Raw genomic sequence first — 57,671 nt, forward strand, 5'->3', positions numbered from 1 at the left:
ACAATTGGTCTTGATCCATTCTTCCTCTTTAGATTAACTAGAATATTTGCATAAACACAACAATTGGTCTTGATCCATAAAAACTACCTAAGTATTCAAAAAGGTTAAATAATTTACAAAAACAAAAAACCCTCTGAAAAACAGAGGGTTACTTAGTAGCGGGAACTGGACTCGAACCAGTGACCTTCGGGTTATGAGCCCGACGAGCTGCCTACTGCTCTATCCCGCGATATATATTCCAATAACACTATTTTTCTTGATTAGGCCATCAATACTGCGCTATCGGACGGCAAATATACAACCGTTTTTTGAGTTAGAAACATTTTTTTGATAAAAATTTACGATTCCTTTTAATATTTTATTTAGTCGACAAAAAGCAAAAGAATTAACTGCTGGTTATTAGCTATTTACTGCTGCAATCCAAGAAATAGCAGACATACGATCTTTTATAGAAAAATACTTAAGATCTGCTCCTATTAACGCATTATCTATAGCTGCTAATACATGAATCCATTTTCGATCAGTCACTAGCGCAATTTTATTGAATCGTTTTGCATATTCTATAGGAAAAAGAGCTCCTATCGTAGCAGCACTTAATGAAAAGTGTTCAATATTACTATCTTCTAGATATAAGTTAATAGTATCGTATGTTTCAAATTTCTCTAAAATTTGAGAACGAAGCTCTAAGATAGCTTTCTTATTCATGGTACCCTCTATCAGGTAGCCAACGGTATTATCTGCAAAACTAAAATCTGCTAACATAGTAATCTAGGGGAGTCGATTATGTTGTAATATACAAAATAAGAATTAATTTTGTGAAACCCACTGCATCGCCTCCACTCTTCTTTCTGAAGTATAATTCTCTATCTCACCGCTAATAAACTGATTATTAATAGCTGACAATAGATGAATCCATGATCTATCTGTTACCATAGCCACTCTATTAAATCGTTTATAATGTTGTAAAGGAAAAATAATCCCTACAATCACAGAATACAACGTAAAATACTCAACGCCTCTATCTTCTAAATAGACATTAATACGGTCGTGAATTTCCAACTTACGTTCTATTTGATCTCGCAATGCTTCAATAGTTGTTGCATCCATAGGACCATCAAATACATACGCAATTGTATTATCTGCTAAATCGTAATCTAAAACCATAATTGATAAAACTAGAAAAAAGCTAATTAATTGTTTAAGTAAATGAAAAAAAAATAGATTATTTCACAATAAAAAGTTAAACAATTCAATTAGAGATGTATACTACAAGAAAAAATTCCATACAATACCAAACCTCACATTAAAATCTCGATAAGGATACCCTGGCGCACTAAAGAAGTTATTCCCTGTAAAGCCACTATTTAAATGCTCTGCTTTAAAGAATATTCTAGTCTGACGCACTTTCATGTTTACAAAGAAATCTATTAAAGGAAAACCTCCAATTTCTTGTTCATTCTGTACATAAAACTCAGCAAGAACTGGGTCATATGAATTTAAATTATACTCCGTAAAATACTGTACCGTAAAACCTGTTTGTAAAAACAATGCGTTTTTAAATAGCTTATCGGTAAAATATAACGTTCCGCGTGTTAAGATATCTGGCGTATTTAAAATCCCTTCGGGTCCACTTACATTTTGAAAAGTAACAGTCGCATCTAATCCAAACTTGCCATACTTAATTTCTCTATTTGCAGTAATTTTTAAATGATTTATCGTTTCATTAGTCTGAAAAGAATTCACCAGAGTGTCAGCTGGATCAATAGCAAAATAAGTATAATTAGAAATCGTACTAGCCGAAGCATCGATATTAATCCACTTATTAGCTTCCAAACGAGCAGCTAGTGTATTCGTTTGTACATTATCATAATTAGGAGCATTATGCCAATTGTAATTAATATAGTTACTCTGATATAATAAATGATTGTACGCCGCTGGACTCGAATTACTTAAGACACTTGCCGAAAATACTTTATCAGGAGCTATATCATAAGAAGCTTTCCCGAACACATTAAATCCATCAAAATCTCCAGTAACATTCACCTGAGCATTTCCTTCTATATTTATTTTTCCAATAGTATTTTTATACCCACCACCAATAGAAACATTTGTACCCTGTAATCTATTAGGAATACGTTCCTCTATACCATCTTCATCTGTATCTTGTATCAGAATCGAGTTATATCCATAATTATAATATGTGGCATTTGCTTGAAATTTAAGTGTTCCTAAATTCTTGTCATTATACACTGCATATAATTCGTTATAGGTTTCTTCATTATCTGTTCTATCTCTGAAGTTCGTTTGTTGAAAAGCATCTCCAAAAATATCATTGGCGGCATCTTGTCTATACTCATAGAATTTATCTTCACTATTAAAGACATGCCCTATTTTAAGAGAGTAATCAGCAATACTATCCTTTTTACTTAGTAATTTGTAGTGATGATTTACATACACTCGTGTTCCATCAAGGATATTTTCTGCATCTTCAAAATTCACCAAGAGTGTTGATCGATCATTAAATTGATCATCATTACTCGTAAATTGCTCTATGGCTTGTTGTTGCAGACCTCCATTTTCTTGATTTAGTAAATCTTGAGCTACCCAATGTGCATTAATTCGGTACCTATCATTTTTAGTCCTATAGGTTCCGGCGAGTCTAAAATTACCTGTACTCGTTAATGCATTTTGATACTTTCCTAAACTACGTAAGCCCTTATAAGCAACAGAAAAATTAAGTCTTGGTGATGTATTAATCGTAAAGAAAGCATCCAATTGTTGCCCCTGTTCAAAAGCACTTCTAAAATATAACTCTGTGACTGGTGTAGGTAAATGATAATACTTAATATCTTCTACCTCTAGATAATTAAAATGTCTGGATTGCGCTACACTATTAGGCAATGTAGATTGCTTTTCAAAATTATATACAAGCGTATTATGTGTCTGTCCTGTATTTGCAAAAGGCAATAACCCATAACGATCTTTACGCAAGTAATTAAACTTATAATCTTTTGCAATGGTAAGAGAGGTATCTACAGTAACCGTATCATTCTTTATAGATATAATCTTATAATCTTCAATAGGAGGTCTTACAAAATCTGCAACCTTATTATTACTTATAGTCCCTTGTGCTCCTCCTCTATTTCCTACATTTTGCCTTCCAAGTGCAGGAAATTGAGCATACATAGACACAGTAATGAGCATAAAAAATAAAACAACAAATGCCTTCATATATAATTTTGAAGAGCCAAAGTTAATTTTTTTACTCGTAATCACGTATTTTACAACTCTAAAACGATGTTAAAGCTTAAATTTCATACTGATCTTATAGAGTGCGGAACCGATGAGGCTGGTCGCGGATGCCTTGCAGGACCTGTTACTGCAGCTGCTGTAATCCTTCCTGACCATTTTGAAAATGAAATACTTACAGATTCAAAACAGTTATCAGAGCGTAAAAGAGAAAAGCTCAAACCTATTATTGAGCAAGAAGCTATTGCCTTTGGAGTTGCACATATTATGATGGAGGAGATTGATCAAATTAATATTCTAAACGCTTCCATATTGGGAATGCATCGTAGTATTGATAGCATGCTGGGTACGCTTTCGCGAAAGCGTATACCACAACATATCCTCGTAGATGGAAACAAATTCAGACCGTATCCAGACATTCCGCATACCTGTGTAATCAAAGGAGATGGAAAGTATCTTCCTATTGCTGCTGCATCTGTATTAGCAAAAACAGAAAGGGATTATTTTATGGAACGAATCCATGAAGAATACCCGATGTATAATTGGAAAAAAAACAAAGGATACCCCACAAAAGAACATCGCGAAGCGATTCGGAAATATGGTATTACCAAATATCATCGTAAAAGTTTTAGACTACTTCCTGAGCAATACGAGTTAGATTTTGATTTAAAAGTGAACCGAAAAACATCTTAAATTTTCTCCCGTTGTATTATTGAATCATTGAAAAAATTCTAACTAATAATCTAAGAATTACAAAAATGGCAACTATTACAAATAATACATTTTTAAAAGTCACTTTTGAATTAGATCCATTTGACCACTGTGATACTGCTTCTCGTTCTTTTTGTTTCTTTTCTAACGCAACGTCTCTCTCATAGTCTCTACAAAACTTATCAAAACTTGGTTTCTCACTCGTAAGTCCGCAGAGCAAACCTTGTTCAAAATCCATTTTTTTATGTACACACACCTTACAATATTGTAACTTTTCTTCTTGAGTCATCTTAAAGCTATTTACTCAAGAAATATACGATTTCTTAGGTAAGCATTCTTTATTATTATCATAAAGAAAATCTCAATGTTTTAGAAATAATGTTGTTAAAAACCTAGTAGATAACTCCTCTAACGAATAGCTCATTTCTTTTATACAAGTCCTTACATTTGAGTAAAGGGATTTAGACGTATGAAACGACTTTTTTTAATTGCTATTATCTTGTGCTTGATTGCTTGTGAGCAAGAACCATCCACAACTACATCTTCACTTACAAAATACATTCCTCGTAAAGCGAGCGTGATTGTAAAAACAACAAACCTAAAAGGGTTGCGATCTGCTATTAAAAATAATGATCTCATTCAAGCATTTAGTGCTACTAAATATGAAGACTTTTTAAGTACTACCTCCCCATTACTAAAAGATATAAAAACAAAAAATGAAACCTTAATTTGCTATACACAAATAGGAAATAACACCTATGATGTAAGTATCATCACAAAAGCAACTCCTAAGGTTTTTACACCAGACAGCACTAAAATCACACAAACAAAATTAGGAAGCACAACACCAACTATCACAAAAGTACAATCGTCAGAAATAACTTTTTACACCTTAAAAATTGATGATATTTTTATTGCCAGCACTTCACAATTACTTTTAGAAAATACTATTAGAGAGCAAGATAATAGCGGCATTGCAACCGATAAAGATTTTATAACAGCCTATAACGCTACTAGCAATGCAACAGCAAATATTTTAGTAAAAGGAAGTGAAATGGATGATGTATGGACTACGGTATATCCCAATTCAAAAGCGCATCCATTACGCAATGCATTTTCGTGGTCATTAGGCGATTTAGACATCTCACAGAATGATATTAAATTAAGTGGTGTTACCCTTGTTAAAGATTCTACAGAGCAACGTTTATTACTCTTCAAGAACACTAATCCAGTTACTAACACTATTGATCAAATAACACCTTTAGTGGCGCAAAGTGTTACTACTATTTCTTTTGACAACTGGAATACCTATAAAAACAACTTAGCTGATCTTCGTAAAATGGATCCGCTAAAATTTGAAATAACAGGAGAAGACTTATTACGCACTTTTGATGAAATAGGAAGTATACAATTAGAAGCTGGTATTGTCGTCGCTGCCCATACAGTAGACCCTACACTTACTGAAGAAGCTATTGCTTCTCAAAAAGAGGAAGAAACTGTATACAGACAAGTACCCATATACCGTTTCAAAGAGGAAACGATGTTTTCTGAAACCTACGAATCATTAATCAAAACACCTTCTGTTCAACAATACTGTATTTTAGACAATTTTTATGTTTTTGCAGCGCAACAAGAACTCCTTGAGACGGTCATTGCAAATTATCAGAATAATGCCACATTATTAAACTCTGAAGCGTATAAAAACACAAAGTCCCAACTAAGTAGTGCTTCTAGTTTACTTAAAATAACAAATACAGAAAAGATAGCTTATGAAAATTTAGTTTCTGAAAAAGATGAGAAAGCCTTTAAAAAAGTGACACTATCTGAATATCCATTTGCAGCATTGCAACTTATTCAAGATACCAACTTTATGCATCTAAATGCGGTGATTAACAAAAATGAAAACACACAAAAAGATGGTACTATTACTCAAATAGCTAGTACAAAACTTGAAAAAGCAATTGCTAGTACACCGCAACTTGTCAAAAATCATAGAACCAAAGGGGTAGATGTACTTTTACAAGATGAAGCAAACACTTTACATTTACTAAGTAATAGCGGAAAGTTATTATGGCAAAAAGAACTTGACGGACCCATTTTAGGAGATGTACAACAAGTAGATCTCTATCGCAATGGGAGATTACAATTAGCATTTGTCACTCCAAAAACCTTTTACATCTTAGATCGTAATGGTAATGAAGTAAAACCTTTCTCTATAAGTTTTAATGAAGTCATCACACAACCATTAGCTATTTTTGATTACGATAATAATCGTAAATATCGTTTTATCATCACACAAGGAAAACAAATACAAATGTTTGATAAAGATGCTAAAGTTGTAAAAGGCTTTGGTTTTACCTCAACAAACAGTGATGTAATATACCCTCCAAAACATATTCGCATAGCTAATAAAGATTATATTACAATTGCTGAAAACAATGGTAAACTCAACATCGTAAGTCGCACTGGAAAATCACGTATTGACGTAAAAGAAACTATTCAGTTTGGAGACACACCTATTTTTAAAGAAAAAAACACATTTACCACCTACGACATCAATGGAGGAAAAATAAGTATTAACACGAGTGGTAAACTCACGCGAACTCAAAGTGACAATACCACTAACACTATTGTAAATACCTTAGGAAGTACCATGTCTTCTTTGTTAGAAAACAACTTAATCATTAATAATAAATCTATAGAATTAGAATACGGCACCTATACAGCCCCAGAAATCTTTAAAGTAGGAAAGAATATATTCATTACACTTACCAATACAGAAACGAGTCAGGTATTGTGTTTTAATGAAAAAGGAGAATCTATAGAAAACTTCCCCGTATATGGAATTGGTCCCGCACATTTTGATTATTTAGAACGTAATAAAAATGTAGGCTTTGTAACACAAGGAGATGCAAATAGTATTTTGATTTATCAGATTAATCAATAGGCTGTAACATACATCTGTTACATATGTGATAATAGTAAGCAGTTGGTGTTTTTATAATTGCGTACATTTATAACACTCACTAATCTCACTTTGCTATGCGGATTATATGCTCACTAACGCTTGTTTTGTTAACTATCTTCTCTGCCAATGGGCAAAACAAACAAAAAACAGATTCCTTACTTGTTATTATAAAAAATTCAACTAGTGATAGTATAACTGCAAGAAACTACATAAAACTAGGTAACCAATATAGACGCGCTACAAAGCCAGACAGTGCAATGATGTATGCTAAAAAAGCATTAACCTATTCATTACGTTTTAATGACCCTGAGACCATTGGACGAAACTATCTATTTATGGGTGCTGTAGAATTCTATCGTTGGAATATAGGTGATGCAATGGGTTATTATCAAAAAGTTGACTCCATCTTAATGAAACATAATATAAAGAACAGAGATTTATACATAGCACATTCAGATCGTGCAGAACTATATAGACGTTCTATAACCTCCGATAGCGAAAAAAAAGAAGCATATAACAATGCTATGTTTTATTATAAAAAAGCACTCGTTGTAGCACAAGATTTAAAAGATTCTATAGACATTGGAAAGACGTATACAAGAATAGGTAGTGTTCAAAGTAACCTCGGTAATTTTGAGGAAGCGCAAAAATATTTTAACAAAGTAGAAAACCATTATTTAAAATATGTTTACCTAGGAAACTATTATAATGATTACGGGTCGCTATACCTCAAAATGGGTGATACAATTAACTATATAAAGTACGTTAAACTTGCATATGACATTAAAAATAAAGGCAGATCTAATTTTGTAAGAGCATTAGGTCAAAAAGAATATGCAAATGCACTTTTTTTCTCTAAAAAATACGATCAAAGTATTACTATGAGTAAGCAAAGCGCAGACTTCTTTGCATCATTAGATCCTCCTGATTATGGTCGTTTATCTGGCATTTACAAGAACTTATCAGATGTTTATAGCAAAATAGGCGATTACAAGAATGCCTATCAGTACATCATTTTAAATGAAATAGTTGACGATAGTATAGCAAATCGAGATCGAAAAGATAAAGCTAAAGAACTCGAAACCAAGTATCAGACCGAAAAAAAAGAACAAGAGATTGCCTTACTACAGGCTCAAAATGAAACCGTAGAAGCTCAGAAGAAAAACCAACGCAACCTCTTACTAGGGGGGCTTGGATTGACTTCTATTGCAGGGGTTTTTCTCTTTTTAGGGTTTAGAAATCGTAAAAAAACAAATGATAAATTACGTGAGTTAGATACTATGAAGTCTAGCTTTTTTGAAAATATCTCACATGAGTTCAGAACTCCTTTATCACTCATTGCAGGACCTGTAGAAGAACAACTACAGAAACCTGATATTGGCACTTTAGAAAAGAAAAATCTAAATATTGCAAAGCGTAACACTCAACGCTTACTTACGCTCGTAGATCAATTACTAGATCTTTCAAAAGTAGAAGCCGGACATTTCAAACTCAACGTACAACAAGGAGATCTATCGCTTTTTTTAAAATCATTAACCAGTTCATTTAGTTATCTAGCTCACGAAAACAATCAGGAATATATCACTACTATAGACGTTCCAAAAAATACCTATTATTTTGATGCTGACGCCTTAGAAAAGATCATCACGAATCTGATTAGTAATGCTCTAAAATATAGTCCAGATGGAGAATCCATAACAATTACAAGCGCTATAGAAAATCAAAAACTACAATTCACTATTCAAAATTCTGGAGCTACGCTCTCTGAAGAAGCATTACAAACTATTTTTAATCGCTTTGCTCGCACCGACGAACAGACCGCAGGAACGGGAATAGGTCTTGCACTTTCAAAGGAATTAGTTGCCTTACACAAAGGAAGTATTGATGCACAGAGCACGCATAATACAACAACATTTACCATCACAATTCCTGTAACAGAGTCGGCATTCTCAGATAGTGAAAAAACAACAGGTGTTATGGAGATGTCCGCTTTCGCGAAAGCGGAAACAACCACCTCTAAAGAAAAAATTATCCAAGAAGAAGTTGATATTTTCTCAAAAGACACGAACCCTATTCTTCTTATTGTAGATGATAATGCAGACTTAAGAACCTATGTGAGTTCGTTATTTGAAGATCAATATACTATTCATACAGCGCAAGATGGAAAGGAAGGATATGAAATAGCTTCTTCTATCGTTCCTGATTTGATCATTACAGACTTGATGATGCCAAAAGATGATGGGGTTACGCTTACGCGAAATTGTAAAGCTTCTGAGACCACTTCTCATATTCCAATCATAATGCTCACTGCTAAAGCTGGTGACGAAAACCAGCTTATAGGCCTAGAGACAGGAGCAGATGCCTATATCACAAAACCATTTAATACGGAGATTCTTAAAACTACTACACATAATCTATTAGAAACGCGTAAAAAGTTACAAGAACGATTTAGCCAAGAAGTAGTACTGATCCCTAAAGATATTGCTGCAAATAGTGTTGATGAACGCTTTCTTGACAACCTTAAAGAAATAGTCGACACACAAATCATAGAATCTGATTTCACCACCGAATCTTTTGCCAAAGCATTAGGCATGAGTCGTATGCAATTACATAGAAAATTGAAAGCACTTACTGGGCTTTCTGCTACCGAATTCATACGAAGTCAACGACTAAAATTAGCCGCACAACTACTTAAAAAATCTGATATAAATGTATCACAAGTAGGATATGCTGTTGGGTTTAATAACCACTCTTATTTCACAAAATGCTTCAAAGAACACTACGGAGTATCTCCTTCTGATTACGCTAAAAAAGCATAAAAACACCCTTTTCTGAAAGGGGCTAAAGCCCCATTATCACTAGCTTGTTACATATGTGACAGGCTTTGTTACACCTGTGCTAATCTTCCGCATAGTTCTAAAATAATTTTGTCTCAACATTAGTAACCTCCCTTTTTAGAATCTATGAATAAAAAGTCTAAAAAACTCAAAGGCAAACTTCCCCCAATGCCTGATCATGAAATTTACCTCAATGTAAATGCATTGCATGAAGGCGAATATGAATTAAAAATCATTAATCAGAATAAAATCATCAAGAAAACAACTTTTAAAAAATAAGAATATGAGAACATATAAGTTATTATTTCTATTGCTATGTATCATGCATTTTTCTTGCAAAAATGACGATGACTCCAATCAAGAAATAGACACTTCAAATCTAGCAAACGCAACAGCAACTATTGCTACATTTAGTACGCTTGCTACTATAGATTTAGAAACGGGAAATCCTATTACTACACAAAATGAAAGACTCGTAACAAGTGTTACCTATCAAAATTCCTTTATAGGCTTGTTAGAAAACCGTATCGTACGTAATAGCGAAGTAGATTTTTCAGGAGAGCAATTATGGGAAATTGATCTCGTAGATGGGACTGATATTGAGTTTGACTTTAATAGAACTCAAATGCTTATTCATAACGGTGTGCTATATCTAAATTATGTAACTGAAAACCCTAGTTTACCCTTACCATTTCCAACACTCTTAGCTATAGATGCAAATACGGGAGATCCGCTTTGGGTGAATAATCAAATGGAGTATGAGTTTAGACGTATTGCTATACTTAATAATAGCATCATCACTTCAGAAACCTTTAATAATGAGGTACGCATTACGAGTCGCGATATCTCCGATGGAAGCATTCTTAATCAATGGCAAGTTGATGAACGTATCTCACACTTAATTCCAGGCACTAATGAAGTTATTGTCATGTCTTGGAGTAATAAGGTCTATAGTATAAATGAAAACCTATCCATTAATTGGACATTTGAAACTGATAATTCAAATGTACAACGAGGAGCTATTGTAGGGAATCAATTTCTATTTCACTCAAGAGATGAATTTATCTACGCGCTTGACCTTCAAACTGGATTTATAAACTGGTCTCAAAACCTTCCTGATCTATTTATTTCAGATTTTTTCGAAGAGAATGCTACGGCATGGTCTGTCACTAGAGATTTCTCAAATAATACCATCTTAATCAATGAACTAGATATAACTAACGGAACCGCCAATACTAGCTTCACGATCCCAGTATTAAATGATGCTGACGAAATAGAGTTTCTAAATTTTGATGATTACTTATTAATCATCTCAGACCCTAATACAGGATCTACACGTTCGCAATTGCTCAATTATAAGACTCAAAATCTCATATGGGAAAATGAAATTGCTATCGATAATATTTCCATTCTAAGAGCAAATGTGCTCTTTGGAAATAACCTATACGCCCTTTCTTCCTTTTTTTAAATCTCACTAAAACAACTAATTAATTATGAAAACAATGCATCTATTAAAACAGAATATACTAGGACTTATGTTAGCAATATGTATAGTAGGATGTTCTGAAGATAACGAACCTCCTGTGGTTAATGAAACACCCGAAGAAGAGGAAACGGTAGATCCTATGGAATCTGAAGACATTGCAAATCTTGATCTCACATTTACCCTACATACACAACAGGATCAAATAGGTGATTTTGCATTTAACCAAATGGCAGTCTTTAATGGGAGTGTACATTCTTACTATGGCACAGGGAATTCACCAGCCCCAGACATGCCATATAATCTAGGCGTATGGCACAGTGCAAATGGTATCGCATGGGAATCTGACGCATCATTTGGAAGTCAACGCAGAGGACATTCTGTTACCGAGTTTAATGGCGATTTATTTCTTATAGGAGGGGCCGATAATGATGACAATGAACTAGAAGAGGTATGGATAAGTAACGATGGTTTTTTCTGGACACTTGGATCAGATATTCTTCCATTTGGTGCTGTTTCATTTCATAGTACTGTAGCATTTAACAATCAACTTTATGTAATCACAGACGATTATGAGGATGATGACGGTACTCAAATGATGGCAGTATACAGGTCTAGTGATGGTTTTAATTGGGACCTCATCGCCACCGATGTATTTCCTATTCGTACCGCTGCAGAAACAGTAGTTTTCAATAACCGCATCTACCTCATAGGAGGTACTAACGATTCTAATTTCTTAAATGATATCTGGACATCTGAAGATGGCATCTCTTGGTCACAAGTAACACCGTCAGGAAGTTTTACAGACCCTATTGTCTTTCACACCCTAAACACCTATGAAAACGCCTTATGGCTTATAGGTGGCTGGAGTAGCACAAATCAATACAACAATCACATTTGGTATTCTCAAGACGGAATCAGTTGGATAAGCTATGATGGAGAGATTCCTTTTGATGGGTTGTATGCACATGAGACATTAGTCTATGAAGATGAGCTTTGGATTTTTGGAGGTGTACAAGAAGATGGACTCTCTGGCGCTATTGGCTCTATAAAAATAAATGATTAACACTAATAAAAATGAATACCATGAAAACAACATTTTATCTCACTATGATCATGATGATAGGGGTTTGCGCTTTCGCGAAAGCACAGACTACCTCAACAAAAGAAAAACCTAAAACTCAAAATAATCTTCCAGCTGATGGAAACTTGCTAGACCAACAAGCGCAAGTATTAGGAAATGTATTTGGAGACATTGGAGGCGTAAAAGAAATGCAAGGTATAGAAGGGTATATGGACCTTCTCAACAAAAGTAATTTAAGTCCTGAACTAAAACAAAAATTCACAGAGCAATATAAAATCATAGCTTTAAGTGATGACCCAAAGAAGAAGAAAGAAATGGAAGGTAAACTATCCCAAATGTTACAAAAAGCATTAAAGGAAGGGCAAGAAAAAGACAATTCAAAAACCAAAGGATAAGATCATGAAAGCACTACAAACCATTTTCGTTTTCTGTCTTCTTTTATGTAGTTCAGGAGCAAAAGCACAACTCTTTAAAAAATTAGGAGAAGTTGCTGAAAAATCTGCCGAACGTGCTATAGAACGACGAGTAGAAAAAGAAACTACCAAAAAAACAGATCAAGCACTTGATAGTGTCTTCAGCAAGAAAAAAAAGAAGAAGAAAAAACGTAAAAACAAGAAGAAAAAAGGCAAAAAAGACAATACAGCGTCAGACAATGAAACTACAGAACCTTCTTACACGATAAAACGAAGTTCTGATTTCACACCAGGCAACATTATCGTATTTGAAGATCGATTTACCAAAGACAACCCCGGAGATTTTCCAGCAAAATGGGATACCAATGGTAGTGGTGAAGTTACTATGATAAATGATCAAAAATGGATGCGTCTAAGTGGGAAGTCTGTCTATATACCCATGCTTAAAGAAGCACTGCCAGAAAACTATACCATAGAGTTTGATTTATTTACCAATGGTTTAGATAAAAAAACAAGCTCTCAAGCTTTCTTAACCTTACTTATTGAGGATAATACTGGTTTTACACGTTCAAAAAATTGGTGTATGACAGAGCTTTCCGTTTGTCAGTTTATAGGAAACCAAGGCGTTATAGAAAAAGTGGCTAATGGGAAACGTCAACTTCGCAATCAGATAGGAAAGGATTATAGAGATGCCATCAAAGGGAAATCTCATATTTCTATTGCAGTTAATAAAACACGTATGCGTGTATGGCTTAATGAAAACAAGCTTATTGATGTACCAAGACTCATTCCTGAAGGTGCCAATAGTTTTAAACTTGCAACGAGAGGCCTTAGAGATCCTGAGGGACTTGATGAAGTTTATATTTCAAACTTTAGTATGACAAAAACGGGAGAAGATAACCGAAGTAAATTACTTACAGAAGGTCGTTTAACTACTAATAATATTCTATTTGAATCAGCAAGTGCAACACTTAAAGACACTTCATTTTCTACCATTAGAGAAATTGCCAGTGTCTTAGAAAAAAACCCAGAAGTACGCATAAAAATTATAGGACATACCGATGCTGATGGTCAAAAGGAAAGCAATCGTACGCTTTCGCGAAAGCGTGCCGAAGCTGTAAAGAAAATGATGACTACTGCTTACGGAATAGATGCATCTAGAATTAGTACCGATGGAATGGGCGATAGTGAGCCTGTAGCCTCTAATACTACAAAAGAAGGAAAAGCGCTTAACCGTCGTGTTGAGTTTATAAAACTTTAAACCCATAAACACTATGAAAACATTCATCACATTAATTGTTTTGTGCATCATAACACCCACACTAGCACAAAACAATTGCAGTAAATATTATGCTTCTAAGCCTGGAAGAAAATTAATTCACAAAGTATATGACAAAAGAGAACGTCATAGCATGACCACAGAATATAATGTAGAGAGTGCCAACTCTTCAGGAATACAAATGAATTTTAATCTCTGGGATAAACGCGGAGAGCATATTACAGGAGGGAAGTTAGAATTAGGGTGTGACAATAGAACTACATATTTAGCGCCAGAATCTATCATGACCGATTTATTAAGTCAATATGAAGATATGGAATATACGGTTACAACTACCGATAGGCTTGCTATTCCTAATAATTTGGAGATTGGACAAACCTTACCTGATGCTAGCGCTTCTATTAGTTTGAATGCACAGATCCTAGAAATCAACTTTGATATTGTCCTATCTAATCGAGAAGTAGTGCGAAGAGAACAAATAGAAACTCCTGCTGGCACTTTTGACTGTTATGTCATTACGTATAACAATGAAATGAGAGGAAGAGTTGCTTCAAGAAATTATCAATGTACAGATTGGATTGCAGAAGATATTGGTATGGTAAAGCAAGAAACCTACAAAGAAAATGGCAGACTTATGAGCAGGTCACTCTTAAATGAAGTAACAGATTATTAATAATGATCCTATACTCTAGCCCAATGATAAAAACTCACGGTATTACAGTCAATAAGACCGATCTCACTAAACTATTATTGGGCTTTTAATTTCATCGCTTTCGCGAAATACGATACACTTTAAATCATTTAAATATTATTCGTCAAAACTGCTGAATTACAAATAAGGTATAATCAATAGTTACGTTTTTATTTTCTGCTGAAATATGGAAGTAATAGAAACAAATATTAATTCATTTTGAGCTTTAATAGCTATACCTATAATCACAAAGGACACCTCATCTAAGTATTTGTGTGGTGCTAGACTTAGATGCGTTCTAAGTGAGGATATTGAACTGACAATAATAACATTTTGCAAAAATCAAGTTTAGACTAGTCTACTAAAACACAAAAATCGTATACAGAAAAACTCAACTAATAAACCAATATATTATGAAAACATTATTCACCTATTTCTATACCGTACTGATTGCATTTTGCATTACAAGTTGCGAAACAGATGTCCCAGAAACAGACACTATTGCCCCATCATTTTCTTTTAAAATTACAGGAGACGGGTTTGATAGAACATTTACACAAGATGATGATCTTGAAGACATACAACTTAATCTGCGAGCAGGTATTTCTTATGATTTTCTATTAGGTGGTATTGATCAAGGCGGGGTACGACAAATACAGTTTCAACATACTCCAGATGTGACACCTATTACGACACCTATTCCTTCTCCATGGGTAGAAATTAATAACACACTTACTACAGTACTTAGATTTAACGGAGATCCAAACAATGCGATTACAGCACAACTACTTTCTGGAACATTTACAGCTACTTTAGGGGATGATCAAATGACTTTTGATACGTTTTATATACGCGTAGAAGATTTTGGAGGTGAAAGCGGCCCTCCTTTTAATATCACAGAAGGTCTATTAAAAATTTCTATTGCAGAGCAACCTACCGCTGTTATAAATTTATAAAAGGCATTTATTATGAAAACTATACAACACTTTTTTTATTGCACTTTTATGGCCATTTCTATTTTTTGTATTTCTTGTGATGCAGAAGATGGAATGGACGGAATAGATGGCGCTATAGGCCCAACTGGAGAAGATGGAGATGCAAATGTGATTGCCTCAGAATGGATTCCAGAACAATTTGAGTTTGTAGATATAGATTTTGTTTCTTTTAATATTACAGACCCAGTATTTACGCAAGAAATTACAGACAACGCTGCAATACTAATTTACGGCCTACTAGAAGGTATTGATATCATTGTTCCTATTCCTGTTCAATTTACAAACAGACATTATACGTATGGTATCATTCCTGAACAAACGAGTCTTAGAATTTTAGGCGAAACATCAGATGGAACCGAATTTACATTTGAAGATTTTGAAGCTTTTAGATATGTAATTATCCCACCAAGCAGCTCAGGAAGAGCTAGTGTGTCTATAGCGTCTCTTAAAAAAGATCTTCAAATAAAAGGTATTGATATAAATAACTATTATGAAGTAGCTGCATATTATGATTTAAATTAATATCAAAGTTTGAAAAAATATAAATCCCATGTTAACCTTTCAAAAAGTAATATCATAAAGAGTCAAACAAACACTTTTTAAACAGATATTATGAAAACTTTGAAACAATTATTTTATTACTCGTTTGTTATACTCGCTATTTTTTGTACTTCTTGTGAGGCAGAAGACGGAATGGATGGTGTAAATGGCGAACAAGGCATACCTGGACAAGATGGAGCAGACGGGCAAAATGGTCAGGATGGAGAAGATGGAAATGCAAATGTAACTGGAGTAACAGTAGATCCATTTCCAAGTTGGACAGAAGGAATCTATTTAGGCCAAGAAGCAAACTTTGTAGAAATAGATGAACCATTACTTACTCAAGAAGTCGTAGATGATGCTTTAGTATTGGTATATTTTCAGCTTTTTGGTGACAATATTTGGTATCCTATGACCTATGCTTTCCCTTTTGACAATGGTACAGATGAAATTATCACATATACCTACGAAGAAGATATGATTACAATATATGCACTCTCTTCTAATGGACCCGTAAATGCTGGGATCTCAAAAGTTCGATATTTTATCATTTCTACAAATGATGCTGGAAGATCTCACCTTTCATCTAAAGAATACATCTTACAAGATTTACTTGATAATGATGTAGATATTAACATTTATGAAGAAGTAGCCAATTATTACAATCGTTAAGAGTTCAATAAAATTAAATAACAACAAATCCGAGATGCATATCTCGGATTTGTTGTTTGTATCATAATTGTACATGATAGAGAATAAATCTCAAGATATGTTAATTAATAGAGAAACTTACATTAAGCTTAAATGCAAAATTGTCTTTAAAACGTTCTTGCTCATAAAACCCATAATTATAAAACCCGCCTACACCTAGGCCTATATAGCCTATATCTACGTAATTAAACTTTAGTATATTTTTAAGTTCTAATCCACTTTCTACGTACCATCTATCCATAGTTTCAAATGGAATCCCTATTTGTTGCTCTGGATTTTCTATATCACCGATACCCATATTATGATGCACAACAATATTAGGCTGCAACCATTTGTTCTTAAAAAGCAACCTTCCAAAATCATGAGATATGAAAGCACGAACATACCTGTCTGACAAAAAAGTGTATAAAGGCAATGTCTGAAATGTGTTTTTTGAAATAACAGGAAACTCCCTATCAAAACTACCTTGTGGTGTAAAAAGTAATCCATATGGCAATGGTCTATCTATCAACCCACCTTCAAATCGATAAGTAGTCTTCCCTACATTTTTAGTGAAAAATGAATGGCTTATTGCCGCCTGTATCTTGTTATAATTAAAATCTCCTCCTAAAAAACCATCAATTCCTCTATCATAAGATAACTGAATCACAGGATAAGGAGTTGTCACAGCAATTCGATTATTAAATGCATTCACAAATTCTTCTCTAAAGGCATATCTTACTTGTACAGACAAAGTAGATTGATCATAATCATTAAGAAAGTTAGTACCATCAAAAAATTGTGAATCATATTGAGGTTCTATATGTTGTTTCGAAATTATCACTTCTGATGTTAGGTATTTAAATATACGTGAAGTAATTCCTAACCGATGTGTTTGTACTAGATCAAAATTAGCACGCAAATATCTCCTAGCAGCAAACTCATTCGCATTCTCAAGTACATTCCCATAACCACCTGCTTCTATAAGATCATTGCTATAACTATATGTTACTGCGAAATCATTATTTTCTTTAAAATCATATGATATATGACCTCCATATTTTACAACGTCATCTCGAAATCCATAACCTATGTATCCTCCTAAACGGATGTTGTCATCTAGTGTCTCATTAGTTTCTAACCCAAAACCAATTCGTGTACCTTCAAATTCATTAAAATCAATAAGCTTATCAAAAGGCACATCAAAATGCTTAAAAGGAATTTTACGCTCTGTCAACCCTTCAGAGATTTTCAACAACCGATCAAATTTATATTTCTCTCCTATACTATCAATAACTTCATAGGTACGCAACTCGTCTTTAGTAAGTGTTTTAAATCGATTTTCAGCCCAAAAACTTTGGTCTTTACTCCCAGCATCTTTCTCCATAGTCACTACTTCTAAAGGAAATTGTTTCTTTAAAAGTTGAGGATTAATCTCAACAGCATTTATATAGCTTCTCCCTTCCATCACCAGAATATTATCAGCCTGTACTTCTGGCATTTGTAATTTATAGTTTAACTCTTCTGGAAACCAATAAATACCGTCAATTAAATTATATTTTTGTTCAATAATCAGTTCTATTTTACTTTTATCATAAGGTCCTGCAATGACATGTTGTACTGCATATCCTTTTGTATTTATATGTAAAACTCCTTTTAGTCCTTCAAAGTTTTTAAATGGTTTAGGTTGATATGCTATAATATGAATAGTGTCATTATCTTTAATTAGCGTTTCTTCTAGTGCATAATCATATTTCTTTAAACTTCCAGATGTAATAGGTGACAGATAATTAATATCAAACAGAGGGATTTCATCTTCATAAAATGAAAAAGGTTGAATATTAGTAGCAAGAGAAGCAAATAATGGATTTTTAAATCCTGACACTTTAGTTGCTATAACATTTTCATGACTTAAATCCGGAGTTAAAAATTTTCGCTCTGTGAGACTTTCCATAATAAATACACTAGCCCCTTTTAAAATTTTATTTACGACTGTATCTGATTTTTTGTCTTTAGCTTCAACATCAAATACTGTTTTATTATAACTCTTATAAATAAAAGATGTTTGTTTTTTTGGATTATGGGTATCTCTATTTTCAATTACTTTTCTAATGATTCTAAGGGCTGGGTTTTCTCCAGAAACAAGAAATACTTCTTCTAAAGAGTTCTCTTCTTTTTTCAAGAAAATGAGAAGTTCTTCATTTTGAGTTACCGTTACTAATTGAGTAATATACCCTACATAACTGCACTGTATTTCTTTGATTACATCTGACCCAGTATAAGTAAAAAAACCATCTATGTCTGTAATTACGCCTCGTTTGTTTTCTTTATCGATTATAACAGTAGCGAAAGGAAGTGGTTGTTCAGAATCTGCATCTATTACTCTACCTTTTACTTGGTGTTGGCCATATACGTTTACAGCCCACAAAAACGCAACGATTAAAGATACATTGAGTGTATTTTTAAAATACAATATTGAATTGTTTTGAGATTAGTAATTTCAAAACAATTTTAAGAATAAAATATTGTACTACTTTACAAAAGAGGCTTCAAAGAGTTCTTTGAAATGCTTCAATAATTTCTCTTTTACTTCTTCTTCATCTACTGTTGCTTTTCCTAATTCTACATTAAGAGAAGTAACTGATTTATCTTTTATTCCACAAGGAATCATTAAGTCAAAATAGCCTAAATCTGCATTTACATTAAAGGCAAAACCATGCATGGTTACCCAACGACTGGCACGTACACCCATAGCACAGATTTTACGAGCAAATGGAGTTCCTACATCAAACCAAACGCCTGTTTCTCCAGGAGAACGTTCGGCTTTCAAACCATATTCGGCTAGTGTAAGAATCACCATTTCTTCTAATAATCGTAAATACTTATGAATATCTGTAAAGAAATTTTCAAGATCTAAGATAGGATATCCTACAATTTGCCCAGGCCCATGATACGTTATATCACCTCCTCTATTAATCTTATAGAAGGTAGCGTTTTTCTCTGCGAGTTCTTTTTCGCTGACAAGCAAATTATCAAAATCGCCACTTTTACCTAAAGTAAACACATGTGGGTGTTCTACAAATAGAAAATGGTTAGGCGTTTCAAGTCCTGCTTCTTCCCTCCTATTCTTGATTTTAATATCTAAAATTTCTTTGAAGAGCGCTTCTTGATAATCCCAAGTTTCTTTATAATCTCGGTTTCCTAAGTCTTGAAGTTGGATTTCTTTATTCACAGTACAAAGATACGTAGAAACAAAAATCCTTTTATGCGATGCATAAAAGGATTTTATGTTAAACTATGTTATATTTTTAGTTCTCTAAAACAACTTCAAAGTTTTCTAGAATCTTTGTTTTTTCTTCTAAAAGATCACTCCAAGGCACTTCAAAAGTTACTGTCTTTCCGTCTTCAGAAATCACAGCTCCTTCTGGGGAAACAGAGATAATTTTGCGAGGAAAAACATATTCCAACTTCATCATTGAATTTTCAAATTCTGCAGCAAACTGCCCCATCATTCCTTTCATCATAGCATTTTCTTCACTATCCTCTTCATCTACTTCTAGATTATCCTGTAGATCTTGTAGATCCATACGTGTTTCTTCCATGAGGATTCCCTCATCTTCTAAATGCTCACTTAAACTTTTAGGATCTGTACGTCTAAATGTATTATTTTCAAAAGTATAAATCACTTTATCTAAAGACATTAAATCACTCCCAGGACCTGCTTGCTGTCCTTGTTGAGATTCATTCTTTGCTTCTTCAAATACTTTATCCATTTCGTACGCAACACGCTCTAAGCCACTAAAGTCTTTAAAATCTTTGAAAATATTCATTTTAAACTCACCAGTGTCCTCATCCATTTTCATCTTCATAGTGAAATCTTTAAGCATCTCTAGTTTTGCTTGTTCTTTTGTAGATAAATTTGCAATACTATCTTTATGCTCCCTGATAAGATCGGCAAATACTACTACCGTATCCATTTTTGTTTTTTCCTTTTCAGGATTAGAAGCTCCCGCTCCCATAGCACTCATAGTTTCCATCATTTTTGATAAATCGATAGAAGTCTCGTAGCGACCTCCCATTTCTTCATTAAAAACAATACGTTCTTGAACATTACAACTTATTAGCAAGAACACTAATAAACTGCATAATATTCCTATTTTTTTTGTCATGGTTAATTATATTTTGGATTGTTTAGTATGACTAGGGCAGCTATAACACCAGGCACCCAACCACACAGCCAAAGTAAGAAAACTATTAATACAGATCCGCATCCTCTTCCAATAACTGAAAGTGGTGGAAAAAAAATGGCCAAAAGTACACGCCAGAAACTCATAAATTTTAATTTTGATTTGATTGATGTATACTATACGTCTATAAATCATAGATATTGTTACATCTTTTAGTCAATAGCAATTCAGGTTTTTTATATTAGCATTTTAAATCACTATGAGACATAAGCTTTTTATCTTAATACTACTAGCCACTAGCTTCTCATGGTTTTGTAATGCACAATATACATTTTCTGGTCAAATAGATGTCAACAATTGGGAAGGAGAGATATATCTTTCTATTGTAAAAGATTACAGAAAACTATCTGGTGTTTATCCAGAACAAATCATCAATAAGACATCCCCAGATTCATTAGGATTCTTTTTATTTTCAGGTAATAATCTATCTTCTCAGAATGCTATTTATCGTATACATATAGATAGTTGCCCTGAAGAAACGAAAGACATAGCTCATTTTTCGGGACATTGTTTAAATAGTAAAGAAGTTCTCTTTGTTGCAAATAATTCGGATACTATTACACTCCCGTTCACATTTGATCAAGAGATATTTTGTAGTGTTACTTCAACAAATGAGAAGTCAAACACCTTTATTAAAATTGACTCTCTCAAAGAACTGATGCGTTATGAATTTGGTTCTTATAGAAGCCAAGCTAACTGGGATTTAAATGCAAAAAAATGGTTTAAAAAATTCCAAGAATACGGTCAACAACTTGACGAACCACTCGCAGAACTTTACTCATATGCTTTCTTATCTGATCGTTCTAAAGATGTATACAAATACTATTTAAATGACTTAGAAAATACAGATTATTATAATAATCTTCTTCAAAGATTAAAAGTAACATATCCTAAACAACCGTATACAGAACAATATGAAAAAGAATTAGCTGCAGATTATTTTCTTACTCAGAAATCACAAAAAGCCCCCATTTCAGATTGGATATACATTCTTGCTATAGGATTACTTATATCGTTACTTCTTAATATCTATTTTTTGTTTTTTCGAAAAAAACCATTGCTAACACAACAAACTGCGGTAACCGATCTGCTTACAAAACAAGAACAAAAAGTACTAGATTTAATTCTACAAAATCGCACTAACAAAGAGATTGCCTCTGAGATTTTTGTAAGTGTCAGCACCGTAAAAACACATATTAATAGTATCTATAAAAAACTACACGTATCTAATAGAGACGAAGTAAAATCACTATACAAATCGTCTTAATATAAAATTCCACCTAGGGTCTAGTCCCTCTTCCCACCCTCTGTTTCTTTATGGTTTACGTTTTTAAATGCAATTTTAAAAACTCATAAAAACAGAAACAATGAAAAAAAATATTCTTTTTACACTCATAATCATCTTATTTCAAAACATCGGATTTTCTCAATCATTTAATCACGAAGAAAAACAAAACAACAGATCACTCCTTTTAGGGAAAATAAATAAAGAAGGACTTAGCACTTCTCCATATGCAGATTGGTTCACTAAGGGATATGATCAATATACTCCAGACATTACGATCATCAATACATTAAAAGAACAGTTATCTACGTATACAATCACAGCTTTTATGGGTACATGGTGTGGTGATAGTAAGAGAGAAATACCTAGGTTATATAAAATTTTAGAAGAAGCACAATTCCCTTTAGATCGTTTTACTCTTATCGCTGTATCTAGAAGTCCAGACACCTATAAACAAAGTCCGGGCGGAGAACACGAAGGAATGAATATTCATAGGGTACCTACCATTATTATATATAAAGATGGAAAAGAAGTGAATAGAATTGTAGAATCCCCAGTGGTGAGTTTAGAACAAGACATTTTGAATATTCTTGAAAACAACTATACATCTAATCATTATATAGTTACCCTTACCAATCAACATATTGAAGAATTTGGTGCTAAAAAATTCCTTAAAAAGTCTAAAAAAAGCCTAAAAGAATTTCAAGCACATGCTCAAAAAACAAATCAGCTCAACACTTATGCAAATGTGCTTTTTTACGCTGGTCAAACAGAAAAAGCACTCACGATTCTTACCTTTAATACCATGCTCTTTCCCAATGATGCAAAAAGCTATATGAACCTTGGAAATAAACAATCAAAACTAAACCAATGGCAAGAAGCTTTAGCTAGTTATCAAAAAGCCTCGACATTAGAACCTACTAATAAAAAAATCACAGCTGCTATCACTACAATTGAAGAGAATATGAAAAACACAAATTCCTTAGAAGAATAAGATTGAATTTTAATGACGTAAGGAGTATCTTTGCACGCTTAAAACAATAGTGTATGGCACTCTCAGAACAAGAACAAGTACGTCGTGACAAATTATCACGCTTACGCGAAATGGGTATTAACCCATATCCCGCCCCTTTATACCCAGTTAATAACACATCTACAAAGATAAAACAGGACTATACAGAAGGGAAGAAAGTGATTATTGCTGGACGTTTAATGTCTAGACGTATTCAAGGTTCTGCTTCGTTTGCCGAACTTCAAGATGCTGAAGGTCGTGTACAGGTGTATTTTAACCGTGATGAAATTTGTACTGGAGAAGATAAATCAAAGTACAATGATGTCTACAAAAAACTACTAGACATAGGAGATTTTGTAGGTATTGAAGGAGAATTATTTACTACAAAAGTGGGAGAAATTACTGTTATGGTAAAAGACTTCACATTATTGAGTAAATCCTTACGCCCATTACCACAACCTAGAGTAGATGAGCAAGGAAATGTATATGATGAGTTTAATGATCCTGAATTAAGATATCGTCAGCGTTATGTAGATCTTGTCGTAAACCCAAAAGTAAAAGACACCTTTGTAAAACGTACACAAATTACAACGGCAATACGTGATTTTTACAATGAGATGGGATTTTTAGAAGTAGAAACACCTATCCTACAACCTATTCCTGGAGGAGCTTCTGCCCGTCCATTTATGACACATCACAATGCATTAGATATTCCTTTATATCTACGTATTGCTAATGAGTTATACTTAAAGCGATTAATTGTAGGAGGATTTGATGGTGTATATGAATTTGCAAAAGATTTCCGTAATGAAGGAATGGATCGTACGCACAATCCAGAATTTACGGTGATGGAAATGTATGCAGCATACAAAGATTACAACTGGATGATGGATACGACGGAGAAATTACTTGAGAAAGTAGCCATGAAGCTTCATGGTACTCCTGAAGTGCCTTTCGGCGAAAATGTAATTAACTATAAAGCTCCTTATAAGCGTATTGGAATTTTAGATGCGATTAAAGAACATACAGGATACGACTTATATCAAAAATCAGAAGAAGAAATTCGTAACGCTGCCAAAGCATTAGGATTGGAGGTAGATGAAACAATGGGCATCGGAAAATTAGTCGATGAGATTTTTGGAGAAAAATGTGAGCACTTATATATCCAACCAACATTTATCATTGATTACCCTGTAGAGATGAGTCCGCTTACCAAGAAACACCGAAGTAAAGAAGGATTGACGGAGCGTTTTGAATTGATGGTAAATGGTAAAGAACTTGCCAATGCCTACACAGAGTTGAATGATCCTATTGATCAGCGTGAGCGTTTTGAAGATCAATTAAAGCTTTCTGAAAAAGGAGATGATGAAGCGATGTTTATAGATCAAGATTTCTTGAGAGCCTTAGAATATGGAATGCCCCCTACATCAGGAATTGGGATTGGAATTGATCGTCTTGCGATGTTTATGACTAATAACCAATCCATACAGGAAGTATTATTCTTCCCACAGATGAAACCTGAGAAGAAGCCATTAGAGCTTAACGACAATGAAAAAGCTATTTACGAGATTCTTAAAAAAGAACCATCTATAGAACTCGGGGCCCTTAAAACTGCTTCTGGATTAAGTAACAAAGGATGGGACAAAGGTATTAAAGGCCTTACCAAATTAGGTGTTGCAAAAGTCACTAAAGACGATTCAGGATTGACAGTCACTCTAGAATTATAAACTCCTAAACGTTAATAACTTATCCGAAAAGACTCGCTTTTATAAAGTGGGTCTTTTTATTTTTAAGACATAAATCTATTATCTATGAAATTATTTATTAAAGGCTTTATTTTTCTATTTTACATTTTCAGTTATTCACAAAATGATACTATTTGGTATGATTCAAATTGGAAAGAAACTCAAAAAAATGAGGCTTCCTTCTATAGACCAAAACCTAAAAAAGTTGGCGATTATTATTTCATTAAAGATTACTATGTCTCTGGTCAATTACAAATGGAAGCCAAGTCATTATATGAAGATAAATCTGAATGGCATGGAGAACTAAAACATTATTACGAAAATGGAAATATAAGAGACATTGCTAATTATAAAAACAATGTTTTACACGGAAACCTTACACTTTATTATGAGAACGGAACTACTTATGGAATTCGTGGCTTTAAGGACGGTCTTGATCACGGTAAAATAACTTCATTTCATAAAAATGGAAACTTATCTTTCTCTGGTTTTTATAAGGATGGATATAAAGAAGGTGAATGGAGATCATTCTTTGAAGATGGAAAAAAAATGACTTCTTATAATTTAATAAACGGTAAATTAAACGGAAAAATATTTCTTTATAATATCAATGGAGGACTTGTTTATAAAGGTGTATTTAAAAATGGAGAGATGATTAAATTTACTAGGAAGTCCAGTCGTCTAACTAATGGAAGTCATTTTACCATGAAAGCTAACACAAAAAAAGGAATTGAATATTGGAAAATTTATAGAGATAAAAAGCTTATCGTAAAATCCCAATTTAAAAACTTCTACAGATACGGAGAGTGGAAAATGTATGCAACAAATGGATCTAATATATATATAAAAGCTAACTATACAGATTATGCTGATTGTGAGACAATATCAGAAATTGAACAAATAGAGCAACTCATACCATTATATACTTTACCTAATCGTTTTCAAGAACCCAGTTATCATGATATTGAACTAAGTTACAATGATTACGACAGGTGCATAAACGGTATATATGAAGAATTTGACATGAATGGAAAAACAGTAAGAAAAATAAGATATGAAAATGGAGATCATATCAAAACTCTAGTCTTAGAAGATACTGAAAACCCTATAGAACATCCTATTTTCAGTTTAAAAGAAAAATAGCCTATAGCTACGTACTATTTAAGTCAAACATATAAAAAGAATCTGTTTTCAAATATTTACTTTTGATACATGAGACATTATAAAAAATATAAAATAATTGTAACCTTATTAATAATTAGCATTCCTTACTTTTCTATTGTTAATGCCCAAACTTACAGAGAAATAAAAGAGGTTACTTTTGATGGATTTGAGATACACAACTCAAAATTCACCGATTTGGATTGTGATGGTGATTTAGACATTCTTACTGTTGTATCAGATTCAACAACTACACCCATTTCAACAGTAGTAAAAAGTTATAAACACATTAGAGATAATCAATTTGTAAATTACAGAACAAAAACTATAAAAAAATTATATCAACAAAGTATTTTTCTGGTTGATTTAGATGGAGATGATGATTTAGACATTCTTCAGAGTGGATCAAGAAGTTACGGGAAATCTCGCGGTTTAATGTTTCAATATGAAAATATTGGAGAAGGTAAATTTACACAGTTTAAGAATACTGTTTTTGAAGGTTATATTTATTCAGCATTTGCAACAGTAGATATTGATGGAGATAATGATTTAGACATTATAATTATGGGCGATAAATCTTATAAAAAACCAGGAATAAGTCTGTATGAAAATATAGGATACGGAAACTACAGAAGAGATGAAAATATTTTTTTGAATGGGCTTCTTAATGGATCTATATCTTGCGCTGATATCGATAATGATGGTGATCAAGATGTACTAATTATTGGAGAAGATGAGTCCGAAAACACTCTAGCTAAAGTATACAAAAATAATGGGGAAGGTAAATTTACAGAAATAAAAAATAATCCTTTTAAAGGTGTGTATTTTTGTGATTCTGAATTTGCTGATATCGACGGAGATGGTGATCAAGACTTACTAATTATTGGAGAAAATGCTAATGGTAGTATTGCTAACCTATATAAGAATAATAGTAAAGGTGAATTCCAACTAATAATTCAAAATAAAATTCTTCCAATGGATTTTTCTTCAATCAATTTTATTGACGTAGATAATGATGCAGATTTAGATATTTTTGTAACAGGCAATTACACCTCTGAAGATGATAATGATGGATACAGAACAATTTTATATTTAAACGATGGAATGGGTAATTTTGAAATTAGTCCTGACTCTAAACTCATAAATGTTAGTCAAGGACATCTAGATTTTGCTGATCTTGATAATGATGGAGATAAAGATATTTTAATCTCTGGCGAAGGCAATGAAACAAGGTTTGCTATGAAATTGTATAAATATACATCAAAAAAATAACCTCTAATTTTACATTTTAAAATAGCATACATACATGGATAAAGAATTATACTTATTAGGTTTAATCTTGAAGAAACATAAAATCAATAGTACTATTGACGCATCAAAAAAGCAAGTCGAGATTGGAAAAGCTTCAGGAAATAATAAAGATATAGCCATCTATTTTGGGGCAGCAATTATCATATTTGCAGCGCTTCTCTTTCTACAAATTCAATTTAATTTTGGGCGAGTATTCTTATATGCGATTCCTGTTTCTTCATTTTTTTACGGTATAAATAAATATATAGGTAGTCAAAAAGCAAATAGGTTTTTTAAAACAATTTCGCCAAAAGGAATTACATTAAAAAACAAAGAAGATGCAATAGAAATACCTGCAGAAAACATATTAAAAATAGATACTGTCATCAATGTTGATGACCCTAGTGGATCAGAAGGCGACTTAAACATCGTCACCTCTGAAAATAAGACACATTTACTTTTTAATATAACAGGAAGTAATGTAAAGTATTTAAAAGATGACCTTGAAAACTTGAAAAGAATCATCAATGGTATTTTAAACAGCACTGATTAATTTCACATAACACAGTAGATAATTCCTAAACGACCATCATAAGTCTATTTGTATAAAAATAGCTGATTGAAAAATGGGTTATCATACATCTGGATTTATTTCAATGCATCTTTAAAACCAAAGCTTCCTTTGTTGGTTTGATTATTACATCTACAATAGGTAATAAGATCATAATCAATCTCAAGGGATTTTACATTTCTAAATGTATATCCCCCTAAAGTAGCATTTCCACCAGTTGTAAATGATGTATAGCATTTTTTACTTATAGCTCTTTTCCTTTCAGGTAATCCATCTGGCGGTAAATTATCAGGATCATAAGGAGTGGCACTCCCATCTGGGAAATTTGCAGCTGTTAGTTGACATTCCGTAGCATCGCATAGTATCCATTTAATATACCCAGCACCTTGTCTGGGTTCTCTATCTACGTCAGCTACGCAAGGGCGCTCTGATCCTTTTTTCCAATCAAAACTTTTACAATAGAATATCCTCCATTGCCTCCACAAGCATTAGGGTCTTTATCTCCAGATAACGAAGCCGTATACGTACACTTCCCTTCACATCCTCCTGGACATTCCAGAGAACTTCTAGCTTCCGACTTACATCCAATAATAAATAGAAAAATACCTCCAAGCACAAGAATCTGATACAGATATCTTGTCATGCAATCTAATGTTTTCATAATCATTCATTTTATAATTCCCTCTAAAATTAAAACACTTACTATCAGTACTTAACAATTAAAAAGCTTAGATTTCAAAAGTCTTTCTACTATTTTTCAATAGGGCAAATCATAAAATGAAATGGTTCTTTATACGCTTTCGCGAAAGCGTATAAACACCCGTAAAAACACCTGATTTTCAGTACTATATTCTAATTATTTTTGAAACTTCACTAATTCATCTAAACCAGTATCCCCATGAAAAAAACAGTTCTATTTTTTACGGCAGGAATTGTATTGCTTTTATGTACTGCATGCCCAGGGCCTAGCAACAAAACAACTAGTTACGAAGTAAATATCAATCAAATTACAAGAGCTAATGCACCCGCTTTACAATCTTTTGCACATGCAACTTCTGGTGATGATTGGTTATTATTTGCGGGTCGGACAAATAAAGATGCTTTAATAGGCGGAATTCATAACCTAAATGCGAATTATGCCGATTCATCATTTATCCCTAAGTCATTCAACACTAAAATATACACCTACAATCCAAAAGATGATACTGTTTGGAGTATTGATTATAAAGAAGTAATGGATGGTCTTAATGCCCATCTATCCAAAGACAAAACATCAGAAATGTATGCTTCTTTTGAAAAGTTAGAAAAAGACAGCACAAACTTCACTTCTATTTTTGTTAACTCAAATCCTTTAGTAACTCAGGACAATGGGTATTTATATCTTGTAGGCGGATACGGTCCAAAAAACTTTACGTATTTTCAAGATACACCTAATTGGCATCAAGATACCACTGCTACAGATAAGAAAAAGCAAGAATACATCACATATGACCAAGTAGTTAGATTGCATATAGCATCTTTAGTAAAACTCACAAAAAAAGATTCCCTAACAGATAAAGAATGGGCTAACGTTTTCCGTTATGATACAAACACATCGCTGGTAAGCACAGGTGCTGAAGTATTAAAAATGGGAAGTACTTTTTACGTAGCCGGAGGACATGACTTTACAAGTAATAGTCAAAAATACTTAGATGCGGTATATCCATTTACTATAAAGCCTTCTGACAATACTTTATCTTTAGGCGTACGTGTAGGGCAGCCTATTTCTGATGTATCTGACCCTACAGATCCTGCAGCTGATAACACCTCTATTTTTAGACGTAGAGATGGTCCTGTAACACCTTCTATTTATTATAATGCTACAGAAAATAGAATGGAACAAAGTCTCACTTTTTATGGAGGTGTATTTAAACCAGGAGAGGATTTACAAGCATGGAATAATGCCATTTATGTACATCCAGATTGGGCAACTCAAAATAAGTTATATACCTATGACACTTCTTATAATCAAGATAATTTTAATGTATACGCGTGTGGTAATTTTGTAGGTCTTGATAATGATAGCAACTTATTGCATACTTTTTTATTAGGAGGTATCGGAGACGGGAAACCTTCAAGTGCATTATCTGGTTTTACCAATACAGGTTTACACGTTACTATGGATGTAAAGAAACAACCCTTACATAGTGTGATTAAAGATACGTTACACAATGTTTTTGGAAATACATCTTCTTTTTATGGAGCTGAATCTATCTTAATTAAAAGTGAAAGCAATGTACTGTCAAAAGCACCTCATCAAGTTAATGGTAATACGGTTCAAGAAAATACAGAAATCATTGACTTAAAAGCAAGCTTTAGAGTGAGTGACACAACAACAATAACAATTGGTCATATATATGGCGGCATAGAAGCTTTTGAATCCAATCCAGGAACGTATGGACAGGGGAAGTCTGCAGCATCAAATAAAATATGGGAAGTGACACTTACCAAAAAAGAAGAGTAGGCTATTAGCTATCGTTTTTAACATAAAAAAGCCTTCTATCAAAAGAGATAGAAGGCTTTTTAGTATTTTATCTTGTATGCTTTTTTACTTTTTTGCGCCTACATATTGATCTGCAGCCCAAACCCCTTTTTGAACAATTGTTCCTGAGGCATCAAATTGTTTTCCTTTTCCGTTTTTCTTATTATTTTTCCATTTACCACTCCATTTTGAACTATCTAACAAAATCATAGATCCTTTTCCGTGGCGTTCATTATTTCTGAAAGACCCTTCATAGCGAGTACCATCTGGCCACGTATATGTACCTCGTCCTGAAATAACAGAACCTGCAAGGTTACCAGAATACTTTGTTCCGTCAAACCAAATAATATTTCCTTTTACTAGATTACCGGAAGCTACCTCTACATCAAAACTAGCACCTTGCAATGTAAATTTATGCCATCCATCTGGCAATTGAGCAATATCGCTACTATATGGAATTGCATTGATATCTTGTGCTTGTACATTAAAAACAGTAGCTACAACAAGTCCTATTATAAGTATTATCTTTTTCATGCGTATTTATTTTTTTGGTGATTTACTGTAGTGAGTCGACACAAATAGTTAGGTACTTACAAAATGAAGTAAAGTTTTAAAAATTGTCATTTTTACACTTTTCATCGTAATGAATGCAAAATACACACGACACAATACCCATAACTCATTTATTTCAAAAAAGTTATGGAAACTAATAATCAGAAAGACATTATCATATTTGATGGAGAATGTAATTTATGTAATGGCGTAATAGGATGGCTTATGAAGTTTGCCCCTACGGCAACTTTTGAATTTCTGCCTTTTCAATCCCCCAAAGGTCAGCAACTGTTACGCCATTATGATAGAGCAACAGATCGTTTAGATACTGTTATTCTTATTAATAAAGATGGTATGCATACACATTCTGATGGATTCTTAAAGATTGTTGCTGAAATACCTAAATGGAAGCGTGCTGCCGCATTGTTAGCTTTTATTCCTAGAATGCTTAGGGATTATGTCTATAAGACAGCCTCTCGTAATAGGTTGAAATGGTTTGGAGTTTCTAAGAGTTGCACCATTAATTTTGGATAAATATCACTTACCTACACATAGAAAAAAACGGATGGCATAAGCCATTCGTTTTTTATTGTAAAGCACCACTCTCACAAACACTACTCTTTGAGGTAAGTAATGTACTGTTCCTAATTAATCCTATGAGAGTGATGCTTAGCTAAAGATCGTTATCCTATTTTTCATAAACATCTATAGTAGACCTACTTTTTAACTTTATACTACAAAAACTACGTACAGACGAGTGTTCATAAAACAGCAAGTGATAATTAGCATATATTTTATTAGACATAAGTAAGTTACTATAGCTTTTTACAGGAATAGTAAAACCCGATAGCATTTTACTCACTACCGGGTTTCTCACACCACACAACAAAGTGCAACATATATATTGCACTTTGTTGTCTACTTATCTTTTTGTTCTAAAAACTTAGTATCCCTTGTATTCTTTTGTACAGCAATAGCTGCAAAAAGGCTTAAGAAAAATGAAATACCATAAAATCCTTTTTCACTTAGGTCTAATGTTGCATTCCAAAGCCCTACAACTAGTAGTAGCATTGATGCTATAGTAACAAACCAACTTACACCATAATAAATATCTGTCACTGGTATTCCTTCCAGCTTATCCCTTACCGATTTCTGCACAGAAATCACTGAAAACAAACCAAATAGCAATACAGTAAAATAATATCCTTTTTCATTAAACTCCATTGCTGCATTCCAAAGTCCTACACAAAAAGAGACCATTCCAATTAATAAAGAAGCCCAAGACGCTGCTATAAATGCTGCTGTTGGTTTTGCATTAAATTCTTCTTTTGCTTTATCCTTTTTTTCCGTTTGAATTTTTACTTGATTTTCCATTGTTGTATGTTTTAGTGTTTGTGTTATTTTCTTATTTAGTTATAATCTGATCTCCACAAGAATAGCAATGTGGCAAGTGTGCATAATTCTTAGTATCACAGGTTTTACAATTTTTAAAAAGTTGAAGTCCGCAATGACGACAATAGGTGGTAACTTTTAGCGAGCCCGATCTGTTTTTACTTTTTCCACTTTGAAAAATTTCATTAATGAGATAATCTTTCCCACAACTAGGACACATATGGTTCTCTAATGCTTTCTCTGCGACTTCCTCTTTAATTTTTTTTGAACGCTCTAAAGAAGAAAGCTGTAACTCTTCTTTTTTTCTTTTGACGAAAGCTTTTAAATGTTTAATAGCATATATCCCTAGTAATACAGAAACGATGATTCCTATGGTGTACCTCACATATCCCCCGTAACTAGGTAAATACGGTACTAATCCTATAAAAAAAGCATAGAACGCAAAGAATACAAATCCTCTAAATAATGGCCAGTAACTATGTCTCCGTTTCTTTACCAGCATCCAAATCCCTAGAAGTAACACAGGAATTACAAATAGTAATCGACTTATAAATAATTGTAAATTATACGCACGATCTGCCTCAAGATAAAGCACTCTTGCTTTAGATTCTTCTTCATGTATAAGATCATTATACTTAGTCTCTTCTGCATAAAAACTATCTATAGATGATTGCAATAAGATTTTTTCTGACTTAAATGTCTTAAGAGACGCTCGCAAAGAGTCCAATATATAATTACGTCTTTGAATCTCTTTATTTACTTGAGAAGACTGTGTTGCTGTACGTGTTGAAATCCACGTTTTAAAGGAGGCTTGCTGTTGATCTAATGTATTTTGAGCAAGATTTATAGATAATTGCACCTCATCTTGAGCATCTAATTTTCCCTCAATAGAATCTCGAATACTTTGCTTTAAAACTCTGTATTTTTTAATATCTGTTTCTATTTCAAAATCTGATATATAAGGACGTTTATCTTCTCCATCAATATCCCAGATAATTCTATTGGCAAGTCCTATCAAAAAGATAGCTAAAAGAAAACTGATGACATAGTGAATAAAAGTAGTCGTACGGGTAAGTTTTTTATTATTAAATTCCATGATTGTGTAGTTAAAAATTATATCCGTCTCTTTTTACAAATGAGTTAGTGATTTCACATGATCAATTGATGAGACATAGATTCGCGAAGTTTTTTTACTCTGAGCAATAGGTACGTAGAGCTTCTAACACCATCGTATTAGTATCTCCTAACGAGATTGCTTTTTTAAGATCAGTACATATTTTATTCAGATCTTCTTCAGGTATTTCATTTTTCTGAGAAGTAATCACTAGAACACCCCTTGACTTAGTTAAAAATTGACCATTCTTAAACTCATATTTTCTAAGTATAGAAAATGCTCTATTTGCATATGCTTCCATATATAAAGGTTCAATAGTTATTGCTTTTTCAAAGTCTTCTTTCGCTTTTTCAAATTGAAAATCTTCTAACTTAACAGTCCCTCTTAAAAAATAAGCCTCTGCCCAATTAGGTTTTAGTTCTATTGCCTTATTTATTTTTTTAATTGAATTTTTATACTCAGATTTTCTAAAGAGATCTTGAGATTCCTTATAGTATTTAAAAAGTTTATCACTTAATTTATCTTCTTTATAGATACCTTTTTCATAGGTGTTTACACCTTTTAATTCTCCCGTAGAATAATATGAATACATATCACCCTGAATTTCTCCAAATTCATTAAAATGTATTTTTTGTTTTAATTCTTTATTAGAATGATAGACGTTCCATATTCCTATTTCTTTGCCATTTTTAAAAACACCATCTTGTTTTAAAACACCATTCTCATAAAAATTTCTTGATTGCCCATTAGCATAACCATTTACATATTCAATCTCACTAGATAAGTTTCCATTTGGATAATACAGTTTTCGGATTCCGTTTAATCGTCCATTTACAAAAAAACCCTCCCCTTCTTTCAATCCTGTTAGATAGTAATCTATAAACCTTCCTGAATATGGCACAGAATGATTCTTAAGATACCAAGCTCCCTGTTTTTTAAACATTCTTTTTGTAGTAGGAATAATTTTAATACTATCTGCCCTTTGCACATAAGCTTTCGTAAATACATATACAATCACATCTAGATTATTATATTCAGAATTTTCTATGAGCTCTTTATCTTTTACATATACAATGTGGTCAATCTCATTTTCGGTTAATATGCCAAATCCTTCTTTAGGCTCTTCTATTATTGGAATAGAATCTACTACATATAGTGTTTCTTCGTTAGATGTTTGGCTAAAACCATATACTGGCAATAGCATTAATAGCAAACAGATTGTTTTATATAAATTCATGATTGTGTATGTATGTGTGTTATAATGAAATGTATATACTCTTAAGAAAAGAAGCATATCAACATGAATAGTTGATTTATAATCAACAAACCTAGACTTATAACCAATAGTCTTCCTTTCATTCTTTTTCTATATAAAAGTGATATCTCTGAACCTATTAAAAGTGGTTGTATTATTAAAAAAGGAGTGGTTAACAAGCTTCTAAACACATTAATAATTATGTGATGTATACCATATATATTTAGAAAGTATGTTCCAATAAAATAAGCTAGAATACCAAAGTTCAGAAACACTAACATCCTCTCTTTCATAGATGCTCCAATATGTTCAATTTCCATATCTAATTCGTTAAAATGACATGGCAAATATGCAACAGCCACTCAAGTCATGAAATCTAAAATCATCTATATACTTACGATATATTTATTACTATATATATATATATTTAGTACTATATTTACTATAATAAGTACACTATATACTTACGATATAATATGATACTATTTGATTTAATAAATTCACTTTCCGCAGAAGATTATGAAAAATTCAAATCCTATGTACGTCGTAAAAACAAACGCGCAGACACCAAAAACTTGACATTACTTAAGTTATTAAGACAATCGCAGCTTCCTACAGATATAGATTGTATCCTTTATGGAAAACCTTCTAAAAATGCATATCATGCCTTATGCAAACGACTTCAGGATAGCTTAATTGATTTCATAGCGAGTCGTAGTCTAGAAACAGAAACTACCGAAGAATTTGATGTCCTAAAACATATACTTACCGCTAGAATTCTTTATGAACAAGGGATTTATAAAGCAGCCAAAAAAACTCTTCAAAAAGCAAAAGCACTAGCAAAAACGCATGATTTATATAGCATGCTCTCTGAAATATATCATACACAAATACAGTACGCACATCTTCACCCAGACACACAACTCACCATATTAATTCAAGAATTTCAAAGCAATCAAAAGCTGCATCAACATCAAGAAAATCTCAACCTCGCCTATGCATATATTAAAGATCGAATCTCCCAAACAAACAGTACCGTCACAGAAAATGTAAACCAACTACTAACAGATGCATTCCAAAAATTTAATATTGTCATTAATGCATCACTTACATTCAAATCTTTATACCAATTATTAGAGATTATTAATACTGTAGCTAGATTAGAAAACAATTATGTGGATGCTTTGCCTTTTTTTGAAAAGGTATATCATGAGATCACTTCTAAGAAGACACTATCTAACAAGCATCTCTATTACCATCTTCACCTCTTATATTTTATGGCTAATGCATATTTCAGAAATAGGCAATTTGAACGCGCCATAACATATCTTGATACGATGAAAGAACGTATGCAAGCAGAACGTGGTAAATACGAACTCCGCTTTCGCGAAAGCGAACTCCTCCTACGTACACTCACACTTAATTACACCGGAGATGGACTTCTAGCTATTGATGCACTAAACGCACATTTTGCAACCACAAAACAGAAACGCAAACCTTTCAATCCCGATCTTATTCTTGTACTTTGCATTTGTTTATTACAACAAGAACAACACAAACAAGCACTTAGTACTCTTAACAAACTAAAGCATAGTGTTACTTGGTACACAGAAAAAATGGGAGAAGATTGGGTGATTAAACATGATTTAATGCGACTTATTACCCATATAGAATTAGAGCACATAGACCTTGTAGCATCACTTTTAAAACGTTTTAAACGCAAATACAAACGGGTTATTCAACATGAAAGCAGATTGCACCACTTCTTAAAAACGTTAGAAATCATCTATAAATATCCTGAAGAAGTAAAAGATATACGCTTTCGCGAAAGCGTAAAAAAACTATTTACAACAGAAAATAAGGCAAAAGAAGACATCTTCATGGTAAGTTATTTTGCATGGATTCTTTCAAAAGTAACTCATAAACCATTATATCAAATCACATTAGATTTACTTTAAATCGTGATTTTATAAATTGTCAATCTTTCAATTTTAGTCAGAAAAAAGTCTCTTAAATCAGGAAAATATGTTCTTTTTGTCATTTTCATAAAAAACTCGTAATATTTCGACTGGGTTTAACAATACCTTCACAAAATTCCCTTCGAACTATACTTACCTTTTGACCCTTATAAAAAACTCGTTATGCGTATAAAATTACATTTTCTGATACTTGCTTTTTTAGCAGTATCTGTTACAGGTTGTGCCGTCTTTCAGCCAAAGAAATCTAAAGCTACGGCTTCTGCAAAACCCAAATCTAAACCTAAAAAAGGGGAGATAAAACCTTATAAAAAGGTGATTACCAAAGATGCTAAAACTGATGAAGGTCTCTTTACAGTTCATAAAATAGATGATTCTTATTTCTATGAAATTCCAGATTCTCTTTTTGGAAGAGAAATGCTAATGGTCACTCGTATTGCAAAAACAGCTACAGGAGTAGGCTTTGGTGGAGGTAAACAAAATACTTCTGTATTACGTTGGGAAGTAAAAGACAAAAAAGTACTACTTCGTGTAGTATCTCATCAAATTTACGCAGCAGATTCATTACCTATCTCTGAAGCGGTAAAGAACAGTAACTTTGAACCTGTTTTATATGCCTTTGACATAAAAGCATATCACAAAGACACCGTAAATGATACTAGAAACACTGTAATTGATGCTTCAGAACTTTTCACAAAAGATGTAAAGCCATTAGGTCTACCTCAATTTAGAAGAAAAGGATATAAAGTAACACGTCTTGATGCGAAGCGTTCGTACATCGATACAATTCGTAGCTACCCAAGAAATATTGAAACAAGACATGTAAAAACATACAATGCATCTTCACCTCCTAGTAATAGTGCAACAGGATCGCTTTCTGTGATGATGAGTAACTCTATGATCTTACTTCCTGAAACACCTATGAAACGTCGTTATTTTGATCAGCGTGTAGGGTGGTTTGCAAGAGGTCAAACTGATTATGGGCAAGATGCTCAAAAAAGTAAAACAGTAAGGTATTTAGACAGATGGAGATTAGAAGTAAAAGATGAAGATCTTGCTAAGTTTAATAGAGGTGAACTTGTAGAGCCTAAAAAACAAATTGTTTATTATATAGACAGAGCAACTCCTAAAAAATGGGTTCCATATATCAAGCAAGGTATCGAAGATTGGCAAGTTGCTTTTGAAGCAGCTGGATTCAAAAATGCAATTATCGCAAAAGATCCTCCTACACCAGAAGAAGATCCTGATTGGAGTCCAGAAGATGTACGTTATAGCGTAGTACGTTATTTAGCATCTCCTATTCCAAATGCAAATGGTCCTCACGTAAGTGATCCTAGATCAGGAGAAATTTTAGAAAGTGATATTAATTGGTATCATAATGTAATGACTTTATTACGTAACTGGTTCTTTGTGCAAACAGCTGCAATCAATCCAGATGCACAAAGCGTTGAGTTTAAAGATGAAGTAATGGGACGTTTAATTCGTTTTGTTTCTTCTCATGAGGTTGGACATACACTAGGACTTCCGCATAACATGGGAAGTAGTGTGGCATATCCTGTAGATAAATTACGTGATCCTGAATTCACAAAAAAATATGGAACAGCACCTTCTATTATGGATTATGCACGTTTTAATTATGTAGCACAACCAGGAGATGGAGATGTCGCATTGATGCCTAATATTGGTATTTATGACAAGTATGCTATCAAATGGGGATATAAGCCAATCTTAGACAAATCTGCAGAAGATGAAAAGCAGACACTAGATGGTTGGATATTAGCACATGCTGGTGATCCCATGTACCGTTTCGGAAGACAGCAATTTGGAGTTATTGATCCAAGTTCGCAAACGGAAGATTTAGGAGATGATGCAGTAAAAGCAAGTACATATGGTATTGCTAACTTAAAGCGTATTGTTCCTAATCTTATCAAATGGACTGGCGAAGATGGTAAAAACTATGATGATCTAGAAACTATGTATGGTCAAGTATTATCTCAGTACAATAGATATATGGGACATGTAACGGCAAATATCGGAGGTGTTTATGAGTATTATAAAACCTATGATCAAGAAGGTGCTGTATATACACATGTAGATGCCAATAAACAAAAAGAAGCGCTAGCGTTTTTACACAAAGAATTATTTGAGACACCACAATGGCTTATTGATGAAAGTATTTTTGACAAAGTAGAAGCTGCGGGAAGTATAGAACGTATTCGTCGTTTCCAAACACGTACTCTCAATAATTTACTTGACTTTGGAAGAGTTGCGCGTATGCTAGAAAATGAAGCTTTAAATGGTACTGATGCATATACAACAATCGATATGATGGAGGATGTACGCAATGGTCTTTTTAGCGAACTTAGAAATAGTAGAAAAATTGACATCTATCGTCGTAATTTACAAAGAGCTTATGTAGAACGTTTAGAAACATTAATGACTAAAGAACAAACACCTTTACGTGGTGCCTTTGCTCGTTTTTCTTCACGTACAAATATAGATGTAAGTCAAAGTGATATACGTGCTATTGTACGTGCAGAACTTAAAGACCTAAAACGCACGTTACAGAATAATACAGGTCGTATGAGAGATAAGATAAGTAGAATACATCTTATTGATTTAGTTGAACGTATAGATTTAATCTTAGACCCTAAATAGAAAATATCTTTTTATGATATGTAAAGCCCTCCAGATGGAGGGCTTTTTTATTAATAATATGTTAATTATCTAGCCCTCTTTAAACCTTATAACAAACATATGGTCATAATAGCATAACAAAACATATTAGAAGAATGAAACATATTTTAACAGCGATTGTTCTTTGCTTAACGATTACAGCTACAGCACAAAGAGGACAACATGAAAAGAGAGCGCAATTAAGCGCAGAACAACAAGCAACGCTACAAACAAAAAAAATGACACTTGCACTAGATTTAAGTGATCAACAAGCAAATAAGATCTATAATATACAACTAGAGCAAGCTAAAAAAAGAAAGGCATTTATAGCAGAACGAAAAAAAGAAGGTCGATCAGAATTAACAAAGGAACAGCGTTTTGAATTAAAAACAAGAAAACTGGATCATATGATCGCGATTCAAAAAGAAATGAAAACTATTTTAACCACAGAGCAATTTGAAAAATGGCAAAAGCTGAAACATAAAAGCAAGCAAAAAAGAAAAAACAAGCACCACACCCGAAGAAGGTAACGCAGATGCTGTTTGGATAAAGGAGAGATTTTAGAAAGTCTCTCCTTTTGTTTTTAAATCTATTTGAGGTATTACAAAGTACTTGCTACTTTCTGTACAGCACGTATGGTTGTATCTAAATCTTCATATGTCAAGGCATCTGTAATAAACCAAGTCTCATAAGCGCTAGGCGCAATGTAGATACCTTCTGCTAATAACCCGTGGAAAAACTTTTTAAACGTGTCATTATCACCTAGTGCAGCTGTTTTAAAATCAACAACTTCATCTGCTGCAAAATGAACAGAGATCATAGACCCCACTCTATTAATAGTATGTATTACATCCTGAGCATTTAGCGCTGCTTCAATCCCTTTATGTAGATATGCTGTCTTTTCTTCTAAGCGTTTAAAAAGACCTTCATTCGTATTGATCTCTGTAAGCATAGCCAAACCTGCTGCCATTGCCAATGGATTTCCGCTTAATGTTCCTGCCTGATATACTGGACCTAAAGGAGCCAAATGACTCATGATTTCGTCACGTGCAGCAAAAGCACCCACAGGTAAACCACCTCCGATCACTTTTCCAAAAGTTACAATATCTGCTGTCACACTCTTGAGTTCTTGAACACCTCCTTTAGCTAACCTAAAACCCGTCATTACCTCATCAAAGATGAGTAATGCATGATGTTGATCACACAAATCTCTCAATCCTTCTAAGAATCTATCTTTAGGAGGAATACACCCCATATTACCTGCTACAGGTTCTACGATAATGGCTGCAATCTGATTAGGATTTGCTTTAAAAAGCGCTTCTATTTGATCTATATTATTATAATCAGCTAGTAAAGTATCTTTAGCGGTACCTTCAGTAACGCCAGGACTATTAGGAGTTCCAAATGTAACAGCTCCACTACCAGCTTGAATTAAGAAAGAATCTGAATGCCCATGATAACATCCTGAAAATTTTATAATCTTTTCTCTATTTGTGAAACCTCTGGCGAGACGTATCGCACTCATACAAGCTTCGGTTCCGCTGTTTACGAAGCGTATTTTATCAATACCTGGCACCATATCTATAGCCAGTTTAGCGATTTCTGTTTCAATCTCTGTAGGCATCCCAAAAGAGGTTCCTTTTTGAGCCTTAGCCACTACGGCATCTACAACAGGTTGATAGGCATGTCCTAATAGCATAGGCCCCCAAGAATTAATATAATCTATAAGTCTTCTACCATCTTCATCATAGAGATAGGCTCCTTTTGCTTCTTTTACAAAAATAGGGTCACCGCCTACAGATTTAAATGCTCTTACAGGGCTATTAACACCTCCTGGAATAACCTTTTGCGCTTCTACAAATAATGCGCTACTTCTTTTATATATCATGAATTAATTTCCTCTATCAAATGGTTCTACATACAATACTTGTCCTACAAAAATCTCATTGCTCTCAAGTCCGTTGAATTTTTTAAGATCTTCAACTGTAACCCTGTACTTTTTAGCAATACGATATAATGTTTCTCCTTTTTCTACTGTATGCTGATTTTTTCTATCAACTACTTTCTTGTAATCTTTTTCTTTTTTACCAAGTACTTCCCCATCATATTGATATAATTTATAGCGCTCAATAAGTGATATTAATTTATCAGGATATTTTTTATCTGTAGCATATCCAGCTGCTCGCAGTCCTTTTGCCCAGCCCTTATAATCATCTTTAGGTAATTTAAAAAGGCTAGAATATCGCCCCCTATTAGATAAGAATAAAGAGTGATCTCTAAATGAAAACTTAGCTAAGCTATACTTTCTAAAACACTCTCCTTTTTCATCATCATCATGGTACACTCTTGCTCCTTTCCAATCATGACATTTGATACCAAAATGGTTATTTGCTTTTCTCACCAACTCTCCATCTCCTGCTCCAGACTCTAAAATTCCCTGAGCTAATGTTATACTTGCAGGTATTCCATACTGACGCATCTCTTCTTGAGCAATCGACACATAGGTTTCTATATAACCGTTTACTCCTGTTTTAGGAACCGGATTTACTACTTTCTCTTCTTTTTCAGAAGGCGTCTCTTTAGGCGAGGTTGTTACACGTTCTTTTCGTTCTTTTTTAGGAGTAACTTTACGAGTTGTTCTTTTTGAAGATCCACAACTCCCAAGTACAAATCCAATTAAAAACAAAAGTGCTATTCGTCTTATCATTTTCTATATATCTATCGTTTGAAGTCCTTTTTTTTCTAATCTTTTATTGATTCCTTCCACTCCCTGAAGACCTCCCGTATGGATTGCTAAAATACGGGAATTTTGCGGGAAATATCCTTGTGAAATGAGGTCAAAAATTCCGTACATCATTTTTCCTGTATAGATAGGATCTAATACTATATTGTATGATTTTTTAAATTCATTCATAAAACGTACAAGCTCATCTGTAACTTTAGCATATCCCCCAAAATGACACGTCTGTACTAGCTGCCAATTCTTTTTCTTTACAACACTTTGTATTTCATCTTCCAAAAAATTGCCTTTTAATGCTGGAAATCCAAGTATTTTTTGAGAAGAGTCAGACGCATTTATAATTCCTGATATCGTTCCTCCTGTTCCTACGGCACAACATATATAATCAAATGAAAGGTCTGAAGGTGTTAGTATTTCTTCACATCCTTTTATAGCTAGCTCATTAGTTCCTCCTTCTGGCAAGATATATGCATCTGGATATTCTTTTTTGAGTGCATCTAAAAACTGTTGTTCTTCTTTTTGTTTATATGCCGTTCTGGAAATAAACTTAAGCTTCATTCCGAAAGAAACTGCCCGTGCTAATGTTTTATTTTCTGATAGTGTTTTTTCGACATCTTTCCCAAGTTCATCTCCTCGTATAATTCCTATGGTATCAAAATTATATCTTTTTCCTGCTACTGCAGTTGCCGCTATATGATTTGAATATGCCCCTCCAAAAGTAAGTAGGGTTTTATAATTATTTGCTTTCGCGAAAGCGATATTATATTTAAGTTTTCTGTATTTATTACCTGAAATATAAGGATGAATCAGGTCTTCCCTTTTAATGGACAAACGTATGGTATTAGAAAGAGGTATACCTTGATTTTGAGTTGTTTCAATCACTATTTTCCAATTAAATATACGTATATGTAGTACTTCTCATAAATATTTAATAAAAGCCCAGCTCGATCTATTTTTTAAATAATTGAGATTACTTTCATTCCTATAAGCCTCTCTTTCAAAAGAAATATTACTATATGCTTTATAGCTATTTCTATAATATATATATCGTATTACATACTCTGTTATATACCAAATAAAAAAAGGTAGCACTAGCATTTCTAGCTGTTGACGTAGGTGAATACGCTCATGATTTATAAAGACGAAATCATCTTTTAATTCCTTGCGTTTCATAATAATAAAAGGCCATAATGTAAGACCTACAAAACGCTTTCTTAATAGGTATTTGTTTACAATGAAAAACACACTTCAAAAGTAAGCTATAATCTTAGCAATCAAACCAAATACTATAGTAATTATCTACCAAGCTATTAACAATATAATATAAATAGTAATCATCATACAGTCTTAGTATATTTGTAGTATTAAAAAATTACAATGTCTTTTACCCGAAAACGAATTCCTCTTGAAGAAGGAGATTATTACCTTACTCCAGAAGGATATAAGTGCTTTACTGAGCAATATCATCTAAAACGTGGATATTGTTGTGAAAGCGGTTGTAGACATTGCCCATATGGGTTTGATAAAAAAACAAATACACAATCCTAAAAATGGACACTAAGATCGTATCATATCGCACTTGTATTTCTACGATCCATCATAGGGCTAATATGCGTTATCCCTGATTTTTAAAATATACTTCAATTAAAATCAGTATCATTTTAAAAATTAGCACATGACTTTTCAAGAACATATACTTCAAGGAATTCCTAACGAACTTCCCGCAAAAAAAACATACGACACCTCTATAAATCACGCTCCAAAGCGTAAAGAAATTCTTTCTTCCTCAGAAAAAGAATTAGCATTGCGTAACGCACTACGTTACTTTGAATCGAGACATCATACAACCTTACTTTCTGAGTTTAAAGAAGAATTAAACACCTATGGACGTATCTACATGTATCGTTTTAGACCTGAATACAAGATGTATGCTCGTCCTATAGAGGAGTATCCCGCACAATCAAAACAAGCCGCTGCCATCATGCTGATGATTCAGAATAATCTTGATTATGCGGTAGCACAACATCCTCACGAGTTAATTACCTATGGTGGTAATGGAGGAGTATTTTCTAATTGGGCACAATACCTACTTACCATGCAGTATTTAGCTCAAATGAATAACAACCAAACACTCGTGATGTATTCTGGACATCCTATGGGATTATTTCCTTCTCATAAAGATGCCCCAAGAGTTGTCGTTACAAACGGGATGATGATCCCTAATTATTCGCAACCAGATGATTGGGAAAAATTCAATGCACTAGGAGTTACTCAATATGGACAAATGACTGCTGGAAGCTATATGTATATTGGCCCTCAAGGCATAGTACATGGAACTACAATTACTGTTCTTAATGCTTTTAGAAAAATAAAAAAATCCCCTAAAGGTGGTCTTTTTGTGACCTCAGGACTAGGTGGCATGAGTGGTGCACAACCTAAGGCTGGTAATATTTCAGGATGTATTACCGTTTGTGCCGAAGTAAACCCTAAAGCTGTTCATACCAGACATTCACAAGGTTGGGTAGACGAAGTAATCACAGATACCACTACACTCGTAAGTAGAGTTCGCACAGCACAAAAAACAAAAGAAACCGTATCTATTGCCTACCAAGGCAATATCGTAGATGTCTGGGAAGCTTTTGACAAGCATAGTATTCATATAGATATAGGAAGTGATCAGACATCACTTCATAATCCTTGGGCCGGTGGATATTATCCATTAGGTATGAGTTTTGAAGAAGCAAATACATGTATGGCTGAGGATCCAGTACGCTTTCGCGAAAGCGTAAAAAGCACGCTTGTACGTCATGCAGCAACCATTAATAAACATACAGAGAAAGGAACATATTTTTTTGACTACGGAAATGCATTTTTATTAGAAAGTTCTAGAGCAGGTGCAGATATCCTTGCCGAAAATGGTATTGATTTTAAATACCCTAGTTACGTTCAAGATATTATGGGGCCTATGTGCTTTGATTATGGTTTTGGCCCTTTTAGATGGGTATGTGCTTCTGGTAATCCAGAAGACTTAGCAAAAACAGATCAAATAGCCTGTGACGTACTAGAGCAACTTGCGCAACAAGCTCCTGAAGAAATCCAACAACAAATGCAGGATAACATCCAGTGGATTAAAGGAGCGCAAGAAAATAAACTTGTTGTAGGTTCACAAGCCAGAATCTTATATGCAGATGCCGAAGGACGTATGAAAATTGCGCAAGCCTTTAATGATGCAATCGCCCAAGGCACCATTGGATATGTAATTTTAGGGCGTGATCATCATGATGTATCAGGAACAGACTCTCCTTATAGAGAAACCAGTAACATTTATGACGGGAGTCGCTTTACCGCAGATATGGCTATACACAATGTAATAGGCGATAGTTTTAGAGGCGCTACGTGGGTAAGTATCCATAATGGCGGAGGTGTAGGATGGGGCGAAGTTATCAATGGTGGTTTTGGTATGGTTCTTGATGGTAGTAATGATGCTGAAAGACGTTTGCAATCCATGCTTTTCTGGGATGTAAATAATGGTATTGCTCGTCGAAGTTGGGCTCGTAATGAAGGTGCTGTTTTTGCCATAAAAAGAGCGATGGAATCACAACCCGACTTGAAAGTTACATTACCAAATATTGTAGAAGATCGTTTATTTGAACAATAACACTTAAAAAAAGGAATCTATGAAAGCATTACGATTACTCCCATTACTAGCCATCATGCTCGTTGTCTCTTCATGTAGCACTGTACGTGTCGCATCAGATTATGATCAAACTGTCAATTTTAACGACTATAAGACCTATGCCTTTTACAAACCTGGCATAGATAAAGCAGAGATCTCTGATCTTGATAAAAAACGTGTTCTTAGAGCAATTGAAACAGAAATGGCTGCTAAGGGTTTTACAAAATCAGAAAACCCTGCAGTACTTATTAGCATTTTTGCAAAAGCAAACAAGCGCATAGATGTGTATCAAAATAACAGATTCGGTTTTGGAGGATTCGGCTGGGGCGGATTCGGTTGGGGCGGATTTAACAGATTTGGCTGGGGCGGATTTGGACCTTGGGGAGGTGCTGGTTTTTATGGAAACACCGTTTCTGAACGCACTGAAGGAATTCTATACATAGATCTTTTAGATGTAAACAAAAAGCAACTCGTATGGCAAGGTAAAGGAACAGCATCCTTAATCTCTGGTAATGTAGATAAGCGTGAAGCGCGTATTCAAGAGATTGTAAAAGAAATTATGGAAGTGTACCCTCCAGCGCTTGCTGAGAACAATAGCGAATTAACTCGCGAAAAAATATAGTCCTTTCCTCAAAAGAAAAGACCTGTAAATGATACAATTCTCATATTGTATCCCGAAAAACACCGAACTCCTTTCTTCGGTGTTTTTTTGTTAATATACTATTCTCTTTCCTTATAAGGCCTTTTAATTTTTAAAGGTCTTGGAGTTATATAACCAGGTCCAATGGGTAATCGCAATCCTTCATGCTTTGAAACGACTTGTCCATTTGCATCTTTCGTATCTGCTCTATTAGCTACAATTTGCCAAGAAAAAGCAGCATTACTTGTTCCATTTTTAAGCTCTTTCACTGTAAATCCATCAATAGATTTATTAGTCACGTATACTCCATTACACTCTCCTTCAAGCGTTACATATACTTTTAATGGATGGGCATCATTTATGTAAAGAGATTTTTTCAAAATAGCATCTAATGTGATTCTAGCTTCACCATTTACAAGTTGACCAATTCCATAATCCTGAAATACAATTTCTGGAGCCTCAGGAGCAAACATAACTCTAGGCATGTTTTGATCATCCTTGATTAAAGTAGATACAGAACCTGTCCCTATGATTTTATAATCTGTTCCGTTATTTCCATTATTATTAGTACTATAACGCATTCCCACATAAGCAAAAGTTTGATTACCTGTTTGTGGTCCCCCACTAAAATATCCTCCATAATAACTATCTGCAGCACTTAAAGCCCCATCTGGACTTACATTATCAAAGCCTGCTATTTTAGCAAATGCCCTATTGGCATTATTACCATTAGAAGTTGTGGGATCAAAATCTGCATCTAAATCAAACTCTGCAGCTGCATTTCCTAAATTTGCATTATCCATTGAGCCATCACCTGCATATGCAAATAATCCTAATGATCCCGAAGATGCAGAAACTCCAGACCCACTTGTAGGTATAGCATATGTTGTTGATCCATTTCCTCCTAAAATAGCTGTACCCGAAACATCAAAATTTACAGCAAATAACCCATTAGATACACCACTGCTAGTTGTTTGTCCTACTAATCCATCTCCTCCTCCAGAGTTATTTCCAAAAATAGCAATACCTGTGCTTGTATTCTGTCCAAAAACTCCAATTCCCGTCCCTGTTGAAAAACCATTTACTGCAGATTCATTTGTTGCTGCTTCTACTGTCAAAAGATTGGTAGTAGATGGTGATGTATTATTTATAGATACTCGCCCATCACTTAACACTCGTAATCGTTCTGTTCCGTTAGTTGCTATAATAAGATTCTGAGCATCCGAAGTTCCTATATAGTTTTCTCCAGAAGATGTTCCTGGAGTAGTTCCAGAATTACCCGTTAATTCCCAATCTTCATTGACAGACGCATCAGATAATGCAGACCATTCAGAACCATTCCAATAGTAATAGCCTATTCCAGTGGTTGTATTTGTATTATAAACCAGTAGACCTACAGTAGCTCCACCTACAATAGGAGCCACTGTTGATAAGTCTACAATATCAACTCTAGGAAGAAGCACCCCTTTATCTGCCGATGTAATGTCTAGCATTGATCCAGCTGATGGAGAGGTTGTCCCTATACCTACCTGCGCTACAATTGGGGCAAAAAATAGTATTGAAAATAATGTAGAAATAAAGAAATTCTTCGTTGAGTATAATACAATCATTGATTTGGGAAATTATTGATTTATAACCCCAAATTAGTTTTTATGTTATAAAATTCCAAATTATAAAAAATCATAAAACCCTACAAAACAACAACATACACCTCAAAACACATACGGTTTTCACATAATTCACAACTTATAAAATGTGAGAATTTTCCTTAAAATATTAACAATAGTAAGACTTTACGTACAAAAAGACATTTTAACACATAAAACTCTAAATCAACAAGTTATTTTTACGGCTTTTTTTTAAAAAAAAATAAATTTTAACAAAAAAAGCCATTTCTATATATAGTTTTATATACAAAAATGACTTTTATACTTTTAAAGTACTAGGTATCAATAAATAAACAAAAATCTAATACGCTAGTAAAGTTTCTATTTTAGCTTTCACTTTTTCTGTACTAGGAATCATAGTTTGCTCCAAGGTACTATTTAAAGGAATAGCAGGCATATTTTCAGATCCAATAAGCATAACTGGCGCATCTAATTCTTGAAAACACTCTTCTTGAATTCTTCCTTGAAGACCGCGGCTAAATCCATTATCAGATGGTTCTTCTGTAATTACAAGACATTTACCACATTTTTTTACACTCTTAAAAACAGTTTCATAATCTAACGGATGTAATGTTCTAAGATCTACTATTTCTATACGGTCTTGCATTCCCAGCTCAGCACTTGCATTCATAGCCCAATGTACTCCCATTCCATACGTAATAATAGAAATGGTTTCTACATCTTCTTGTTTCCAAATCTCTTGCAACACCCAAGCCTTCCCAAACGGAAGTACATAATCTTCAGAAGGCTCTATAGAAGTAGCACCTTTAGTACCAGGTACTTTAGACCAGTATAATCCTTTATGCTCAAAAATAACTACAGGATTCGGGTCATAATACGCTGCTTTTAACAGCCCTTTTAAATCGGCCCCATTAGAAGGATAGGCTATTTTAAGACCTCTTATATTTGTTACTACACTTTCTACTGAAGACGAATGATATGGGCCTCCAGACCCATAAGCACCAATAGGCACTCGTAATATCATAGATACAGGCCATTTTCCATTACTCAAATAACAAGAACGTGATACCTCTGTAAAGAGTTGATTTAATCCTGGCCAGATATAATCTGCAAATTGTACTTCTACGATAGGTTTTAATCCAACAGCACTCATACCAACTGTAGAACCTACAATATATGCTTCTTGAATAGGTGTATTAAAAACACGATGATCTCCAAATTTCTGTGCAAGTGTAGCAGCTTCTCTAAAAACACCACCTAATCGTCCTCCTACATCTTGACCATACATCAAGCATTCTGGATGTTTTCGCATTAACTCTTCAATAGCAAATAAGGCGCAATCTACCATCACTACTGGTTCCCCATCTTTTGGAGAGCGTTCACCGATTTCTTCGGTGATAGGCGTTGGCGCAAAATCATGTGTAAATAAATCTTCTGGTTTTGGATCTTCTGCTGTTTGCGCTTTCAAAAAAGCCTCTTCTGTTTCCGCTTTCGCGAAAGCTATTATTTCATCGATCTCTTTTTGAGAAATTCCTTGATCCAAAAGTAACTGTATCATCTTTGGATATGGATCACGACTACGGGCTTCTTCTAAATCATCACGATACCATTCCATACGCACACCAGACGTATGATGATTGAGCAAAGGTACTTTTGCATGCACTAAGAAAGGTCTACGCTCTGTACGTATTTTGTGAATTACATCTTGTAACGTATTATAACTTTCTTCGAAGTCAGTTCCATCTATAGTAACGGCTTCTAAACCATTAAATCCACGTGCATATTCATAAGCATCCTGCGCTCTAGTTTCAGCAGCATTTGCACTAATATCCCAACCATTATCTTGTACTAAGTAAAGTATTGGTAATTGTTTGAGTGCTGCCATTTGAAAAGCTTCAGCGATTTCTCCTTCGGTCACTGAGGCATCTCCTAATGAACAGACTACAAAAGGGTTCTCGACTGCGCTCGAACTGACATTATCATTTTGACCTTGTTCAAGGGTTTCTTTATACCAAAACCCCATAGCAACTCCTGTAGCTGGAATAGTTTGCATTCCTGTTGCGCTACTTTGATGCGGTATTTTAGGCTTATCATCATCTCTTAAACTAGGGTGCGAGTAATAGGTACGTCCACCAGAAAAAGGGTCATCTCGCTTTGCGAGTACTTGTAGCATCAAATCATGTGGTGTCATTCCAATAGCCAGTAACATGGCATCATCACGATAATACGGAAATGCATAATCTTGCGGTAATAATTGCATTCCTATAGCCGTTTGAATTACTTCATGACCACGACTCGTTGCGTGTACATATTTTGAAACTACTTTAAAATTCTCTTCATACAACTCGGCCATTGCTTTTGCTGTACATAAATTTTTAAAACCTTTTTTAAGTATCTCTTTATTCATCTTTAGCACCTGTGAAGACAGGCAACTATTTGGTGTTATACTAATTCTTGAGTTGTCACTGGAACCATCCATCCAAATACATCTTCTTGTGCTCCTGTTTTTATGGCATTTAATGTATCGTTTACGTCTTCTCCAACAGGATGTGTTTCTGATACTTTTATGGTATCATCTCCCCAACCTATTTTTTGAATATAAGCGATACCTACAGCAGTACCTGTACCAAATGCTTCTTCTAAGGTTCCATTTTGAGCAGCCTCAGCGATTTCATCAATGGTGATAGGCCTTTCAGTAACCGTATATCCTTTGTGCTTTAAAAGATCGATCACACTTTTTCTTGTAATACCATGCAATACAGCTCCATCAAGATTAGGCGTGATAAATTGTCCGTCTATCTTAAAAAAGATATTCATAGTACCTACTTCTTGAATATATGTATGCTCATTGGCGTCTAACCAAAGTACTTGATCATATCCTTTTGCTTTTGCAATTTCTGTAGGTCTAATAGCTGCTGCATAGTTTCCAGCTGCTTTTGCTTCTCCTGTGCCTCCTGTTGCTGCACGTATATACTTCTTTTCTGCCCATAATTTTACAGGCTTACTAAAAAATGGCCCTGCCGGGGAGGCGATGATAATAAATTTAAAACTTGTTGCTGCTCGCATTCCAATAAAAGGCTCGTCTGCATACATAAATGGTCTTAAATATAATGCACTCCCATCTGCTGGTGGAATCCATCCTTTTTCTACATCTACTAATGCTTTTAATCCTTCTACAAAAAGGTCTTCAGGAAATTCTGGCATCCCCATACGGCGTGCACTTGCATTAAGACGTGATGCATTTTCTGCTGGACGAAATAAAAGAGGTTCCCGCTTTCGCGAAAGCGTACTCTTCATTCCTTCAAAAATAGCTTGCCCATAATGCAATGCCATTGCAGCTGGATGTGTTGGAATAAGCTCCAAAGGCATTACTCTAGGGTTTTGCCATTGCCCATCTGTATAATCACAAATAAACATATGGTCTGTAAAAGTGCGACCTAATGGAATATTATCAAAGTCGATAGTATCCATTTTTGACGCTGTAGTTTTAGTGATTGTTATATTCATAGTAGGTATGCTTTTATATTGATATTTTGATACAGGAAACACGAAACATCTTTTCTTTTATATAATCCTGACGATAAATTTTCGTGTATCTTGATTCTAAAATGTCCTCGTTATATCAAATTGTTCTAAATTATCTGCTATTCGCTTTAAGAAACTTCCTCCTAAAAATCCATCTACAGTTCGATGATCAAAACTTAATGACAAGTACATCATTTGTCTAATTTCAATAGAGTCTCCTTCTGGGCGTTCCATTACTTCTGCACGTTTTTTTATAATTCCTGTGGCAAGAATGGCTGCTTCTGGTTGGTTAATAATTGGAGTTCCCATGACACTTCCGAAGGTTCCTACATTACTAATTGTAAATGTGCTTCCCTTAATATCATCTCCGCTTAGTTTGTTTTCTCTAGCAAGTGCCGAAAGTCTATTTACTTCTGAAGCGATCTCTACTAGGTCTTTTTTATCTGCATCTTTTACAACAGGTACAATTAAATTGCCAGAAGGCAAGGCTGTTGCCATTCCTATATTGATATGCTCTTTTACAATAATATTAGATCCATCTACAGAGACATTAATCATAGGAAAATCTTTTACTGCTTTTGCAACAGCTTCTACAAACAGTGGCGTAAATGTTAGTTTTTGATTATGTTTTTTCTGAAAAACAACTTTGTTCTCATTACGCCATGCAACAAGATCTGTAAGATCTGCCTCTACATATGCCGTCACATGCGGACTCGTATGTTTACTATACACCATATGATCTGCAATCATTTGGCGCATACGATCCATCTCTACAATTTTCCCAGTTCCTTTATCTAGATCTAACTGAGGTATTCTATAAGCGGTAGGGTCTGCTTGTGCAACAGGTTGTGCAAATTGAAAAGGGCGTCCTTCTTCTATATATTGCATCAAATCACTCTTACGGAGACGACCTTCTTTTCCTGTGCCTGGAATACGCGCCAATTCTTCATAAGATACATGGTGCTGCTGTGCTATACTTTTAATAAGCGGACTCACAAACAGGGTTCTATCTGGCACTGTAAAAGCAGCGTTTTGTTGTATTGTTTTTGTTGTTTTTGCAACGGTTTTCTTAACTGCCTTTTTTGTTGCTTTCTCTACTTTCTTTGTAGATGTGACTTCTTTTTTTGTAATCGTCCCTTCTACAACTTCATATATTGCAATAGCAGTTCCTACCTCAACCACACTTTTAGGTTCAAAAAGATGCTTTTTCATAACTCCTGAAGATAGAGCAGGCACCTCATTATCAACCTTATCTGTAGCAACTTCTAATAAAATATCTCCTTCTTCAAAAGCTTCTCCTTCTGCTACTAGCCAATTTAATATCGTTCCTTCGGTAATACTTTCACCCATTTTGGGCATTAAAAGCTGATCTTCTGTCATTTATAATTTTATTTACAACTAACACAAAATACTAATAAAACCTATTATTAAAGCTTTATAACCCATTATAGACATTAATAGTAGAATTTTATTCTTTTAATAATTAATAAATAGAATAAAATTCTATATTTACTTCTCTTTACTTATTAAAACAGTAAACTATTACTTATGAAGCTAGATGCTACAGATCAAAAATTATTAGATCTATTACAAAAAGACTCTAATCAGACTGTAAAATCATTATCACAGAAATTAGGAAAGTCTACAACTCCTATTTTTGAAAGAATTAAAAAACTTGAAAAAGAAGGGTTAATTAAGGGATATTCTGCTCGACTAAACACCAAAAAAATTGGTCTTAAACAGACTGTTTTTATAGCTATTTCATTACAAGGACATACTCGGAGTTATCTTGAAAAATTTGTAAAAGAAATCAATAACTTTCCTGAGGTAGTGGAATGTCATCGTGTGAGTGGAGGATTTGACTATTTACTTAAACTAGTGGTTGAGGATATAGAAGCATATGAAACATTTATTATTACAAAACTAACGCTACTTCCTTATTTAGGTAATGTACAAAGTCATATTGTACTATCTACAAGTAAAGAAACAAATGAAGTAGATTTATCATTTTTATCATAAAAAAAGTGATACTAACGTAAGCGTTATTATCACTTTTATACATCTACTAACATAACTGTACTTTATATTTTATTTCACTTTATAAAATACTTTATCTATGTATAGCATAACTTGCGCCATTTGCTAATTCTTGCAGGAGAGCAACTAGTTCTTTTGTTTTTTCGCGAAAGGTTTTCAATAACTTTTTCATAATTTCTGTTTTTAAGAATTAATACTATGTGTATACTCTTTAGACGCAGTTTTTATGAAAGGGTTGAGCTATTTAACACTTAATTACCAATAAATTAACGCAGCATGATATAAGTGTTAATATTACACTTATATTAAGTATTCTTAAACTCCTGAAGTGTTTTATAGAAATCTTCTTGTACTGGTCTATTTTCAGGAATCTCTGCTAAGGGTTCGACCTCCTTTAATGTATCATGACAATCAGCTGGAAGTTGTTGGTATAATTTTGTTCCTGCAGTTTTCCAAGAAATCATTTCATCACTTATTTCTTTTATGATTTTGGCAGGATTTCCAACAACCAAACTTCGAGCAGGAATAACTGTAGTTGCTTTTACAAATGCCATAGCGCCCACAATACATTCATCACCTATCACCGCATCGTCCATAATAACACTATTCATACCTATGAGACAGTTCTTTCCTAAGTTTGCTCCATGTATTACAGCACCATGCCCTATGTGTGCGCTTTCGCGAAAGCGTATAGACTTTCCAGGAAACATATGTACTGTACAATTCTCCTGAACATTTACCCCATCTTCTAGGATAATCTCTCCCCAATCACCACGTATAGCAGCTCCGGGTCCTATATAACAGTCTTTTCCTATAATTACATTTCCAGTAACTGCGGCTAACGGATGAACAAAACTAGAAGGGTGTACCACAGGGATATGTCCTTTAAAACTATATATCATAATTTAAAAATTATATAATTTCTATTATCAGATGAATATGAAAACATAAGCATACATCTAAAACAATATTATTGTTAACAAAAATGTTAAAACACCATAAGTAATAACATAATTCTGTAAGTATTTACGTTAATATTACTACTAAGTCCTAAATAAACAATAGAATATGATATAACCAAACACATTTTATGTAGTTTTTACAAAAATATGTTCAATCAAAAATTCATTATATCTTATTGTTAATAGCACTTAAAATATACCCACTCAACTTAAAACAACTCCACCCTCATGGAAATTACAGGAAAAATTCACCCAACTAAAAAAGAGTTTCTTTACACATTAAGATTCCCTGATGAAGATGTATTCAAAAGTCAGCAAGAAAAGGATTTACGACTGCACTCTATAAACAGAGCAATGCGCCTAGGTAATGTCGTAAAAAACAAAGTCCGTATTTATTTCAAAGATTCTTTAGACAGAGTCATTTTTGTATATACTACCGTGTGGGGTGTTACTAAGAATGACGTTATTTTAAAGAAAGGAGTTACACTTCCTATTAAAAGAATTATTCAAGTAGATGGTTAATCTACTTGAATCTCTTTAATGTTTCTTTTGTAAAGTCACTCAACACCAAACGTCCAGAAATAGCAGCTCTTTCTGCTAGCAATGTATCCCAATCTTCGGTTCCTTTCCAGAAGATGGTTTTCATCTCTCGCATAGCCTCTGGATTATAGGTACAAAGATTTTCTGCAAATGCCTGTACAGCGTCATCTAATGCTTCTGTACTATCATATACTTGGGCATACAATCCTTTTTGTCGTGCCCATTCGGCATCATAAAATGTATTTGCATCAATTGCTATTTGAGACATTCCGGTAAGCCCTAATTTACGTTCTACCGCTGGACCTACTACAAAAGGACCTATTCCAACATTGAGTTCGCTTAATTTAATGCTTGCAAACTTTGTAGCCATACAGTAATCAGTAGCGCTAGCAACACCTACACCACCTCCTACAGTTTTACCTTGCACACGACCTATAATGAATTTAGGACAAGTACGCATCGCATTAATCACATTTGCAAATCCAGAAAAGAATACCCTTCCCGTTTCTGCATCATTAATATTGATTAGCTCCTTAAAACTTGCTCCTGCACAAAACGTACGATCACCTCCACTTTTAAGAATGATTACTTTTACTTCATCATTCTTTCCTGCCTCAGTTATTGTATGTGCAAGTTTTGCTAAAATATCTCCTGGCAAACTATTATGCGCAGGGTGAAAAAACGTAATCGTTGAGATGCCGTTTTGTATGTCTTCTTTTACGTATGGATCGCTCATATTTATTGAATTGTCAATGCGGATTTAGTCCGCATTCGCTTTAATTATTTTCAAATTTCTCTTTACTTGTAACATAGCCTTCAAAATTCCAACCTTCTGAAAGATCTCGCCATTCTGGATTCATCTCTTCAATGAGATTTATTTTCCATTCTCGTTTCCACTTCTTAATCTTTTTTTCTCTTCTAATTGCGGTTTTTGGGCTATCATGGACTTCATACCAAACTAACTGTTTAACATTATACTTTCCCGTATGTGTTCCAAAAGTTGCATTTTTATGATCAAATGTACGCTGTCTAATATTATTTGTCACACCTACATAAAATAACTTATTTTCAATATGAGCCATAATATAAGTATACATTGTTTTCATACTTTTATCAGTTCATTTGATTAACCTAATAAGTTGTTGATTTATGCGAATGCGCAACAAGTGCGCATTGACTACCGCATTCACTTATACCAAACCAAATTGTTCAAAATGATGATTCAAATGCTTGCGTTCTTGTAAATACCATTCATACTTCGTCAAATGTCCAAAAACTGGACTTTTAGGTTGTGCTTTGGGATTTTTCTTAAAGAAGTCTTCAAATACCGTTCGTGCTTCCCAAAACTTCTTCATCGCAGTTTCTAAATCTGGATGACGTAAATCTTCAACCGTTCCTTTTTTCATTAATGGCATCTCATAGTCATGCGGCATTTTCTCATAATTCCATAAGGTTGCAGCCACTTTATCTATGTATTTTTCAGGAGTTGCAATGTCAAAATCTTGTAACTCATTTCCTCCTACACGGTAACTAAACTCTAAATGTTCTATCATGTGTTGTGAGGTCATCATCCCCCATTTTGGAGTAGTTTCTTCAGTTAGTTTAGACAAGCACTCTTTGATTTTTTCTTCAGTCATTTCAACAAACGTAGTTTGTTTTTTCTCTACCATAGTCAAAATAGTAGCCACCGCCACTAAAGCTGTTGCCTCTTCATCTGTCTTTCCATTTTCATAATCTACAGGTTCTGCATCAAAGACTTCTACATACCATTTTACAATACCACTTGGATGCTCTCTTCCAGACACATCGCGTTCACGTTTTTCTTTACAAGTCAATCGCACATAGATCGTATCATTGTGATATAAGGGTCTCAAAAAGCGAATATCTTCCAATCCATAATTGGCTGAAACGGGTCCTTTGTTAGGATACACAAACAATCCTGCTGCTGCCGAAATAATGAAGTATCCATGAGCAGTACGTTTCTTAAAAATACTTCCATCCAGACTTGTAATATCCGTATGCGCATAAAAATGATCCCACGTAAGGTTTGCAAAATTTTGAATATCGGTATCTGTCAATGTACGTTTATGCGTTTGCAAACTCATACCTGGTTTGATATCTTCATAATGATAGGCAAAAGGATGCTTTTCAGCTTCGGTATAGGCTCCATTAGGCTGGTATATTCC

Annotated in this window: 53 protein-coding genes and 1 tRNA gene (1 of these 54 running past the window's edge); 28 read left to right on the forward strand and 26 right to left on the reverse strand. The window is 33.9% G+C overall.

What is annotated here, in order from left to right:
* Positions 1–156: 156 nt before the first annotated feature.
* The 4 genes from Q1A01_RS18145 to Q1A01_RS18160 all read right to left on the reverse strand — a co-directional run bounded on the left by Q1A01_RS18145 (position 157) and on the right by Q1A01_RS18160 (position 3,231).
* Positions 157–229: transfer RNA gene (locus Q1A01_RS18145), tRNA-Met, on the reverse strand.
* A gap of 170 nt (positions 230–399) precedes the next feature.
* The gene (locus Q1A01_RS18150) at positions 400–762 is read right to left on the reverse strand and encodes an STAS/SEC14 domain-containing protein (protein ID WP_299683712.1); all 363 of its coding nucleotides are present in this window, start codon (positions 760–762) and stop codon (positions 400–402) included.
* A 45-nt stretch (positions 763–807) separates the two neighbouring features.
* On the reverse strand, positions 808–1,164 hold the full coding sequence (locus Q1A01_RS18155; protein WP_299683713.1) for an STAS/SEC14 domain-containing protein: 357 nt from the start codon (positions 1,162–1,164) through the stop codon (positions 808–810).
* 102 nt (positions 1,165–1,266) lie between these two features.
* Complete coding sequence (locus tag Q1A01_RS18160; protein ID WP_299683714.1) at positions 1,267–3,231, reverse strand: putative porin; 1,965 nt, start codon at positions 3,229–3,231, stop codon at positions 1,267–1,269.
* A gap of 66 nt (positions 3,232–3,297) precedes the next feature.
* On the opposite strand from Q1A01_RS18160, the gene Q1A01_RS18165 reads away from it, so the two are divergent.
* Entirely contained in the window at positions 3,298–3,942 is a 645-nt protein-coding gene (locus tag Q1A01_RS18165) for a ribonuclease HII (RefSeq protein ID WP_299683715.1), read from the forward strand.
* 16 nt (positions 3,943–3,958) lie between these two features.
* On the opposite strand, the gene Q1A01_RS18170 is transcribed toward Q1A01_RS18165, so the two are convergent.
* Complete coding sequence (locus tag Q1A01_RS18170) at positions 3,959–4,249, reverse strand: hypothetical protein (protein ID WP_299683716.1); 291 nt, start codon at positions 4,247–4,249, stop codon at positions 3,959–3,961.
* Between the two features lie 180 nt (positions 4,250–4,429).
* On the opposite strand from Q1A01_RS18170, the gene Q1A01_RS18175 reads away from it, so the two are divergent.
* From Q1A01_RS18175 to Q1A01_RS18225, 11 genes are all read left to right on the forward strand, one after another.
* Entirely contained in the window at positions 4,430–6,907 is a 2,478-nt protein-coding gene (locus tag Q1A01_RS18175) for a hypothetical protein (protein WP_299683717.1), read from the forward strand.
* A 125-nt stretch (positions 6,908–7,032) separates the two neighbouring features.
* Positions 7,033–9,747, forward strand: coding sequence for a response regulator (locus Q1A01_RS18180; protein ID WP_299683718.1), 2,715 nt, complete (start codon positions 7,033–7,035; stop codon positions 9,745–9,747).
* Positions 9,748–9,891: 144 nt separating this feature from the next.
* The gene (locus Q1A01_RS18185) at positions 9,892–10,044 is read left to right on the forward strand and encodes a hypothetical protein (protein ID WP_299683719.1); all 153 of its coding nucleotides are present in this window, start codon (positions 9,892–9,894) and stop codon (positions 10,042–10,044) included.
* Between the two features lie 4 nt (positions 10,045–10,048).
* Positions 10,049–11,233: a PQQ-binding-like beta-propeller repeat protein gene (locus tag Q1A01_RS18190; RefSeq protein WP_299683720.1), complete on the forward strand. Its 1,185-nt coding sequence runs from the start codon at positions 10,049–10,051 to the stop codon at positions 11,231–11,233.
* 25 nt (positions 11,234–11,258) lie between these two features.
* Positions 11,259–12,314, forward strand: a complete 1,056-nt coding sequence (locus Q1A01_RS18195) for a hypothetical protein (protein ID WP_299683721.1) — start codon at positions 11,259–11,261, stop codon at positions 12,312–12,314.
* 20 nt (positions 12,315–12,334) lie between these two features.
* Positions 12,335–12,727 carry a hypothetical protein gene (locus Q1A01_RS18200; RefSeq protein ID WP_299683722.1) on the forward strand — a complete coding sequence of 131 codons (393 nt, stop codon included), beginning with the start codon at positions 12,335–12,337 and terminating at the stop codon, positions 12,725–12,727.
* 4 nt (positions 12,728–12,731) lie between these two features.
* Positions 12,732–14,006 carry an OmpA family protein gene (locus Q1A01_RS18205; RefSeq protein ID WP_299683723.1) on the forward strand — a complete coding sequence of 425 codons (1,275 nt, stop codon included), beginning with the start codon at positions 12,732–12,734 and terminating at the stop codon, positions 14,004–14,006.
* 13 nt (positions 14,007–14,019) lie between these two features.
* Positions 14,020–14,697 (forward strand): hypothetical protein, encoded by a 678-nt coding sequence (locus Q1A01_RS18210; RefSeq protein WP_299683724.1) that lies wholly within the window; start codon positions 14,020–14,022, stop codon positions 14,695–14,697.
* Positions 14,698–15,128: 431 nt separating this feature from the next.
* Positions 15,129–15,671 carry a hypothetical protein gene (locus Q1A01_RS18215; RefSeq protein WP_299683725.1) on the forward strand — a complete coding sequence of 181 codons (543 nt, stop codon included), beginning with the start codon at positions 15,129–15,131 and terminating at the stop codon, positions 15,669–15,671.
* A 12-nt stretch (positions 15,672–15,683) separates the two neighbouring features.
* Positions 15,684–16,232, forward strand: coding sequence for a hypothetical protein (locus Q1A01_RS18220; RefSeq protein WP_299683726.1), 549 nt, complete (start codon positions 15,684–15,686; stop codon positions 16,230–16,232).
* 90 nt (positions 16,233–16,322) lie between these two features.
* Positions 16,323–16,922: a hypothetical protein gene (locus tag Q1A01_RS18225; protein ID WP_299683727.1), complete on the forward strand. Its 600-nt coding sequence runs from the start codon at positions 16,323–16,325 to the stop codon at positions 16,920–16,922.
* 100 nt (positions 16,923–17,022) lie between these two features.
* On the opposite strand, the gene Q1A01_RS18230 is transcribed toward Q1A01_RS18225, so the two are convergent.
* The 4 genes from Q1A01_RS18230 to Q1A01_RS18245 all read right to left on the reverse strand — a co-directional run bounded on the left by Q1A01_RS18230 (position 17,023) and on the right by Q1A01_RS18245 (position 21,273).
* Entirely contained in the window at positions 17,023–19,413 is a 2,391-nt protein-coding gene (locus Q1A01_RS18230) for a DUF5686 and carboxypeptidase-like regulatory domain-containing protein (RefSeq protein ID WP_299683728.1), read from the reverse strand.
* 57 nt (positions 19,414–19,470) lie between these two features.
* Positions 19,471–20,172, reverse strand: coding sequence for a lipoyl(octanoyl) transferase LipB (gene lipB / locus Q1A01_RS18235; protein ID WP_299683729.1), 702 nt, complete (start codon positions 20,170–20,172; stop codon positions 19,471–19,473).
* 76 nt (positions 20,173–20,248) lie between these two features.
* Complete coding sequence (locus tag Q1A01_RS18240; protein ID WP_299683730.1) at positions 20,249–21,109, reverse strand: hypothetical protein; 861 nt, start codon at positions 21,107–21,109, stop codon at positions 20,249–20,251.
* Positions 21,110–21,111: 2 nt separating this feature from the next.
* A complete protein-coding gene (locus Q1A01_RS18245; protein WP_299683731.1) occupies positions 21,112–21,273 on the reverse strand; it encodes a YqaE/Pmp3 family membrane protein in 162 nt (53 codons plus the stop codon).
* Positions 21,274–21,386: 113 nt separating this feature from the next.
* Here Q1A01_RS18245 and Q1A01_RS18250 point away from each other — a divergent pair, with 113 nt between their 5' ends.
* From Q1A01_RS18250 to Q1A01_RS18275, 6 genes are all read left to right on the forward strand, one after another.
* Positions 21,387–22,454, forward strand: a complete 1,068-nt coding sequence (locus tag Q1A01_RS18250) for a LuxR C-terminal-related transcriptional regulator (protein ID WP_299683732.1) — start codon at positions 21,387–21,389, stop codon at positions 22,452–22,454.
* Between the two features lie 100 nt (positions 22,455–22,554).
* Entirely contained in the window at positions 22,555–23,466 is a 912-nt protein-coding gene (locus Q1A01_RS18255; RefSeq protein WP_299683733.1) for a tetratricopeptide repeat protein, read from the forward strand.
* A gap of 53 nt (positions 23,467–23,519) precedes the next feature.
* On the forward strand, positions 23,520–25,211 hold the full coding sequence (lysS, locus tag Q1A01_RS18260; RefSeq protein ID WP_299683734.1) for a lysine--tRNA ligase: 1,692 nt from the start codon (positions 23,520–23,522) through the stop codon (positions 25,209–25,211).
* An 84-nt stretch (positions 25,212–25,295) separates the two neighbouring features.
* Positions 25,296–26,372: a toxin-antitoxin system YwqK family antitoxin gene (locus Q1A01_RS18265; protein WP_299683735.1), complete on the forward strand. Its 1,077-nt coding sequence runs from the start codon at positions 25,296–25,298 to the stop codon at positions 26,370–26,372.
* Positions 26,373–26,441: 69 nt separating this feature from the next.
* Complete coding sequence (locus Q1A01_RS18270) at positions 26,442–27,662, forward strand: VCBS repeat-containing protein (RefSeq protein ID WP_299683736.1); 1,221 nt, start codon at positions 26,442–26,444, stop codon at positions 27,660–27,662.
* Between the two features lie 34 nt (positions 27,663–27,696).
* Positions 27,697–28,233, forward strand: a complete 537-nt coding sequence (locus Q1A01_RS18275; RefSeq protein WP_299683737.1) for a hypothetical protein — start codon at positions 27,697–27,699, stop codon at positions 28,231–28,233.
* A 95-nt stretch (positions 28,234–28,328) separates the two neighbouring features.
* On the opposite strand, the gene Q1A01_RS18280 is transcribed toward Q1A01_RS18275, so the two are convergent.
* Positions 28,329–28,736, reverse strand: coding sequence for a hypothetical protein (locus tag Q1A01_RS18280; protein WP_299683738.1), 408 nt, complete (start codon positions 28,734–28,736; stop codon positions 28,329–28,331).
* On the reverse strand, positions 28,664–28,912 hold the full coding sequence (locus Q1A01_RS18285; RefSeq protein WP_299683739.1) for a hypothetical protein: 249 nt from the start codon (positions 28,910–28,912) through the stop codon (positions 28,664–28,666). Before Q1A01_RS18285 ends, Q1A01_RS18280 begins: the two co-directional genes overlap by 73 nt.
* A gap of 237 nt (positions 28,913–29,149) precedes the next feature.
* Between Q1A01_RS18285 and Q1A01_RS18290 the strand changes: the two genes are divergently transcribed.
* The gene (locus Q1A01_RS18290) at positions 29,150–30,754 is read left to right on the forward strand and encodes a hypothetical protein (protein ID WP_299683740.1); all 1,605 of its coding nucleotides are present in this window, start codon (positions 29,150–29,152) and stop codon (positions 30,752–30,754) included.
* Positions 30,755–30,838: 84 nt separating this feature from the next.
* On the opposite strand, the gene Q1A01_RS18295 is transcribed toward Q1A01_RS18290, so the two are convergent.
* Positions 30,839–31,306 (reverse strand): hypothetical protein, encoded by a 468-nt coding sequence (locus tag Q1A01_RS18295; RefSeq protein WP_299683741.1) that lies wholly within the window; start codon positions 31,304–31,306, stop codon positions 30,839–30,841.
* A gap of 165 nt (positions 31,307–31,471) precedes the next feature.
* Here Q1A01_RS18295 and Q1A01_RS18300 point away from each other — a divergent pair, with 165 nt between their 5' ends.
* Positions 31,472–31,858, forward strand: a complete 387-nt coding sequence (locus tag Q1A01_RS18300) for a thiol-disulfide oxidoreductase DCC family protein (RefSeq protein ID WP_299683742.1) — start codon at positions 31,472–31,474, stop codon at positions 31,856–31,858.
* Positions 31,859–32,242: 384 nt separating this feature from the next.
* On the opposite strand, the gene yiaA is transcribed toward Q1A01_RS18300, so the two are convergent.
* The 3 genes from yiaA to Q1A01_RS18315 form a co-directional block, all read right to left on the reverse strand.
* Complete coding sequence (gene yiaA, locus Q1A01_RS18305; protein WP_299683743.1) at positions 32,243–32,698, reverse strand: inner membrane protein YiaA; 456 nt, start codon at positions 32,696–32,698, stop codon at positions 32,243–32,245.
* Positions 32,699–32,729: 31 nt separating this feature from the next.
* A complete protein-coding gene (locus Q1A01_RS18310) occupies positions 32,730–33,812 on the reverse strand; it encodes a hypothetical protein (protein ID WP_299683744.1) in 1,083 nt (360 codons plus the stop codon).
* A 94-nt stretch (positions 33,813–33,906) separates the two neighbouring features.
* Positions 33,907–35,067, reverse strand: a complete 1,161-nt coding sequence (locus tag Q1A01_RS18315) for a hypothetical protein (protein ID WP_299683745.1) — start codon at positions 35,065–35,067, stop codon at positions 33,907–33,909.
* 494 nt (positions 35,068–35,561) lie between these two features.
* Between Q1A01_RS18315 and Q1A01_RS18320 the strand changes: the two genes are divergently transcribed.
* The 3 genes from Q1A01_RS18320 to Q1A01_RS18330 all read left to right on the forward strand — a co-directional run bounded on the left by Q1A01_RS18320 (position 35,562) and on the right by Q1A01_RS18330 (position 40,267).
* Positions 35,562–37,043 carry a hypothetical protein gene (locus Q1A01_RS18320; RefSeq protein ID WP_299683746.1) on the forward strand — a complete coding sequence of 494 codons (1,482 nt, stop codon included), beginning with the start codon at positions 35,562–35,564 and terminating at the stop codon, positions 37,041–37,043.
* 183 nt (positions 37,044–37,226) lie between these two features.
* Positions 37,227–39,719, forward strand: coding sequence for a zinc-dependent metalloprotease (locus Q1A01_RS18325; protein ID WP_299683747.1), 2,493 nt, complete (start codon positions 37,227–37,229; stop codon positions 39,717–39,719).
* A 134-nt stretch (positions 39,720–39,853) separates the two neighbouring features.
* Positions 39,854–40,267 carry a hypothetical protein gene (locus tag Q1A01_RS18330; protein ID WP_299683748.1) on the forward strand — a complete coding sequence of 138 codons (414 nt, stop codon included), beginning with the start codon at positions 39,854–39,856 and terminating at the stop codon, positions 40,265–40,267.
* A 71-nt stretch (positions 40,268–40,338) separates the two neighbouring features.
* Here the strand turns inward: Q1A01_RS18330 and hemL are convergent, their stop codons facing one another.
* Genes hemL through Q1A01_RS18345 form a run of 3 tightly spaced genes read right to left on the reverse strand, consistent with a single transcriptional unit; the run spans position 40,339 to position 43,359 of the window.
* The gene (gene hemL, locus Q1A01_RS18335) at positions 40,339–41,625 is read right to left on the reverse strand and encodes a glutamate-1-semialdehyde 2,1-aminomutase (protein ID WP_299683749.1); all 1,287 of its coding nucleotides are present in this window, start codon (positions 41,623–41,625) and stop codon (positions 40,339–40,341) included.
* 3 nt (positions 41,626–41,628) lie between these two features.
* Positions 41,629–42,444 (reverse strand): glucosaminidase domain-containing protein, encoded by an 816-nt coding sequence (locus Q1A01_RS18340; RefSeq protein ID WP_299683750.1) that lies wholly within the window; start codon positions 42,442–42,444, stop codon positions 41,629–41,631.
* A 3-nt stretch (positions 42,445–42,447) separates the two neighbouring features.
* Positions 42,448–43,359: a pyridoxal-phosphate dependent enzyme gene (locus Q1A01_RS18345; protein ID WP_299683751.1), complete on the reverse strand. Its 912-nt coding sequence runs from the start codon at positions 43,357–43,359 to the stop codon at positions 42,448–42,450.
* Positions 43,360–43,854: 495 nt separating this feature from the next.
* Here Q1A01_RS18345 and Q1A01_RS18355 point away from each other — a divergent pair, with 495 nt between their 5' ends.
* The 3 genes from Q1A01_RS18355 (at position 43,855) to Q1A01_RS18365 (ending at position 46,775) form a co-directional block, all read left to right on the forward strand.
* On the forward strand, positions 43,855–44,025 hold the full coding sequence (locus Q1A01_RS18355) for a DUF5522 domain-containing protein (RefSeq protein ID WP_299683753.1): 171 nt from the start codon (positions 43,855–43,857) through the stop codon (positions 44,023–44,025).
* Positions 44,026–44,152: 127 nt separating this feature from the next.
* Positions 44,153–46,135 (forward strand): urocanate hydratase, encoded by a 1,983-nt coding sequence (locus tag Q1A01_RS18360; RefSeq protein WP_299683754.1) that lies wholly within the window; start codon positions 44,153–44,155, stop codon positions 46,133–46,135.
* A 19-nt stretch (positions 46,136–46,154) separates the two neighbouring features.
* The gene (locus Q1A01_RS18365) at positions 46,155–46,775 is read left to right on the forward strand and encodes a DUF4136 domain-containing protein (protein WP_299683755.1); all 621 of its coding nucleotides are present in this window, start codon (positions 46,155–46,157) and stop codon (positions 46,773–46,775) included.
* Positions 46,776–46,873: 98 nt separating this feature from the next.
* On the opposite strand, the gene Q1A01_RS18370 is transcribed toward Q1A01_RS18365, so the two are convergent.
* From Q1A01_RS18370 to Q1A01_RS18385, 4 genes are all read right to left on the reverse strand, one after another.
* On the reverse strand, positions 46,874–48,403 hold the full coding sequence (locus Q1A01_RS18370; protein WP_299683756.1) for a hypothetical protein: 1,530 nt from the start codon (positions 48,401–48,403) through the stop codon (positions 46,874–46,876).
* 358 nt (positions 48,404–48,761) lie between these two features.
* A complete protein-coding gene (locus tag Q1A01_RS18375) occupies positions 48,762–50,828 on the reverse strand; it encodes an alpha-ketoacid dehydrogenase subunit alpha/beta (RefSeq protein WP_299683757.1) in 2,067 nt (688 codons plus the stop codon).
* 35 nt (positions 50,829–50,863) lie between these two features.
* A complete protein-coding gene (locus Q1A01_RS18380) occupies positions 50,864–51,928 on the reverse strand; it encodes a branched-chain amino acid aminotransferase (RefSeq protein WP_299683758.1) in 1,065 nt (354 codons plus the stop codon).
* A gap of 96 nt (positions 51,929–52,024) precedes the next feature.
* A complete protein-coding gene (locus Q1A01_RS18385) occupies positions 52,025–53,326 on the reverse strand; it encodes a dihydrolipoamide acetyltransferase family protein (RefSeq protein WP_299683759.1) in 1,302 nt (433 codons plus the stop codon).
* A 168-nt stretch (positions 53,327–53,494) separates the two neighbouring features.
* On the opposite strand from Q1A01_RS18385, the gene Q1A01_RS18390 reads away from it, so the two are divergent.
* Positions 53,495–53,965, forward strand: a complete 471-nt coding sequence (locus Q1A01_RS18390) for an Lrp/AsnC family transcriptional regulator (protein ID WP_299683760.1) — start codon at positions 53,495–53,497, stop codon at positions 53,963–53,965.
* A 323-nt stretch (positions 53,966–54,288) separates the two neighbouring features.
* Here Q1A01_RS18390 and Q1A01_RS18395 read toward each other — a convergent pair whose 3' ends face one another.
* Positions 54,289–54,885, reverse strand: coding sequence for a transferase hexapeptide repeat family protein (locus Q1A01_RS18395; protein WP_299683761.1), 597 nt, complete (start codon positions 54,883–54,885; stop codon positions 54,289–54,291).
* A gap of 288 nt (positions 54,886–55,173) precedes the next feature.
* On the opposite strand from Q1A01_RS18395, the gene Q1A01_RS18400 reads away from it, so the two are divergent.
* Positions 55,174–55,467: a hypothetical protein gene (locus tag Q1A01_RS18400; protein ID WP_299683762.1), complete on the forward strand. Its 294-nt coding sequence runs from the start codon at positions 55,174–55,176 to the stop codon at positions 55,465–55,467.
* A 1-nt stretch (position 55,468) separates the two neighbouring features.
* Here Q1A01_RS18400 and Q1A01_RS18405 read toward each other — a convergent pair whose 3' ends face one another.
* The 3 genes from Q1A01_RS18405 to paaZ all read right to left on the reverse strand — a co-directional run.
* Positions 55,469–56,221, reverse strand: coding sequence for an enoyl-CoA hydratase/isomerase family protein (locus Q1A01_RS18405; RefSeq protein WP_299683763.1), 753 nt, complete (start codon positions 56,219–56,221; stop codon positions 55,469–55,471).
* A 40-nt stretch (positions 56,222–56,261) separates the two neighbouring features.
* Complete coding sequence (locus Q1A01_RS18410) at positions 56,262–56,591, reverse strand: GIY-YIG nuclease family protein (protein ID WP_299683764.1); 330 nt, start codon at positions 56,589–56,591, stop codon at positions 56,262–56,264.
* An 84-nt stretch (positions 56,592–56,675) separates the two neighbouring features.
* Positions 56,676–57,671: the final stretch of a phenylacetic acid degradation bifunctional protein PaaZ gene (gene paaZ / locus Q1A01_RS18415; RefSeq protein WP_299683765.1), read on the reverse strand. It continues 1,539 nt past the right edge of the window; only the last 996 of its 2,535 coding nucleotides appear in the window; its start codon lies off the right edge, out of view; its stop codon occupies positions 56,676–56,678.

Origin of the sequence: uncultured Dokdonia sp. (genome assembly GCF_947492815.1) — a bacterium.
Taxonomy (GTDB): Bacteria; Bacteroidota; Bacteroidia; order Flavobacteriales; family Flavobacteriaceae; genus Dokdonia.

Excerpts from the sequence above, each read along its gene's own strand:
- Q1A01_RS18190 (WP_299683720.1), top strand. The coding sequence starts at position 10,049 with ATGAGAACATATAAGTTATTATTTCTATTGCTATGTATCATGCATTTT.
- Q1A01_RS18355 (WP_299683753.1), top strand. The coding sequence starts at position 43,855 with ATGTCTTTTACCCGAAAACGAATTCCTCTTGAAGAAGGAGATTATTAC.
- Q1A01_RS18325 (WP_299683747.1), top strand. The coding sequence starts at position 37,227 with ATGCGTATAAAATTACATTTTCTGATACTTGCTTTTTTAGCAGTATCT.
- Q1A01_RS18295 (WP_299683741.1), bottom strand. The coding sequence starts at position 31,306 with ATGAAAAAGATAATACTTATAATAGGACTTGTTGTAGCTACTGTTTTT.
- Q1A01_RS18155 (WP_299683713.1), bottom strand. The coding sequence starts at position 1,164 with ATGGTTTTAGATTACGATTTAGCAGATAATACAATTGCGTATGTATTT.
- Q1A01_RS18265 (WP_299683735.1), top strand. The coding sequence starts at position 25,296 with ATGAAATTATTTATTAAAGGCTTTATTTTTCTATTTTACATTTTCAGT.
- yiaA (WP_299683743.1), bottom strand. The coding sequence starts at position 32,698 with ATGGAAAATCAAGTAAAAATTCAAACGGAAAAAAAGGATAAAGCAAAA.
- Q1A01_RS18370 (WP_299683756.1), bottom strand. The coding sequence starts at position 48,403 with ATGATTGTATTATACTCAACGAAGAATTTCTTTATTTCTACATTATTT.
- Q1A01_RS18200 (WP_299683722.1), top strand. The coding sequence starts at position 12,335 with ATGAAAACAACATTTTATCTCACTATGATCATGATGATAGGGGTTTGC.
- hemL (WP_299683749.1), bottom strand. The coding sequence starts at position 41,625 with ATGATATATAAAAGAAGTAGCGCATTATTTGTAGAAGCGCAAAAGGTT.
- Q1A01_RS18330 (WP_299683748.1), top strand. The coding sequence starts at position 39,854 with ATGAAACATATTTTAACAGCGATTGTTCTTTGCTTAACGATTACAGCT.
- Q1A01_RS18300 (WP_299683742.1), top strand. The coding sequence starts at position 31,472 with ATGGAAACTAATAATCAGAAAGACATTATCATATTTGATGGAGAATGT.
- Q1A01_RS18255 (WP_299683733.1), top strand. The coding sequence starts at position 22,555 with ATGAAAAAAAATATTCTTTTTACACTCATAATCATCTTATTTCAAAAC.
- Q1A01_RS18165 (WP_299683715.1), top strand. The coding sequence starts at position 3,298 with ATGTTAAAGCTTAAATTTCATACTGATCTTATAGAGTGCGGAACCGAT.
- Q1A01_RS18320 (WP_299683746.1), top strand. The coding sequence starts at position 35,562 with ATGATACTATTTGATTTAATAAATTCACTTTCCGCAGAAGATTATGAA.
- Q1A01_RS18240 (WP_299683730.1), bottom strand. The coding sequence starts at position 21,109 with ATGACAAAAAAAATAGGAATATTATGCAGTTTATTAGTGTTCTTGCTA.
- Q1A01_RS18395 (WP_299683761.1), bottom strand. The coding sequence starts at position 54,885 with ATGATATATAGTTTTAAAGGACATATCCCTGTGGTACACCCTTCTAGT.
- Q1A01_RS18220 (WP_299683726.1), top strand. The coding sequence starts at position 15,684 with ATGAAAACTATACAACACTTTTTTTATTGCACTTTTATGGCCATTTCT.
- Q1A01_RS18375 (WP_299683757.1), bottom strand. The coding sequence starts at position 50,828 with ATGAATAAAGAGATACTTAAAAAAGGTTTTAAAAATTTATGTACAGCA.
- Q1A01_RS18400 (WP_299683762.1), top strand. The coding sequence starts at position 55,174 with ATGGAAATTACAGGAAAAATTCACCCAACTAAAAAAGAGTTTCTTTAC.
- Q1A01_RS18410 (WP_299683764.1), bottom strand. The coding sequence starts at position 56,591 with ATGAAAACAATGTATACTTATATTATGGCTCATATTGAAAATAAGTTA.
- Q1A01_RS18210 (WP_299683724.1), top strand. The coding sequence starts at position 14,020 with ATGAAAACATTCATCACATTAATTGTTTTGTGCATCATAACACCCACA.
- Q1A01_RS18390 (WP_299683760.1), top strand. The coding sequence starts at position 53,495 with ATGAAGCTAGATGCTACAGATCAAAAATTATTAGATCTATTACAAAAA.
- Q1A01_RS18315 (WP_299683745.1), bottom strand. The coding sequence starts at position 35,067 with ATGAATTTATATAAAACAATCTGTTTGCTATTAATGCTATTGCCAGTA.
- Q1A01_RS18380 (WP_299683758.1), bottom strand. The coding sequence starts at position 51,928 with ATGAATATAACAATCACTAAAACTACAGCGTCAAAAATGGATACTATC.
- Q1A01_RS18160 (WP_299683714.1), bottom strand. The coding sequence starts at position 3,231 with ATGAAGGCATTTGTTGTTTTATTTTTTATGCTCATTACTGTGTCTATG.
- lysS (WP_299683734.1), top strand. The coding sequence starts at position 23,520 with ATGGCACTCTCAGAACAAGAACAAGTACGTCGTGACAAATTATCACGC.
- Q1A01_RS18250 (WP_299683732.1), top strand. The coding sequence starts at position 21,387 with ATGAGACATAAGCTTTTTATCTTAATACTACTAGCCACTAGCTTCTCA.
- Q1A01_RS18340 (WP_299683750.1), bottom strand. The coding sequence starts at position 42,444 with ATGATAAGACGAATAGCACTTTTGTTTTTAATTGGATTTGTACTTGGG.
- Q1A01_RS18360 (WP_299683754.1), top strand. The coding sequence starts at position 44,153 with ATGACTTTTCAAGAACATATACTTCAAGGAATTCCTAACGAACTTCCC.
- Q1A01_RS18195 (WP_299683721.1), top strand. The coding sequence starts at position 11,259 with ATGAAAACAATGCATCTATTAAAACAGAATATACTAGGACTTATGTTA.
- Q1A01_RS18170 (WP_299683716.1), bottom strand. The coding sequence starts at position 4,249 with ATGACTCAAGAAGAAAAGTTACAATATTGTAAGGTGTGTGTACATAAA.
- Q1A01_RS18275 (WP_299683737.1), top strand. The coding sequence starts at position 27,697 with ATGGATAAAGAATTATACTTATTAGGTTTAATCTTGAAGAAACATAAA.
- Q1A01_RS18385 (WP_299683759.1), bottom strand. The coding sequence starts at position 53,326 with ATGACAGAAGATCAGCTTTTAATGCCCAAAATGGGTGAAAGTATTACC.
- Q1A01_RS18185 (WP_299683719.1), top strand. The coding sequence starts at position 9,892 with ATGAATAAAAAGTCTAAAAAACTCAAAGGCAAACTTCCCCCAATGCCT.
- Q1A01_RS18225 (WP_299683727.1), top strand. The coding sequence starts at position 16,323 with ATGAAAACTTTGAAACAATTATTTTATTACTCGTTTGTTATACTCGCT.
- Q1A01_RS18285 (WP_299683739.1), bottom strand. The coding sequence starts at position 28,912 with ATGAAAACATTAGATTGCATGACAAGATATCTGTATCAGATTCTTGTG.
- Q1A01_RS18270 (WP_299683736.1), top strand. The coding sequence starts at position 26,442 with ATGAGACATTATAAAAAATATAAAATAATTGTAACCTTATTAATAATT.
- Q1A01_RS18365 (WP_299683755.1), top strand. The coding sequence starts at position 46,155 with ATGAAAGCATTACGATTACTCCCATTACTAGCCATCATGCTCGTTGTC.
- Q1A01_RS18405 (WP_299683763.1), bottom strand. The coding sequence starts at position 56,221 with ATGAGCGATCCATACGTAAAAGAAGACATACAAAACGGCATCTCAACG.
- Q1A01_RS18310 (WP_299683744.1), bottom strand. The coding sequence starts at position 33,812 with ATGGAATTTAATAATAAAAAACTTACCCGTACGACTACTTTTATTCAC.
- Q1A01_RS18290 (WP_299683740.1), top strand. The coding sequence starts at position 29,150 with ATGAAAAAAACAGTTCTATTTTTTACGGCAGGAATTGTATTGCTTTTA.
- Q1A01_RS18150 (WP_299683712.1), bottom strand. The coding sequence starts at position 762 with ATGTTAGCAGATTTTAGTTTTGCAGATAATACCGTTGGCTACCTGATA.
- Q1A01_RS18175 (WP_299683717.1), top strand. The coding sequence starts at position 4,430 with ATGAAACGACTTTTTTTAATTGCTATTATCTTGTGCTTGATTGCTTGT.
- Q1A01_RS18205 (WP_299683723.1), top strand. The coding sequence starts at position 12,732 with ATGAAAGCACTACAAACCATTTTCGTTTTCTGTCTTCTTTTATGTAGT.
- Q1A01_RS18215 (WP_299683725.1), top strand. The coding sequence starts at position 15,129 with ATGAAAACATTATTCACCTATTTCTATACCGTACTGATTGCATTTTGC.
- Q1A01_RS18245 (WP_299683731.1), bottom strand. The coding sequence starts at position 21,273 with ATGAGTTTCTGGCGTGTACTTTTGGCCATTTTTTTTCCACCACTTTCA.